Source organism: Collinsella tanakaei, assembly GCF_016902615.1.
Lineage (GTDB): Bacteria > Actinomycetota > Coriobacteriia > Coriobacteriales > Coriobacteriaceae > Collinsella > Collinsella tanakaei_A.
In genome coordinates this window covers 113,462-169,444 of record NZ_JACJMB010000001.1, presented here as the reverse complement: position 1 = coordinate 169,444, position 55,983 = coordinate 113,462, and the positions used below count along the sequence as shown (strand labels likewise).

The 55,983-nt window shown below is 64.6% G+C and carries 60 protein-coding genes and 1 pseudogene (2 of these 61 only partly in view); 51 read left to right on the top strand and 10 right to left on the bottom strand.

Annotated elements, in window-relative coordinates:
• From H6A21_RS00790 to H6A21_RS00780, 3 genes are all read right to left on the bottom strand, one after another.
• Positions 1-293 carry the 5' portion of a PTS sugar transporter subunit IIB gene (locus H6A21_RS00790; RefSeq protein ID WP_066833939.1) on the bottom strand. 7 nt of this gene lie to the left of the window's left edge, so only the first 293 of its 300 coding nucleotides appear in the window; it begins with the start codon at positions 291-293; its stop codon lies beyond the left edge, outside the window.
• 98 nt (positions 294-391) lie between these two features.
• A complete protein-coding gene (locus tag H6A21_RS00785; protein WP_066833941.1) occupies positions 392-712 on the bottom strand; it encodes a PTS lactose/cellobiose transporter subunit IIA in 321 nt (106 codons plus the stop codon).
• 83 nt (positions 713-795) lie between these two features.
• Positions 796-2,841, bottom strand: a complete 2,046-nt coding sequence (locus H6A21_RS00780) for a BglG family transcription antiterminator (protein ID WP_204559685.1) — start codon at positions 2,839-2,841, stop codon at positions 796-798.
• A gap of 278 nt (positions 2,842-3,119) precedes the next feature.
• Here H6A21_RS00780 and H6A21_RS00775 point away from each other — a divergent pair, with 278 nt between their 5' ends.
• The 10 genes from H6A21_RS00775 (at position 3,120) to H6A21_RS00730 (ending at position 11,798) form a co-directional block, all read left to right on the top strand.
• Positions 3,120-3,554, top strand: coding sequence for a transposase family protein (locus tag H6A21_RS00775; protein ID WP_204559684.1), 435 nt, complete (start codon positions 3,120-3,122; stop codon positions 3,552-3,554).
• Positions 3,555-3,824: 270 nt separating this feature from the next.
• Entirely contained in the window at positions 3,825-4,862 is a 1,038-nt protein-coding gene (locus tag H6A21_RS00770; RefSeq protein ID WP_204559683.1) for a macro domain-containing protein, read from the top strand.
• A 98-nt stretch (positions 4,863-4,960) separates the two neighbouring features.
• Positions 4,961-5,632 carry a vWA domain-containing protein gene (locus H6A21_RS00765; RefSeq protein ID WP_204559682.1) on the top strand — a complete coding sequence of 224 codons (672 nt, stop codon included), beginning with the start codon at positions 4,961-4,963 and terminating at the stop codon, positions 5,630-5,632.
• A 197-nt stretch (positions 5,633-5,829) separates the two neighbouring features.
• Complete coding sequence (locus H6A21_RS00760) at positions 5,830-6,156, top strand: hypothetical protein (protein WP_204559681.1); 327 nt, start codon at positions 5,830-5,832, stop codon at positions 6,154-6,156.
• A 907-nt stretch (positions 6,157-7,063) separates the two neighbouring features.
• A complete protein-coding gene (locus H6A21_RS00755) occupies positions 7,064-7,705 on the top strand; it encodes an SOS response-associated peptidase family protein (protein WP_342636021.1) in 642 nt (213 codons plus the stop codon).
• Positions 7,706-7,750: 45 nt separating this feature from the next.
• A complete protein-coding gene (locus H6A21_RS00750) occupies positions 7,751-8,992 on the top strand; it encodes an AAA family ATPase (protein WP_204559679.1) in 1,242 nt (413 codons plus the stop codon).
• Positions 8,993-9,545: 553 nt separating this feature from the next.
• Complete coding sequence (locus H6A21_RS00745) at positions 9,546-10,370, top strand: HAD family hydrolase (protein WP_204559678.1); 825 nt, start codon at positions 9,546-9,548, stop codon at positions 10,368-10,370.
• Positions 10,371-10,424: 54 nt separating this feature from the next.
• Positions 10,425-10,742: a hypothetical protein gene (locus H6A21_RS00740; RefSeq protein WP_204559677.1), complete on the top strand. Its 318-nt coding sequence runs from the start codon at positions 10,425-10,427 to the stop codon at positions 10,740-10,742.
• A gap of 24 nt (positions 10,743-10,766) precedes the next feature.
• Positions 10,767-11,495: a DUF6020 family protein gene (locus H6A21_RS00735; RefSeq protein WP_204559676.1), complete on the top strand. Its 729-nt coding sequence runs from the start codon at positions 10,767-10,769 to the stop codon at positions 11,493-11,495.
• Positions 11,496-11,798 carry a hypothetical protein gene (locus tag H6A21_RS00730; RefSeq protein ID WP_204559675.1) on the top strand — a complete coding sequence of 101 codons (303 nt, stop codon included), beginning with the start codon at positions 11,496-11,498 and terminating at the stop codon, positions 11,796-11,798. It abuts the gene before it with no gap.
• Between the two features lie 275 nt (positions 11,799-12,073).
• Here the strand turns inward: H6A21_RS00730 and H6A21_RS00725 are convergent, their stop codons facing one another.
• Positions 12,074-12,727 carry a helix-turn-helix transcriptional regulator gene (locus tag H6A21_RS00725; protein ID WP_204537744.1) on the bottom strand — a complete coding sequence of 218 codons (654 nt, stop codon included), beginning with the start codon at positions 12,725-12,727 and terminating at the stop codon, positions 12,074-12,076.
• A 278-nt stretch (positions 12,728-13,005) separates the two neighbouring features.
• Here H6A21_RS00725 and dpaL point away from each other — a divergent pair, with 278 nt between their 5' ends.
• The 6 genes from dpaL to hydA all read left to right on the top strand — a co-directional run bounded on the left by dpaL (position 13,006) and on the right by hydA (position 20,402).
• On the top strand, positions 13,006-14,220 hold the full coding sequence (gene dpaL / locus H6A21_RS00720; protein WP_204559674.1) for a diaminopropionate ammonia-lyase: 1,215 nt from the start codon (positions 13,006-13,008) through the stop codon (positions 14,218-14,220).
• 89 nt (positions 14,221-14,309) lie between these two features.
• On the top strand, positions 14,310-15,716 hold the full coding sequence (locus tag H6A21_RS00715) for a YgeY family selenium metabolism-linked hydrolase (RefSeq protein ID WP_204559673.1): 1,407 nt from the start codon (positions 14,310-14,312) through the stop codon (positions 15,714-15,716).
• A 188-nt stretch (positions 15,717-15,904) separates the two neighbouring features.
• Complete coding sequence (gene ygeW, locus H6A21_RS00710; protein ID WP_204559672.1) at positions 15,905-17,107, top strand: knotted carbamoyltransferase YgeW; 1,203 nt, start codon at positions 15,905-15,907, stop codon at positions 17,105-17,107.
• A 153-nt stretch (positions 17,108-17,260) separates the two neighbouring features.
• A complete protein-coding gene (gene arcC, locus H6A21_RS00705; protein ID WP_204559671.1) occupies positions 17,261-18,205 on the top strand; it encodes a carbamate kinase in 945 nt (314 codons plus the stop codon).
• A gap of 101 nt (positions 18,206-18,306) precedes the next feature.
• On the top strand, positions 18,307-18,954 hold the full coding sequence (locus H6A21_RS00700) for a nucleotidyltransferase family protein (RefSeq protein WP_204559670.1): 648 nt from the start codon (positions 18,307-18,309) through the stop codon (positions 18,952-18,954).
• An 83-nt stretch (positions 18,955-19,037) separates the two neighbouring features.
• Positions 19,038-20,402, top strand: coding sequence for a dihydropyrimidinase (gene hydA / locus H6A21_RS00695; protein WP_204559669.1), 1,365 nt, complete (start codon positions 19,038-19,040; stop codon positions 20,400-20,402).
• On the opposite strand, the gene yqeC is transcribed toward hydA, so the two are convergent.
• Positions 20,387-21,073 carry a selenium cofactor biosynthesis protein YqeC gene (gene yqeC / locus H6A21_RS00690; RefSeq protein ID WP_204559668.1) on the bottom strand — a complete coding sequence of 229 codons (687 nt, stop codon included), beginning with the start codon at positions 21,071-21,073 and terminating at the stop codon, positions 20,387-20,389. The genes hydA and yqeC overlap by 16 nt on opposite strands.
• Positions 21,074-21,197: 124 nt before the next feature.
• On the opposite strand from yqeC, the gene yqeB reads away from it, so the two are divergent.
• From yqeB to H6A21_RS00555, 28 genes and pseudogenes are all read left to right on the top strand, one after another.
• A complete protein-coding gene (yqeB, locus tag H6A21_RS00685; protein WP_204559667.1) occupies positions 21,198-21,980 on the top strand; it encodes a selenium-dependent molybdenum cofactor biosynthesis protein YqeB in 783 nt (260 codons plus the stop codon).
• A gap of 52 nt (positions 21,981-22,032) precedes the next feature.
• A complete protein-coding gene (locus H6A21_RS00680; protein WP_204559666.1) occupies positions 22,033-23,061 on the top strand; it encodes an XdhC family protein in 1,029 nt (342 codons plus the stop codon).
• 575 nt (positions 23,062-23,636) lie between these two features.
• Positions 23,637-24,791 (top strand): zinc ribbon domain-containing protein, encoded by a 1,155-nt coding sequence (locus tag H6A21_RS00675; protein ID WP_204559665.1) that lies wholly within the window; start codon positions 23,637-23,639, stop codon positions 24,789-24,791.
• Positions 24,792-24,848: 57 nt separating this feature from the next.
• Positions 24,849-24,911: pseudogene (locus H6A21_RS11265) on the top strand (zinc-ribbon domain-containing protein); the annotation flags it as partial.
• A gap of 6 nt (positions 24,912-24,917) precedes the next feature.
• The gene (locus H6A21_RS00670; RefSeq protein WP_239462531.1) at positions 24,918-25,958 is read left to right on the top strand and encodes a hypothetical protein; all 1,041 of its coding nucleotides are present in this window, start codon (positions 24,918-24,920) and stop codon (positions 25,956-25,958) included.
• Between the two features lie 257 nt (positions 25,959-26,215).
• On the top strand, positions 26,216-26,773 hold the full coding sequence (gene rplE, locus H6A21_RS00665; protein ID WP_204559663.1) for a 50S ribosomal protein L5: 558 nt from the start codon (positions 26,216-26,218) through the stop codon (positions 26,771-26,773).
• Positions 26,774-26,856: 83 nt separating this feature from the next.
• On the top strand, positions 26,857-27,042 hold the full coding sequence (locus H6A21_RS00660; protein WP_087205372.1) for a type Z 30S ribosomal protein S14: 186 nt from the start codon (positions 26,857-26,859) through the stop codon (positions 27,040-27,042).
• 120 nt (positions 27,043-27,162) lie between these two features.
• A complete protein-coding gene (rpsH, locus tag H6A21_RS00655; RefSeq protein WP_204559662.1) occupies positions 27,163-27,561 on the top strand; it encodes a 30S ribosomal protein S8 in 399 nt (132 codons plus the stop codon).
• Positions 27,562-27,594: 33 nt separating this feature from the next.
• Positions 27,595-28,131: a 50S ribosomal protein L6 gene (rplF, locus tag H6A21_RS00650; protein ID WP_204559661.1), complete on the top strand. Its 537-nt coding sequence runs from the start codon at positions 27,595-27,597 to the stop codon at positions 28,129-28,131.
• 73 nt (positions 28,132-28,204) lie between these two features.
• Positions 28,205-28,567 carry a 50S ribosomal protein L18 gene (gene rplR, locus H6A21_RS00645; RefSeq protein ID WP_204559660.1) on the top strand — a complete coding sequence of 121 codons (363 nt, stop codon included), beginning with the start codon at positions 28,205-28,207 and terminating at the stop codon, positions 28,565-28,567.
• 13 nt (positions 28,568-28,580) lie between these two features.
• A complete protein-coding gene (rpsE, locus tag H6A21_RS00640; RefSeq protein ID WP_204559659.1) occupies positions 28,581-29,105 on the top strand; it encodes a 30S ribosomal protein S5 in 525 nt (174 codons plus the stop codon).
• 2 nt (positions 29,106-29,107) lie between these two features.
• A complete protein-coding gene (gene rpmD / locus H6A21_RS00635) occupies positions 29,108-29,290 on the top strand; it encodes a 50S ribosomal protein L30 (RefSeq protein ID WP_204559658.1) in 183 nt (60 codons plus the stop codon).
• A 2-nt stretch (positions 29,291-29,292) separates the two neighbouring features.
• On the top strand, positions 29,293-29,742 hold the full coding sequence (gene rplO / locus H6A21_RS00630; RefSeq protein ID WP_204559657.1) for a 50S ribosomal protein L15: 450 nt from the start codon (positions 29,293-29,295) through the stop codon (positions 29,740-29,742).
• Entirely contained in the window at positions 29,736-31,025 is a 1,290-nt protein-coding gene (secY, locus tag H6A21_RS00625; protein WP_204559656.1) for a preprotein translocase subunit SecY, read from the top strand. Before rplO ends, secY begins: the two co-directional genes overlap by 7 nt.
• Positions 31,026-31,043: 18 nt before the next feature.
• On the top strand, positions 31,044-31,670 hold the full coding sequence (locus H6A21_RS00620) for an adenylate kinase (protein WP_204559655.1): 627 nt from the start codon (positions 31,044-31,046) through the stop codon (positions 31,668-31,670).
• Entirely contained in the window at positions 31,667-32,455 is a 789-nt protein-coding gene (gene map / locus H6A21_RS00615) for a type I methionyl aminopeptidase (RefSeq protein ID WP_204559654.1), read from the top strand. Before H6A21_RS00620 ends, map begins: the two co-directional genes overlap by 4 nt.
• Positions 32,456-32,689: 234 nt before the next feature.
• On the top strand, positions 32,690-32,908 hold the full coding sequence (infA, locus tag H6A21_RS00610; protein ID WP_009141477.1) for a translation initiation factor IF-1: 219 nt from the start codon (positions 32,690-32,692) through the stop codon (positions 32,906-32,908).
• Positions 32,909-33,065: 157 nt separating this feature from the next.
• Positions 33,066-33,179, top strand: coding sequence for a 50S ribosomal protein L36 (gene rpmJ / locus H6A21_RS00605; protein WP_006363204.1), 114 nt, complete (start codon positions 33,066-33,068; stop codon positions 33,177-33,179).
• Between the two features lie 15 nt (positions 33,180-33,194).
• Positions 33,195-33,569 (top strand): 30S ribosomal protein S13, encoded by a 375-nt coding sequence (gene rpsM / locus H6A21_RS00600; protein WP_204559653.1) that lies wholly within the window; start codon positions 33,195-33,197, stop codon positions 33,567-33,569.
• Positions 33,570-33,582: 13 nt separating this feature from the next.
• Positions 33,583-33,990, top strand: a complete 408-nt coding sequence (gene rpsK, locus H6A21_RS00595) for a 30S ribosomal protein S11 (RefSeq protein WP_204559652.1) — start codon at positions 33,583-33,585, stop codon at positions 33,988-33,990.
• Positions 33,991-34,012: 22 nt separating this feature from the next.
• Positions 34,013-34,606, top strand: coding sequence for a 30S ribosomal protein S4 (gene rpsD, locus H6A21_RS00590; protein WP_204559651.1), 594 nt, complete (start codon positions 34,013-34,015; stop codon positions 34,604-34,606).
• 32 nt (positions 34,607-34,638) lie between these two features.
• Positions 34,639-35,580: a DNA-directed RNA polymerase subunit alpha gene (locus tag H6A21_RS00585; protein WP_204559650.1), complete on the top strand. Its 942-nt coding sequence runs from the start codon at positions 34,639-34,641 to the stop codon at positions 35,578-35,580.
• A 34-nt stretch (positions 35,581-35,614) separates the two neighbouring features.
• Positions 35,615-36,109 (top strand): 50S ribosomal protein L17, encoded by a 495-nt coding sequence (gene rplQ / locus H6A21_RS00580; protein ID WP_204559649.1) that lies wholly within the window; start codon positions 35,615-35,617, stop codon positions 36,107-36,109.
• A 165-nt stretch (positions 36,110-36,274) separates the two neighbouring features.
• Positions 36,275-37,948 (top strand): ABC transporter ATP-binding protein, encoded by a 1,674-nt coding sequence (locus H6A21_RS00575; protein ID WP_204559648.1) that lies wholly within the window; start codon positions 36,275-36,277, stop codon positions 37,946-37,948.
• On the top strand, positions 37,945-38,748 hold the full coding sequence (locus H6A21_RS00570; RefSeq protein ID WP_204559647.1) for an energy-coupling factor transporter transmembrane component T family protein: 804 nt from the start codon (positions 37,945-37,947) through the stop codon (positions 38,746-38,748). The genes H6A21_RS00575 and H6A21_RS00570 overlap by 4 nt, the downstream gene beginning before the upstream one ends.
• 88 nt (positions 38,749-38,836) lie before the next feature.
• A complete protein-coding gene (gene truA, locus H6A21_RS00565; protein ID WP_204559713.1) occupies positions 38,837-39,652 on the top strand; it encodes a tRNA pseudouridine(38-40) synthase TruA in 816 nt (271 codons plus the stop codon).
• A 243-nt stretch (positions 39,653-39,895) separates the two neighbouring features.
• The gene (locus tag H6A21_RS00560; RefSeq protein ID WP_204559646.1) at positions 39,896-40,918 is read left to right on the top strand and encodes a glycosyltransferase family 2 protein; all 1,023 of its coding nucleotides are present in this window, start codon (positions 39,896-39,898) and stop codon (positions 40,916-40,918) included.
• Between the two features lie 273 nt (positions 40,919-41,191).
• Positions 41,192-41,629 (top strand): arginine repressor, encoded by a 438-nt coding sequence (locus H6A21_RS00555; protein ID WP_204559645.1) that lies wholly within the window; start codon positions 41,192-41,194, stop codon positions 41,627-41,629.
• Between the two features lie 334 nt (positions 41,630-41,963).
• On the opposite strand, the gene H6A21_RS00550 is transcribed toward H6A21_RS00555, so the two are convergent.
• The gene (locus H6A21_RS00550) at positions 41,964-44,384 is read right to left on the bottom strand and encodes a transglycosylase domain-containing protein (protein ID WP_204559644.1); all 2,421 of its coding nucleotides are present in this window, start codon (positions 44,382-44,384) and stop codon (positions 41,964-41,966) included.
• Positions 44,385-44,641: 257 nt separating this feature from the next.
• On the opposite strand from H6A21_RS00550, the gene H6A21_RS00545 reads away from it, so the two are divergent.
• The 4 genes from H6A21_RS00545 to H6A21_RS00530 all read left to right on the top strand — a co-directional run bounded on the left by H6A21_RS00545 (position 44,642) and on the right by H6A21_RS00530 (position 50,008).
• On the top strand, positions 44,642-46,783 hold the full coding sequence (locus H6A21_RS00545) for a U32 family peptidase (protein ID WP_204559643.1): 2,142 nt from the start codon (positions 44,642-44,644) through the stop codon (positions 46,781-46,783).
• Positions 46,784-47,268: 485 nt separating this feature from the next.
• Positions 47,269-48,483 carry a tyrosine--tRNA ligase gene (gene tyrS / locus H6A21_RS00540; protein WP_204559642.1) on the top strand — a complete coding sequence of 405 codons (1,215 nt, stop codon included), beginning with the start codon at positions 47,269-47,271 and terminating at the stop codon, positions 48,481-48,483.
• Between the two features lie 165 nt (positions 48,484-48,648).
• Positions 48,649-49,056: an adenine deaminase C-terminal domain-containing protein gene (locus H6A21_RS00535; RefSeq protein WP_204559712.1), complete on the top strand. Its 408-nt coding sequence runs from the start codon at positions 48,649-48,651 to the stop codon at positions 49,054-49,056.
• A gap of 157 nt (positions 49,057-49,213) precedes the next feature.
• Positions 49,214-50,008 (top strand): Cof-type HAD-IIB family hydrolase, encoded by a 795-nt coding sequence (locus H6A21_RS00530; protein WP_204559641.1) that lies wholly within the window; start codon positions 49,214-49,216, stop codon positions 50,006-50,008.
• A 19-nt stretch (positions 50,009-50,027) separates the two neighbouring features.
• On the opposite strand, the gene H6A21_RS00525 is transcribed toward H6A21_RS00530, so the two are convergent.
• The 3 genes from H6A21_RS00525 to H6A21_RS00515 all read right to left on the bottom strand — a co-directional run bounded on the left by H6A21_RS00525 (position 50,028) and on the right by H6A21_RS00515 (position 52,162).
• Complete coding sequence (locus tag H6A21_RS00525) at positions 50,028-50,891, bottom strand: HAD family hydrolase (protein WP_239462529.1); 864 nt, start codon at positions 50,889-50,891, stop codon at positions 50,028-50,030.
• A gap of 1 nt (position 50,892) precedes the next feature.
• Positions 50,893-51,765 (bottom strand): Cof-type HAD-IIB family hydrolase, encoded by an 873-nt coding sequence (locus H6A21_RS00520; protein ID WP_204559640.1) that lies wholly within the window; start codon positions 51,763-51,765, stop codon positions 50,893-50,895.
• Between the two features lie 109 nt (positions 51,766-51,874).
• On the bottom strand, positions 51,875-52,162 hold the full coding sequence (locus H6A21_RS00515; RefSeq protein ID WP_204559639.1) for an ACT domain-containing protein: 288 nt from the start codon (positions 52,160-52,162) through the stop codon (positions 51,875-51,877).
• Between the two features lie 160 nt (positions 52,163-52,322).
• Here H6A21_RS00515 and H6A21_RS00510 point away from each other — a divergent pair, with 160 nt between their 5' ends.
• Both H6A21_RS00510 and rpmE read left to right on the top strand, forming a co-directional pair.
• Entirely contained in the window at positions 52,323-52,619 is a 297-nt protein-coding gene (locus H6A21_RS00510) for a hypothetical protein (protein WP_204559638.1), read from the top strand.
• Positions 52,620-52,775: 156 nt separating this feature from the next.
• Positions 52,776-53,216 (top strand): 50S ribosomal protein L31, encoded by a 441-nt coding sequence (gene rpmE / locus H6A21_RS00505; RefSeq protein WP_204559637.1) that lies wholly within the window; start codon positions 52,776-52,778, stop codon positions 53,214-53,216.
• 80 nt (positions 53,217-53,296) lie between these two features.
• Here the strand turns inward: rpmE and H6A21_RS00500 are convergent, their stop codons facing one another.
• Entirely contained in the window at positions 53,297-53,797 is a 501-nt protein-coding gene (locus H6A21_RS00500; RefSeq protein WP_239462528.1) for a pyridoxamine 5'-phosphate oxidase family protein, read from the bottom strand.
• 789 nt (positions 53,798-54,586) lie between these two features.
• On the opposite strand from H6A21_RS00500, the gene secA reads away from it, so the two are divergent.
• Positions 54,587-55,983 carry the beginning of a preprotein translocase subunit SecA gene (secA, locus tag H6A21_RS00495; RefSeq protein WP_204559636.1) on the top strand. The gene runs 1,408 nt beyond the window's last position, so 1,397 of the gene's 2,805 nt are visible here — the first part of the coding sequence; its start codon is at positions 54,587-54,589; the stop codon falls past the right edge of the window.

Genomic DNA, 55,983 nt, shown 5'->3' with positions numbered 1-55,983 from the left:
AGGATCTTGTCGATCTGCTCGAAGATCGCCGGGCAGTTCTGGCGTCCGTAGTCCTTCATGGGGATGACGTCGACGGGCAGGCCCTGGGCCTTGGCGACGACCTTGTCCTTCTGATAGGAGATCTGCGGACCGATGAGGATGCAGTCATAGCCGTCATCGGCGGGGTTCTTGAGCTCGGAGAAGCTGCGGGCGGCGATCTCGAGGTCGATGCCGTTGTCCTTGGCGTAGGCCTCCATCTTCTTCATGAGCATGCTGGTCGACATACCGGCTGCGCAAACGAGCAGTACCTTCATGTGAGTACTCCCTTCGGTAGAGCGGGACCTTCGGGTCCCGCGACGGTCGCTCGAGGGGCCCGGGGTGCGGTCTGTTCGACCCCGGGCCCCTTTCAGGACTATTTGTCCTGCTTGAGCTCGTACAGGTTGATGATCTCCTCGGCCAGGTCCTGGCACAGCATGGCGGTCATCAGGTGGTCCTGCGAATGGACCAGCAGGATGTCCACGGGAACGTGGTCTCCGCCGGCCTCGCGGGAAAGCAGCTTGGTCTGCTCGTCATGCGCGGCGAGACCCGCGGTGCGGGACTCCTCGAGCATCTGGCGGGCCTCGTCGAACTTGCCCTCACGGGCGGCCTTGATCGACTCCATCGCGAGGCTGCGCGCCTGACCGGCTGCAGCGACGATTCCGAACGAAATCATCTCCATGCTTTCCTCTGCCATCTTCGTCACCTCCTCGTGTGCGGTCTCGTGCTCTATAGGTCCTATCTAGAAAACCGGTGCGAACCCGGTCCGTAGATATGCGTTCACGTTCCTGGCGAGCCGTCCGGCTCTCCTGAGAGGGCGCTTTCGAGTAGCGCCATGAGGGTCTCCCAGTTCTGGCGCCTCAGGAGCGTGTCGACGGCCTCCTTGTCGGCAAGGAGGCTCGCGAACGCACTCATGAACTCGTGGAGTGGCATCTCGCCGTTCCGATTCTTGTCGGAGAAGCCGAGCAGGAACACCGCTTGGACCGGCTGGTCGTCTGCATCCCATGCCACAGGGTGATCAAGCAGGCCGACGCAGATGAACGTCTCGTCGCTTGCGGTCTCGATGGGATGCGGGGTCGCGACGCGGTTGCCGAACGACGTGGGCACCAGGGCCTCGCGCTTCCAGACGAACTCGCGGAAGTCCGACGCCACCGAGCACGTCTCGCACGTCCGGTCGAGCAGGAAGTCGAGCACCTTGCGCTTGGACGTCAGGGTCATGTGCGGGAAGAACAGGGAGCGCTTGAAGTAGGGCGGGACCTTGCCCGGCTTGCTCCGCGAGTCGAGGACCAGGCGCATGTCGATGACCTCGTCTTCACCGAGGAAGTAGGAGACCTCGCGGACGGGGACCGGAAGCTTGCGGTTGATCGGCACGGTGGTGAACACGTAATCGATATGCGAGAAGTCGACGTTGTCGATACCCATGAGGTCGCAGGTGAAGATCCGGTCGACGTAGTCGGCGAACTCGCGGCGGCAGCGGTATTCGAGCAGATGGGCCGATCCCGCGCCCGACGCGCAGACCACCAGGATGTTCTTCTTGGGAATCTTGGATTTCTGCCGCTCGAGCGCGAGCGCGAACGCCAGGGCGATATAGCCGATCTCATCCTCGCTGACCTCGGCGCCGTATTTGCGCGCGAGCACGATCGAGGCGTCCATGGCCATGGAGTACGCCAGGGCATAGCGCTTCTTGATGTCGTCGATCAGCGGGTTCTTCAGGTTCATGCGGTAGCGCAGGCGTACCGCGAGCGGCACGATATGGCGCGCGAGGTTCATATGGAGTTCCAGGTCGTTGCGGAAATCGAACCGGAATGCCTTCCAGACGCACTCGATCATCTCCTCGACGACATGCCAGACGTCGTCGGTGATGATCAGGCCCTCGTCTTTGGGCGAGTCGCCGAGCATCATCCGCTTGCCCGCGAGGTGGATGGAGATGTAGGCGATCTCCTCCTCGGGCAGCAGGCTTTCCTGGCCCAGGGCCCCCTCGATCGCCGCGACGATCTTCTCGGCGACCCTGAACTCGTCGGTGCCCTTCATCTGGTCGAGCTGATCGGATGCCATCGGCACATAGCAGTGCTCTTGGATGCGGACGAGCGCTACGGCGATATGGACGATGAGGTTGCGGTAGGCGGCCGTGTTGATCTGGAAGTGCTCCTCCCGGATGATGCGGGAGACGCAGTCGGACACGATGTCGAGCGTCGGGTCGCTACCGGCGTCGGCGCCATCGCCCGCGTTCGCATCGGGATCCGGCTCCTGCCTGTCTTTGAACAGGCGGGAGAACAGCGTGTCGAGCGAGCGGTTCGTCTCGCTCTCGATGTCGCCCATGGCGTCGTTGAAGCGGTCGACGATGACGTTCGCCAGGCAGATGCGGCGCGACAGCTCCGGACCGGTGATGCGGATGCCGTAATGGGGGCGCGTCTCGATGGAGAGCCCATAGCCGTCGAGGAACTCCTGGGCGTGCTTGAGGTCATTGGAGACGGTGCCGCGCGATACGAACATGAGCCTGCTCAGGTCGTCCAGCTTGACCCAGTCGTTGCGCATGAGCAGATCGTTGAGCAGGAGCACCAGGCGCGCCTTCGGGGTCTGCACCGCCGAAGACGCCCCCACCCCCTCGCGCCAGGTGTCATAGGCGTACGGGTCCGATATCTCCATATGGTAGCCGCTCTTGCGGTTCAGCTTGATAGCCGCGAACCCGCTCATCGTCCTGTTGATCTGGTTGACGTACGTCCTGACGGTGCGTACGCTGACCCCGATGTAGTCAGCAAGGGCGTCCGGCGTTATGCCCGGATGGGTCTCGACATATGCAGCGAGCGTTTCGGCTCCGATGCGCATTGATACGTACCTCCTTACCGGTTTATGATATGTGTACGAAATGTGAAGTTCCAACGATGAAAGTTCCGGTGCAAAACGGAAAGAATTGAACAAAACGAAAACCGCTGTTTCCGCAGGTATATAACGGTCCTGTTGGTAATCTGCCATATGTTTCGGAAAGCCGCGCCGCGTTTTTCGGCTCATCGAAGCTTTTGGTGGGTAGCACGCCCCGTCCCCCGTGACCGCGGGTACCCCGAGCGGTACCATTCTGCCGACGGGTGGAGGAGAGGGGTTCCCACATGGACGCTCAGGCGGGGATGCTGGCGAGGCTCTTCGAGCACTCGATGGGGCTCGGGGAGGAATGGCGGGTCGAGGACGTCCGGTTCGAGTCGCCCGCATCGGGGGACGAGGAGCTGCACATACGCGTCGGCAGGGTCCCCGGCGCCGCCGTGGCTTGCCCGGAGTGCGGCGCGCGCTGCGGGGCCTGCGACGCCCGCGAGCGCACCTGGCGCCACCTCGACATCTGGCAGTTCCGCACCGTCGTGCACTGCCGCGTGCCCCGGGCCGACTGCCCCGAGCACGGGCCCCGGACCGTCCGCATGCCCTGGGAGGTGCGCCCGAACTCCCACTGCACCGCCCTGTTCGAGGCGCGGGTGCTCGTGATGGCGATGTCCGGCGCGACCGTGACGGGGATCGCGCGCCGGAAAGCGCGGGCATGCGGCCGCGCTTTCTGAAATAAACAGGGATTACCTGCCATTGACGGGTGCGTTTGGCAGCGCCCGCCCCGCCGCGGCCTCCTTCCTGCCAAAATGTCCCGTCTCAATGGGTTGCTTGGGGACGGGTTCGTTTCAACCCATCCGGCGGCCCCTGCGGTTCCCGCGAACCGGAACGGAAGCGTCCCGCCACAGCCCCTCCTTCCAAAACTCCTCGCTCCAAGACGCATCAGAGCGCAGGTGTGGAACAATGGGCATGGTTCCAGTCGATGCAATAGGACGGGGTGCGTCATGCCGTTTACCATCGAGCGCAACGATATCGCCAAGGTTCATGCCGACGTGCTGGTGAATGCCGCCAACGAGCAGCTGGCTCCGGGAGGCGGCGTGTGCGGCGCGCTGTTCGAGGGTGCGGGATACCAGCAGATGCTCGCGGCGTGCCGGGTTATCGGCCGCACGCCTACAGGAAGCGCTGCCGTCACACCGGGCTTCGACCTGCCGTGTCGCTGGGTCGTGCACGCAGTGGGACCGGTGTGGCGCGGTGGGGCGCACGGCGAGGAGCAGCTGCTCCGTGAAAGCTACCGTAGCACCTTCGCCGAGGTTGTGCGTTTAGGCGCCTCCTCAGTTGCGTTTCCGCTGATATCGGCGGGCATCTACGGGTATCCGATCCGCGATGCGCTGCGTATCGCGCGCGAGGAGACGGCGGCGTTTCTGGATGAGCATGATGACGTGCGGGCGACGCTCGTCGTGTTCACGCGCGACGTCATCGTGCAGGGAGGCAGGCATCTTGCGGACCTGCGCGCCTATATCGACGATACGTATGTGGAAAGCAGCCCGCACATGCGCCGCCGCATGGATGAGGTGCCGCACCTGGATGCTTCCGCCATGGTTCAGATGGATGCCATGGTTGCGCCAGGGCGGGCACCCGAGACGGTGTTCGCCGGTGCCCCTCGGGATAAAAACGAGCTGGCAGACCTGCTCGATCATCTGGACGAGTCCTTCTCTACAACGCTTCTTGCCCTGATCGACGCGCGCGGCCTGACCGACGCGCAGGTGTACAAGCGCGCGAATATCAGTCGGCAGCTCTTCGCCAAGATACGCTCCAACCCGGCGTACAAGCCGACCAAGCCGACGGCGGTGGCACTCGGTATGGCGCTCGAACTCACCTATGACGAGCTGCAGGATCTGCTTGCCCGCGCGGGACTCACGCTCTCGCGCAGCAGCAAGTTCGACGTGATCATCGAGTTCTTCGTCACGCGGGGCGACTACGACATCCTCGACGTCAACGAGGCACTGTTCGCATTCGACCAGCCGCTGCTCGGCTCAGCATAACGCGGTGTGCGAGATGTCGCCTGGCGGTTTACCTATCGTCCGAGGTTGACCGGTAGTCTTCATGGTGTCGGAAGCGAATCGATGCCAAGGAGGTAATCATGAGCAAAAAGCAGCAGGTCAAGCAGGTCAATCGTACCGAGATCGTCTTTATCTTGGACGCGAGCGGGTCGATGAGCGGGCTGGAGAGCGACACGGTCGGCGGGTTCAACGGCATGATCGAGCGCAACCGCGAGGAGCCTGGCGAGGCGGTGGTGTCGACCATCATCTTCAACGATAAGAGTTACGTGCTGCACGACCGCATCGATATTCGGGAGGTGCCGCGCCTCACGCGCAGGCAGTACCGCTGCAGTGGTTGCACGGCGCTGCTGGATGCGGTAGGCGGCGCCATCAAGCATGTCGACGTGGTGCAAGGTGTGCTGCCCGACGGCTACAAGGCGGACAAGGTACTGTTCGTCATCACGACGGACGGGATGGAGAACGCGAGCCGACGCTTCTCGTATGCGCAGATCAAGAATATGATCGAGCGGCGGCGAAAGCAGGGTTGGGAGTTCCTGTTCATCGGTGCCAACATCGATGCGGGGGCGGAGGCAGAGCAGCTGGGAATCGAGCGCGATCGCGCGGCGGACTATCTGGCCGACGAGCAGGGCACCGAGGTGCTCTATGCTGCGATGGCATCGGCTGTGGCGAGCGTGCGCAGCGCACCGGCGGGCGGGGTGCTGGGGAACACCTGGCGCGAAGGTCTCGACGAAGATATCCGCACGCGTCGCTAACGAAGAGCCCGCCACGGAGGCGGGCTCTGCCATGGGGGACGGGTACAATTGGCGGATGAGGAGGGGTCGCTATGAGTATCTGGATCTCCGGGGACATCCACGGCAGTATCGATATCAAGAAGCTGTCGTATCGCCGCTGGCCGGAGGGCCGGATGCTCACGCGCGACGACTAACTTATCATCTGTGGTGACTTCGGCATGCCGTGGAGCGGCTCCAACGAGGAGAAGTACTGGCTCGACTGGCTGGGGGATCGGCCGTGGACCACACTGTTTGTGGACGGCAACCATGAGTGCTTTCCCCATCTTGCGGAATTGCCGGTGAGTGATCGGTGGGGAGGCCGAGTGCAGGTGTACCCTGACCATCCGAGCATCATCCATCTCATGCGCGGCGAGATCTACGATATCGATGGGGCGCGCATCTTCGCGATGGGTGGGGCGGCGAGCCACGACAAGCAGTGGCGCCACGCCCGGTTGGGACTGGTTTCCCGAGGAAATGCCGCGTGTGGTGGGGCTTTGTGCGGCTGAAGAGCGGCCCGAGACGGTCGGTTGGCAGGTTGACTACGTGGTCTCGCACTGTTGCGCCACGCGTATGCTCGACGCGGCGCTTGTCGCGCACGCCGTATCCCGACGGGCGCGACAAGCCGGATGCTCTGAACGAATGGTTTGACATGCTGGAGGATCGGCTGACATATCGTCGCTGGTACTTTGGGCATTATCATACGGACGCGGAGCTGGACGAGCGGCATCGGCTGCTGTACCGGGATATCGTGGAGCTGGGGAGCTGGGGGACGCGGGGCTCTGTCGCGCTGCTCCTTTCGGGCCGTCCGCGGGAAGGGCAATGCTGGCCGCAATTATGGACGTCCCGGGCACGTGAGCTCCCGCGGTAGAGGTTCTGCATGCGTGCGGTGGGGGATCCGCGCCGCAAAACCCCAGGATAGCAGGGGTCAATAATTAATGAAAATGTATTTGGTATCAATTCTCAAGGTACTCAAGAAAACAGCCAAATCTGATAAGCCCTTTGAACTGCTGATTCTTTCATGCGCCAGCCGCCGAACGTCTCTGCGGGGCGCTCTAAATGTCTCAAAGAGGCCTTTATAACCCTATTATTGATGCCATATTCTTTCGGGTGCCCTCACATGTCTTGATAAAACCTTTTATCAAGGTGCGGTTTCTCCTACGGGCGGATACAACGGGTTTGTCGCGTGTCGTACGGTACGGGTGCTGCCTCCTGGTCGTACGTGCTATCGTCTTGGTGGACAGGCGCAGCCTGAGGTTTTGTCCTAGCGGGGTGATGTCGGCGCGACGCGAAGGGTCTTCGCGTCGGTACAGGGTTTGCCAGTGATGAGCTCGCAATGCTCGACGAGGCAGAGTTGTTCCATCGCCGCTTTCCGCGCGCTCCGCAGCGGAGCAGCAGCGCGTATCATAACCACAAATGTCGGAAACCGGAGGTTGCGCGATGTGCCAAAGAATGTGTCCGCTGAGCTTCGAGGAGGCCCAAGAGGTCCTTGCATCGCGCGAGGAAACGGGGCGCGCTCGCGTGACGGCGGACGAAACGTTCGATCCGGCGCGCGATGCGTGGCCTGGTTCGATGGTTCCCGCACTTGTTCCCAACGAGAGTGGGCAGCTTGTCGCCACGAAACTGATATGGGGTTTCGACGCTCCAAACGGGTCGCGCGCTGTGTTCAACACGCGAATAGAGACAGCGCTGGCGCAGCTGCGCGACGGACGCGGCATGTGGGCCGGGGCTATCGCGCACGGGCGCTGCTTGGTTCCGGTGCGAGCGTTCTTTGAAGGACACGCCACCGAGCGCGTAAAGAGCGAGCGTACAGGTAAGCCCGTGCGCCGACAATATCGGTTTCTCATGCCGGGCGCCAAAGCGTTTCTTCTTGCCGGCGTGTGTCAGGATGGAAAGCTTTCCATTGTGACCTGCGAGCCCAATGCTGCGGTCGCACCCGTGCACAACCGCATGCCGCTCGTGCTGGGACCCGGGGAGTCGAGCATATGGCTGGGGCCGAATTTCGAGATGCTTGCGGACCGCAGCCGCGTGCGGTTGATATCGGAGCCAGAGCGGTAGGAGCGTCGTTTCCGGCGGGGCATCAGGAGCACGAGAGGGCCCTGTGTGCCGGCGCTGATTGTTCTGAATAGAATGAATATTTCCAATAAAACAAATATTTCCACTAAAATGAGGTCAAAGGCCGAACATGGCGACGTGCACCCATTCCTGCAGAGAGGAAGCGCGATGAGACCAACCAATCCTTTTAAGCCTTCAGCTGGTGCGGAGCCGCCGATTCTGGTCGGTCGCGATGAGGTACTGTATGACTTTGAAGAGGGCCTTGCTGCAGGTTTCGGCGCTCCGGGCAGGCTCATGCGCATCACGGGGCCTCGAGGTTCCGGAAAGACGGTGCTGTTGACCGAGCTGGGCGATATCGCGCGCAGGGCGGGTTGGCGTGTGGTGGATGTGACCGCCGAGCCAGGCCTTCCCGCTATCATCTCCGAGCGACTGCAAAACCAGGGTTTCTCCGACCTCTCATTGGAAATCGACCTTGTGGTCGCCAAGGCCCAGGCGAAAAGGAGCACCCTCAAAAAACCTGTTCGTCTGCGGGATGCTCTGGACGATGCGGTGACTCGCCTGACGGAAAAGAACGTCGGACTGCTCGTCACGGTCGACGAGGTACAAGATGCCGACAGGGCAGAGATCAAGGAAATCGCCATCGCCGTGCAGCACTTGATTCGTGAAAAGAAGAACATCGCGTTCGTGTTCGCCGGAATCACCTCGGGCGTCATGAGTTTGCTTGGCGAGGACGGGCAGGCATTTCTGCGGAGGGCGCGCCCGGAGGAGCTCGATACCATCTCCGTGGCGGACGTTGCCTTGGCGCTTAGAAGCTCAATCGAGAAGAGCGGCCTGAGTATTGACGAAGAGCCTCTCGAGATGGCGGCCGCGGCAACTGCGGGATACGCCTATCTGATTCAGCTGGTCGGCTACCACATCTGGCGTGCGGCGCATTTGGCGGCGCGCCAGGACAGTCGGATCGCCATGGAAGACGTCCAGAACGGTATCGCCGCGGCAAGAAGGGAATTCGAGCGCGCGGTGCTCGAGACCGCCATTGCGGGCCTGTCCAAAACCGCCATGGAGTACCTGCTTGCAATGGCGCAGGATGCACATGCGTCATCGACGACGGAGATCGCCCGGCGCATAGGCGTACCCTCCTCATCGCTGACGGCGACGCGGAGCATGCTTATCACGCGCCAGATCATCGAGTCGACAGGCCGCGGGTACGTCGGGTTCTCCATTCCGTTCATGAGCGACTACCTGTTGTCGAATCGCAGCGCCCTGCTGTCTCGATACGGGGTTGAGGAGTAGGGGAAAGCGGAGGCGGGTATGCTCGGCGATTCCTGGTCGTCTGCACCGTTGCTGGCGGACTTGATGCTGGCCCGGATGTCTCGAGGCGACCTTTACGGGCATGCATGGGAACTTTCGTGGCGGCTTCGCGCAGGGTGCCTTGTGGTCTCGCTCGGCTTCTGCCCGAGCTGTGCACCCATGCAGCGGGCGAAGTTGCTCGCACCGCAGGCCGCCTTTGCGCATTCGGGGACAGATTCATACACGATGGATGATACGCGACGACAGGGCAGCGCTCATTGTTCCGCATACCAAGTTTCTTGCGCTATGCACCCGGGGTGTCTTCCTGGCGCACGCGCGCTCGGACGGCGTCGGCACGGGCCAGCTGCGTCCACCTCGTAGCGCAGGCGCATCGGTTCCTTCGCAAAGCCGCGGCACGCGGAGGCACTCGACCGCATCTCCCCAGGCCGTGTTTCGACTTATGTGCGCAGAAGGGGAGAGCCGTGCGCTGCCGTACAATGGCCGTGGCCATTCGTGGATGGCCACCTAAGTATTACCGGGAAGGTGCAGGTGAATCATGCAGGCCAGCGCCATCAAGCTCATTCTTTCCGATATCGACGGAACAATCATGCCTGCGGGCGCATCGACGGTGTCCCCGCGCACCGTCGCCGCGTTCCGCGCCGCGCTGGACTCCGGCATCATGGCCGGTCCTGCGAGCGGGCGCGGCCTGGTGCAGATCGCGCCGTTCTTCCGAGGGGACGCCGCGTGCTGCCAGACGGCGATCGCCACCAACGGCCTTGAGGTCTACTGCGCGGGCGAAAAGATCTGCGAGCAACGTCTGCCGATCGCCGCCCTCGAGCGCGCGCTCGACATCGTGCGCGACACGCCGGGCGCGGGCCTGCTCGCCTTTGACGGCACGACGCCGCAGCTCGTCGCCGGCGACCTCGACGTGCTCGCCCGGATCACCCCGGCGTACGCCCGCGCATGCGTGCCCGTGGGCGCGCTGCCCGCAGAGGACGTCCTCAAGGCGAATATCTTCATCGACGCCGACATGGCGGGGACCGAGGCGTTCGTCACCCGCTTGAACGACGAGGTCGATGGACTTGATTTCGATATCCCCATGGTCGGGTACGCCAACATCATGCCGAAAGGGTGGAACAAGGGCAGTGCCCTGCTCACCCTGTGTGACCATCTCGGCATTACCCCCGATCAAGTCGTGGTCTTCGGCGATGCGGGCAACGACCTGACGATGTTTTCGGTTGCCGGCCACGCGGTCGCCGTGGGCAATGCGACGCCCGAGGCGAAGGCCGCCGCTCGTTGGCACATCGGCCGTTGCGAGGACGATGCGGTGGCGGCGGCCATCGAGGCCTTGGCAGCAGGGGAGTGGCCGTTCGGCGAGTAAGACGCCCGGGCGCGTCGTCAGCGCGCGGTTCGCTACGTTCCGTGCGTGCTGCTCATGCTGGCGTTCATCGTCTTCGCGACGTTTCTTGGGGTCTATGCTTCCGCGCTTGCGTCCGACGGATGGTTTCGGGGCGATCCGCGCGAATTGGTGTTGCTTGCGACCGTGGGCATCGTGATCCCCGCGGCCATCATCGTTCCCCTGCTCGCGAAGGCTCTCAGGCGCGTCTCCCGTCCGCCCGCTCCCGCCCCACAGGCGGGCCTGCGCGCGGTCGCCTTCCGCCTCGCCGCCACCGTCGATCGCCTCGTGTTCTCCTGGTGCTTCCGCGCTGTCGTCTTCGCGGCGCTCATTCTCATGCTCTGCTGGTCGTTTTGAATCGTCGCGTTCTACCCGGGCTCGATGATCTACGACACCTACTACCAGATCACGCAGTTCTATCCGCGCGGGGACGAGGAGCGCGCCGAGCTGTGGGCGGTGCCCGGCAGGCGCGCATATGCGCAGTTCAGCGACCACCATCTCATCTTCGACACGCTGCTGCTCGTCCTCACCAAGAAGACCGGTATCTACATCGTGATCCCGACCATGGTCGTCTACGCGGTCGTGTACCGCCGCGTGTGGTGGAGAAGCCTGGTGCCCGCGGCGCTCTCCGTCGCGCTCATGTGGGGCGTTATGCCGAACGTGGTGTTCCCCGCGCTCGACGTCGTTCCCGGCGGACGTCAGGAGATGCTCGGCGCGCTGTTCCAGCAGACCGCGCGCTACGTCGCCCTGCATGGGGTGGAGATGAGCGCGAGCGAGCGTCGCGCCATCGACGACGTGCTGGTGGTGGACGCGCTGAACGAGCGCTACCAACCCGAGTGGGCGGATTCGGTGAAGTACGAGTACAACGCGAGCACCACCGACGAGCAGATCCAGGAGTACCTCAAGGTCTGGGCCGCCCAGGGCCTGCGCCATCCCGAGGTCTACGTGGAGGCGACGCTCTCGATGCTCTCGGGTTTCGCGTCTCCGTCTGAGCCCATCCAGTTGCGCATCGAGACATGGGACGAGGACCATGACGGCACGAGCCTGCTGCGCCAGCCCTGGCAGCTGGAGGGCCTGCGCGAAGCCGCTCGCGACGTCTGGGACGCCTAGGTGGACATCCCGGTCATCGGGCTGGCGATGACCTGCCCGCCGTATGTGATCTGGATTCCGCTGTTCGCCCTGTGGCTGTTCATCTGCCGCATGCGCCGCTGGCTGCCCATCATGATGCCGGTGCTGTTGAGCATGGCGAGCGTCGTGCTGTCGCCCATGTACGATGCGCGCTACGCCTGCGCGCTCATCTTCACCGCCCCGCTGCTCATCGCGGTGCTCGGCGTCGCGTTCGCCGAGCGCGAAGCGGAATCGGCAGGCAATCGGGCATCTGTTCGCGAGAACAAGAAGGTTTGGTATCAATGATCGGGCCATTCTGGGCCCCAATCGTCCGCGAGGCGGGGAGAGCGGTCCGGCGCATCTCGAGCGCATCATAAAAACCGCAGGTCAACGGCTGGTCCGTTTTGTCCAATAAGGCTGATATACGCGAACTCGATACCAAATTGATGCGCACCGGAGCCCGAACGCTCCAAGTTCGTCAACAATGCCCCAATACCATGGTATGCGTACCAAAAGCAGGCGGGGGCGGGACTCATATCGAGCCCCGCCCCCGCCTGTTGCCGCGCGTATGTGCGGTTTCGCTACTTCTGATCATCGTTTGAGGCGGCCTTGGCTTCGTCAAGGTAGCTGTAGAAGCTGTACTTGGAGATCCCGAAGAAGTCGCATGCCTTCTGGCTGGACTTGCTGATCAGGAACGCTCCGCGCTGGTCGAGGTAACCGATGGCCCGCACACGCTCCTCCTTCGTCATGAGGGCGGCAGGCTTTCCGATCATCTGCTCGCACTCGCCGAACAGGTCGTCAAGCAGGTCACCGATGTTTTTGGCGATGGGTTCCGGCTCGTTGTGATCACCGGTGCCGATGAGCGAGGCCAGCGTGCCGGAAAACGCCGTCATCAGCGTGATGTCGAAGTTGATGGCTAAGATCCCGCACGGCCAGCCGGCTTCGTTGCGGATGAAGATGGTGCTCGACTTCAGGAGCTTGCCGTCCGACGTCTTGGTGAGATACGGCGGGCGGTCCTCAAGTTTGTCGGGCGCGTCGTGGAGCGCCTCGAGGACTACATGGCTGGGGCCGTCACCCAGATGGCGCCCAGACACGTGTCCGTTCTCGATCGCCACGATGGAGTGGTCGAGATCGTCGGACTCCAAGTCATGGATGACGATCTCGCAGTTGGGGCCGAACTGAAGGGCAAGACCCTTGGCAAGACGGCGATAGAACTCAATCTGCGCTGGGGACATGTAACCTCCTTCCAAACTTTTTGTTAGGTATATCCTGACATAAATATAGTTAGAGCACAAATGTCCAAGGAATATACCGTTTACCGGCAGATTCCAACCGTTTATGAAACCAAACAATCTGTCTGGACTCAGCTATATCCCCTGTGGTAAAACTAGGTCAGCAAAACTTTTTGTTTGGTGTTCAGATAAAAGTTCAGCCCAGTCGGCCACAGCTGCCAAAAGGGCGAGCTCGTATCCCACACACCGGCAAAGTGAGCCAAAAAGGAGAGAACAACAGCATGGCCGATCAGATTAAATGGGTTGCGAACAAGATGCCTAAAAGCGATGACGCCCACCTGGGCATCATGTCGCTCGAGCACGTCAGCGCCGCCCGCTCGTTCCACCAGAGCTTCCCGCAGTACTCGGTGACCCCGCTCGCCAAGCTCGATGGCCTGGCGGCAGACCTTGGTCTTGCGAACCTTGCGGTCAAGGACGAGAGCTACCGCTTCGGTCTCAACGCCTTCAAGGTCCTGGGCGGATCGTTCGCCATGGCGAGCTACATCGCCGAGAAGACCGGCAAGCCCGTCTCTGAGATGACCTACGACTACCTCACCAGCGAGGAGCTCGCCCGCGACTTCGGCCAGGCCACCTTCTTCACCGCCACCGACGGCAACCACGGCCGCGGCGTGGCATGGGCCGCCAACAAGCTCGGCCAGAAGGCCGTCGTCCACATGCCCAAGGGTTCGGTCAAGAGCCGCTTCGACAACATCGCCGCCGAGGGCGCCCAGGTGACCATCGAGGACGTCAACTACGACGAGTGCGTCCGCATGGCCGCCGCCGAGGCCGACGCCTGCGAGAACGGCGTCATCGTCCAGGACACCGCATGGGACGGCTACGAGGAGATCCCGAGCTGGATCATGGAGGGCTACGGCACCATGGCCTCCGAGGCGGCCGAGCAGTTTGCCGCCGCGGGCGTCGAGCGTCCGACCCACGTGTTCGTCCAGGCGGGCGTCGGCTCCCTCGCCGGTGCCGTGGTGGGCTACTTCACCAACCTGTTCCCCGATAACCCGCCGACCTTCGTGGTCATGGAGGCCGACGAGGCCGCGTGCCTGTACAAGGGCGCGGTGGCCGGCGACGGCGAGCCCCGCATCGTGGACGGCGACATGCCCACGATCATGGCCGGCCTCGCCTGCGGCGAGCCCAACACGCTCGGATGGGACATCCTGCGCAACCACGTGTCCGTCTTCGTGGCGTGCCCCAACTGGGTGGCCGCCAAGGGCATGCGCGTGCTCGGCGCCCCGCTTTCCGGCGACCCCCGCGTGATCTCCGGCGAGTCCGGTGCCGTGGGAGCCGGCCTCATCACGACCCTCATGGAGTCCGATGAGTACGCCGACCTGCGCGAGGCCATCGGCCTCACCTCCGAGAGCTCCGTCCTGCTGTTCTCGACCGAGGGCGACACCGACCCGGTGAACTACCGCAAGGTCGTCTGGGACGGCGCCTATCCCGCCGAGTAGCTTCCCCCTCGGTGCGGGCGGGCGCGCCGTGCGGCCGCCCGCACCCGATCGACTACGTGTATCACTCTGATACGAGAGAGGAATTTGCAATGACCAAGGAACTCGATTTCGACGCCATCAAGCAGGCAGCCGCCGCCTACGGTCCCGACATGACCGCCTTCCTGCGCGCCATGATCTCCCATCCGTCCGAGTCCTGCGAGGAGGGCGAGGTCGTCGCCTGCATCAAGGCCGAGATGGAGAAGCTGGGCTTCGACAAGGTCGAGGTCGACGGCCTGGGCAACGTCATCGGCTGGATGGGCGAGGGCGACAAGATCATCGCCATCGACTCCCACATCGACACCGTGGGCATCGGCAACCGCGACAACTGGACCCACGACCCCTACGAGGGCTACGAGGACGACGAGGTCATCTACGGCCGCGGCGGCTCCGACCAGGAGGGCGGCATGGCTTCCGCTACCTACGCAGCCAAGATGATGAAGGACATGGGCCTCATCCCCGAGGGCTACAAGATCATGGTCGTCGGCTCCGTCCAGGAAGAGGACTGCGACGGCATGTGCTGGCAGTACATCGTCAACAAGTACTTCGACGGCCCGGAGGACGCGCGCGACAAGATCGAGTTCGTCATCTCCACCGAGCCGACCGACGGCGGCATCTACCGTGGCCATCGCGGCCGCATGGAGATCCGCGTCGACGTCCACGGCATCTCCTGCCACGGCTCCGCTCCCGACCGCGGCGACAACGCCATCTACAAGATGGCCGACATCATCTCCGATGTCCGCGCCCACAACAACAACGGCTGCGACGAGTCCACGTCCATCAAGGGTCTCGTCAAGATGCTCGACCCCAAGTACAACCCCGAGCACTACCAGGACGCCCGCTTCCTGGGCCGCGGCACCTGCACCGTCTCCCAGATCTTCTACACCTCGCCTTCCCGCTGCGCTGTGGCCGACTCCTGCGCGATCTCCATCGACCGCCGCATGACCGCCGGCGAGACCTGGGACTCCTGCCTGCAGGAGATCCGCGACCTGCCGTCCGTCAAGAAGTACGGCGAGGACGTCGAGGTCTCCATGTACATGTACGACCGTCCGAGCTGGAAGGGCACCGTCTACGAGACCGAGGCATACTTCCCGACCTGGATCAACGCCGAGAACGCCGCCCACGTCCAGGCGCTCGTCGACGCCCACCTCGCCCTGTACGGCCCCGAGCGCATCGGTGTGGCGCAGTCCATGGACAAGCGCGCCGGCCGTCCGCTCACGGACAAGTGGACCTTCTCCACGAACTGCGTCTCCATCCAGGGCCGCTACGGCATCCCCTGCGTCGGCTTCGGCCCGGGTGCCGAGAGCCAGGCGCACGCTCCCAACGAGGTCACCTACAAGCAGGATCTCGTGACCTGCGCTGCGCTCTACACCGCTGCGCTGAACCTGTACGACCCCTCCAAGAAGACCGATGACGTCACCGTGTTCCGCGCCGGTACCACGGATAACGACATCAAGTAGTCCTTCCCACCGATCATCCCGTTCCCCATCAGGCGCGTGAGGTCCGCGCGGGTTTTCTCCCATGCTTTACCGCGCGGACTTAGCGCCCGGGAACCATCCCGACGCATACATCCTCTGAGGAATGGCGCGTCATCTCATCGTCATTTGACCGTCCAGCCGGGACGGCGAGCACAAAGAGAGGAATCATCATGGCCAAGTCTTTCAATGAGCTGCTCGAGGACCTGTCCGGTCTCGACTTTGCCGGCATGTACGGCAGCGACTTCCTGCACACCTGGGACAAGACGACCGACGAGCTGAAGGCCCTCTACGCCGTGGCCGCCGCCCTGCGCGACCTGCGTGAGCGCAACATCTCGCCGCGCATCTTCGACTCCGGCCTCGCCGTCTCGCTGTTCCGCGACAACTCCACCCGCACCCGCTTCTCCTTCTCCAAGGCCACGAACCTGCTCGGCCTCGAGCTGCAGGACCTCGATGAGAAGAAGTCCCAGATCGCCCACGGCGAGACCGTGCGCGAGACCGCGACCATGATCTCCTTCATGGCCGACGTCATCGGCATCCGCGACGACATGTACATCGGCAAGGGCGACGCCTATATGGCTGAGGTCGCCGAGTCCGTCGAGGAGTCCTTCAAGGACGGCGTGCTCGACCATCGCCCGACGCTCATCTCCCTGCAGTCCGACTCCGATCACCCGACGCAGTCCTCTGCCGACATGCTCTACCTCATCGAGGAGTTCGGCGGCCTGGAGAACCTGCGCGGCAAGAAGGTCGCGGTGACCTGGGCTTACTCGCCCTCTTACGGCAAGCCGCTGTCCTGCCCGCAGTCGCTGATCACCCTGCTGCCCCGCTTCGGCGTCGACGTGACCCTCGCTCACCCCGAGGGCTACGACCTCATGCCCGACCTGGTCGAGAAGGCGAAGGGCTACGCCGCCGAGTCCGGCGCCACCTTCAAGCAGGTCGGCACCATGGCCGAGGCCTTCGAGGGCGCTGACATCGTCATCCCGAAGAGCTGGGCACCGTACGCCGCCATGGAGCGCCGCACGAACCTGTACGCCGAGGGTGACGACGCCGGCATCGCCGCGCTCGAGAAGGAGCTCCTCGCCCAGAACGCGACGCACAGGGACTGGTGCTCCACGCGCGAGCTCATGGCCAAGACCGCTCACGGCGACGACACCATCTACATGCATCCGCTGCCGGCCGACATCTCCGGCGTCTCCTGCGAGCACGGCGAGGTCATGGCCGACGTCTTCGACATGCACCGCGTGGGCATGTACAAGGAGGCCAGCTACAAGCCGTACGCCATCGCGGCCATGATCTTCCTGCAGAAGGTCAAGAATCCGGTCGAGACCCTGCGTGCCATCGAGGCCGCCGCGGCCCCGCGCTGGAACCAGGCGTAAGGCAGACCCTTGCGCGCGGCGGGGATGTCAGGCTCCCCGCCCCGGCGCACAACACGATAGTCCTCTCTTAGCAGCGGCAGCGCCCGGGACGGCGTCGGATGGCCACCGGGCGCTGCCGCATTTTCTTCGCTCATCTCAGAAAGGTGGTATTCCATGTCTCGCCGCATCGTCGTCGCCCTCGGGGGCAATGCGCTCGGCTCCAACCTGCCCGAGCAGATGGCCGCCGTGAAGATCACCGCGCGCGCCATCGTCGACCTCATCGAGGAGGGCAACGAGGTCATCATCGTGCACGGCAACGGCCCGCAGGTCGGCATGATCGCCAACGCCATGGCCGAGCTCACCCGCTCCAATCCCGAGAAGTACATTCCCTGCCCGCTGTCGGTGTGCGGCGCGATGAGCCAGGGCTACATCGGTTACGACCTGCAGAACGCCCTGCGCGAGGAGATGCTCGACCGCGGCATGGACAAGGGCGTGGCCACCGTGCTGACCCAGATCCAGGTCGACGCGGACGACCCCGCCTTCGAGAACCCCACGAAGCCCATCGGCCCGTTCATGAGCGAGCAGGAGGCCGAGCAGCTCACCCGCGACCGCGGCTACGAGTTCATGCATGACGAGAAGAAGGGCTACCGTCGCGTCGTGGCGAGCCCGAAGCCCGTGTCGATCGTCGAGCTCGACACCATCGAGTCGCTCGTCGCGGCAAACCACGTCGTCATCTGCTGCGGCGGTGGCGGCATCCCGGTCGTGAACACCGAGGGGCATCATCTCAAGGGCGCCGCGGCCGTCATCGACAAGGACTTCGCCGCCGAGAAGCTCGCCGAGCAGCTCGACGCCGATTCGCTCGTCATCCTGACGGCGGTCGAGAAGGTTGCCATCGGGTTCGGCACCGACCACGAGGAGTGGCTGGACACCCTGACGCCCGCGCGCGCGAACGAGCTGGGTCGTGCCGGCGAGTTCGGCAGCGGCTCCATGTTGCCGAAGGTCCAGGCCGCCACGGCGTTCGTCGAGAGCAAGGAGGGGCGCACCGCGCTCATCACCCTGCTCGAGAAGGCGGCAGACGGCCTTGCCGGCAAGACCGGTACCCGCATCGAGCGCGCGTAACATCCATAGCTCTCCTTCCAGTGGGATGCCCCGTGCGCGCGGGGCATCCCCTTTGCTATGGTGAGGGGAGTGCCGACCGACGGTGTTGCGAGGAGGACGTCATGAAGCTCGGGTGCGTGATCATGGCCTGCGGGCAGGGTACGCGCTTCGCCGCCGCAGGCGGGGCGGGTGACAAGCTGCTCGCCGACGTGGCGGGGTTGCCGCTCATCGTGCGCACGGTGGCGTCGGTGCCCGCCGATGCGTTCGAGCGCGTGCTGTGCGTGCGCGACGCGCATGTTGCGCGCGCGGTGGAGGCCGCGGGCTTTGCCGTCAAGACCGTCGACGTCGCGCAGGGTGCCCCGCTTCGCAGCGAGGTCGTGCGATGCGGGCTCGCCGCGGGGCGCGACCGGTGGGAGGGCTGCCTGTTTTTGCCGGGCGACCAGCCCCTGGTGAGCACGGCGAGCTTTCGCCGTCTGGCGGAGGCGTTCCGAAAGGACCCGACGCGCGCTTACCGCCTCTCGTGGGAGGGGGCCGCCGGCAGTCCCGTGCTCTTTCCGCGCGCATGTTTCGATGGGCTCATGGCGCTTTCCGGCGCGCAGGGCGGCGGCGCGCTGCTGCGCCGCGGGGAGGTCACCATCTCGCTTGTTCCGGCGCACGGGGGCTGTGAGCTGCTCGATGTCGACACGCCGGCCGATCTCGAGCGGGCGGTGCGCTGCGTGCGCGAGCACGCGGGGCGCAACGTGGGCGCCCCATCGCGCGATACCAGGTGAGACGGTCGATGCCGGCGCTCTGCTGCGGTGCGGCAAGAGCTTCGGCATCGAGTGTCTCGCACGAGGCGAAAAGGAGGATGCGTATGATCATCATCAAAGGCGGCGCGCTCGTCACACCCGAGGGGCTGCGCTGCGGTGACATCGCGCTGGACGGCGGCACGATCGCGAAGGTGGCGGCATCGATAGAGGCCGCGCCGGGCGATACGGTGGAGGACGCGACGGGTTGCTGGGTGTTTCCCGGCTTCATTGACGCGCACACCCATCTGCAGTGCTGGACGGGCATGGACTGGACGGCCGACAGCTTCGAGACCGGCACGCGTGCGGCAGCCTGCGGCGGCACGACGACCATCGTGGACTACGCGACGGCCGATCGCGGCGTGACGATGGACGAGGCGCTGGCGGAGTGGCACCGCCGCGCCGACGGCACCTGCACGGCCAACTACGGCTTCCACATGGCGATCGCCGAGTGGGGACCCGACAGCCCCGCCCAGATGCGCCGCATGCGCGAGGCGGGCGTGAGCTCGTTCAAGACCTATCTGGCCTATGACCATCTGAAGCTGACCGATGCCGAGACGCTGCAGTGCCTGCGCGTGGTGCGCGACCTCGACGCGGTGCTCTGCGTGCACTGCGAGAACGGTGACGTGGTGAACGAGCTGCAGCGCGAAGTGCTCGCCGCCGGCATCACGGGGCCCGAGGGCCATCCGCTGTCGCGTCCTGCCGAGGCCGAGGCTGACGCCGTCTCGCGCCTGCTCTACCTGGCGCGGATCGCGGGCGCCAAGGTGAACGTCGTGCACCTCTCGACCGCCCTCGGCCTTGACGCTGTCCGCGCGGCGCGGGCGCATGGGCAGCAGGGCATCTTCGTGGAGACCTGCCCGCAGTACCTCACGCTCGACGATACGCGCTATCTGGAGGAGGGAGACGACGGCTTCGCCGGCGCGAAGTACGTGATGAGCCCGCCTCTGCGCAAACCGGCGGACATCCGCGCGCTGCGGGAGGCCGTGTGCGCGGGCGAGGTCGATTCCATCGCCACCGATCACTGCTCGTTCAACCTGCATGGCCAGAAGGACCGCGGACGGGGTGACTTCACGAAGATTCCGAACGGAGGCCCGGGTATCGAGCACCGTCCCGCCGTGATCGCCACGACGTTCGCAGGCCAGCTCGGTCCCATCGAGCTCATGCATCTCATGAGCGAGGGGCCGGCGCGCGTGTTCGGCATGTGGCCGAGAAAGGGCCGTCTTGCCGAGGGCGCCGATGCCGATGTGTGCGTGTGGGATCCGCGGGCCCGCTGGACGATTTCCGCCGCCACGCAGCAGCAGGCCGTCGACTACACGCCCTACGAGGGCTTCGAGGCGCACGGCCGCGCCCACCTCGTCTACGTGGGCGGCGTGCTCGCCGCGCGCGACGGGGCTCCCACCGGCGAGCGCCCCGGTGTCTATGTGAGCCGATAGAGGTCGAGCTCGCGCAGGCTTCCGGCGAGAATCGGACAAGCCATGGAGCCGGTGAGCGCGCGGGCGAAGGCGGCCGCCTGCTCGCGCGCTTCATCGGTTTCGGTTTGGTTGACGATCACGATGTCGTCGGAAAGCCCGACGAGGCCCTCGGCGGCGATGCCGGCGGCGATGAGCTCGGGCGTGGCGATGTCGGCCTGTGCGGCACCGGTGAGCTGACAGAACAGCTGCGGGCGGTGCACGACGTCGTAGATGGGCAGGCCGAACCCCTGTGCGCCGACGATGTAGACGACGCGCGCGCAGAGCGCGGGGATGACCGGCTCGCGGTCGCTGTGCGCCTTGAAGGGCAGACCGCGCGAGCCGTCAGCCTCCACGAGGACGTGGTCCGCGCGGCCGGCGAGCGCCTCCCACGGCTCCGCCGGCGCGGTGAGCTTGCCGGTCGCCTGCTCGATGACGCCCGTCTGGGTGAGCGGCGCGCCGGTGTCCTCGTCCTCGAGCGCGACGCCCGCCGCGGGGAACATGTGCGTCGAGGTCGCGAGTATGCAGCGCGTGCCGCGCTCTGACAGACCCGCGCCCACCCGTGTAAGAAACGTTGACTTGCCGCCGCCGCCGATGACGGCGGTGACGCCGCGCAGCCGGCGGACGATATCGATGAGGTCGACAGGGTCGTACATGGGGTTCCTCTCTCGCGTGCCGCTTGCGCCCGACGCTGCGCGCATGGGTGCGAAGCCGCTTGGGGACAAGGTACCATGACGGGATGCGCACGGGCGCGCGTCCCGATGAAAGGATGAGATTGACATGCTGGTGTATATGCGCGGCGCGGGTGACCTGGCGAGCGGCATCGCCCTCAGGCTGCACCGAGCCGGTATGGATGTGGTGATGGCCGATATCGCCGAGCCGACGTGCATCAGGCGCACGGTCGCGTTCTCCGAGGCGATCCGCTGCGGCGAGGCGCGTGTCGAGGATGCGTGCGCGCGTCTCGCTGCCACGCCCGACGAGGCGCGCTCCATCATGACACCAGGGGATATCGCCGTGATGGTCGATCCCGCAGCGGAGCGGGTGGCCGAGCTCGCGCCCGACGCGGTGGTCGATGCGATTCTCGCCAAGCGCAACCTCGGGACGACGATGGACATGGCGCCTGTCGTGATCGGCGTCGGCCCGGGGTTCACGGCGGGCGTCGACTGCCATGCGGCCGTCGAGACGAAGCGCGGGCATTACCTCGGGCGCGCCCTGTACGAGGGCTCGCCGATCCCCAACACGGGCATTCCGGGCATCATCGCCGGCGTGGGAGCCGACCGCGTGCTGCGCGCTCCGGCGGACGGCCCGTTCGAGTGCGTGCGCGCCATCGGGGACACCGTGTGCGCCGGCGAGGTCGTGGGACGCGTCGCAGGCGAACCCATGCGCGCCACGATCGACGGCGTGTTGCGCGGTCTGCTCGCCCCCGGGGTCTTCGCGACCCGCGGCATGAAGGCGGGAGATATCGACCCGCGCGGCGACGCGTCGTTTTGCACGACGGTTTCGGACAAGGCGAGCGCCGTGGCCGGCGGCGTGCTCGAGGCCCTGCTCCATTTCTCACGCTAACGGGCACGTGGGCTGAGGTCCCTTGGGCGAACACCTATGAAGGATGACATGCATGAATAAGATCGAGATTGTTGACCGCCTGCTGGAAACCATCGACGCAGGTTCGTGCGCCGAGCTGACCGTCGTCGCGCAGACGCACGGCTCGGCCCCGCGCTCGGCGGGAGCTTGGATGGCCCTGTTCGAGGGCGGGGAGCTGCTCGGCACCGTGGGCGGGGGCAGCATGGAGGCTATCGCGCAAAAGGATGCACAGGAGCTCCTCGAGGCGCGCCGAAGCTGCCTTGTGCGCTACACGATCGGCGGGAAGAAGAGTGACACCGGCATGATTTGCGGCGGGGCGGTCACGCTCTGCCATGTGCTCGTGGACGCAACGCTGCGCGACGTTCTGTCCCGTGAGCGTCAGGTGCTCGCCGATCGCGGCGAGGGCGTTCTCGTGTTCGATCTGTCGGGGTTCAGGGCGGATGTTGCGGACACGACGGAGCACGGTGAAGCGTCGCGCCGCACAGTTGCGGGCTCGGTGCCGTGGGCGATCGAGCATCTGTCTGACCAGGCGTCGATTCGAGCGGGGATCGCGGGCAATCGCTACCTCGAACCCATCTGTCCGGAGGGCTACACCTATATCTTCGGTTGCGGGCATGTGGGCCGAGCGCTCGCGTCGACGCTGGCGGCGACGGGATTCGCCGTCGTTGCCTGCGACGACAGGCCCGAGATGCTCGAGCGCGGTCTCATGTCGGATGCCGTCGAGTGCCGGCTGGTTGACTACGATCGCATCGCCGACACCTGCACCATCGGAAGCCGCGACTTCGTAGTTTGCGCCACCTCCGGTCACAAGAGCGACCGCGCCGTCGTGATTCAGGCCCTTGCCTGCCATCCGACCTACCTGGGCTGCTTAGGCAGCAAGAAGAAGACGGCGTTCGTGCACGCGCAGCTCGCCGAGGCGGGGTTCTCCGAAGACGAGATCGCACAGGTGCACATGCCCGTCGGCGTTCCCATCCAGGCGGAGACGCCCGAGGAGATCGCCATCAGCATCGCCGCCGAGATGATCGAGCATCGCCGCACGCGCCTGCTGCCCCGCATTCACTGATGCCCGGGCCGCGTTCGTGCATCTTATATGGATGCCGCAGGCGTTGGGGGAGCGCAGCGTGTGAACCGCGCTGACGCGTACCACCGGCGCAGAACCGAAGTTGAGCGCAAGCGTCCCCGTTTGCTGACAAACGGGGACGCTTTTTCCGTGCGCGGGGACCGTGCGGACGCGATTGTTGGCCTCGAGAGGTGCCGCCCGCATGCGAGCGGAGGCGCCAGGTACTCCTCTGGACAAAAACGCGCTGAGTGGGACGTATACAGCGTGACACAGGATGTACGGCTTGTGGACGATGAATAGTTATTGCAAGGTATCTGGTGTATTGATAAGAACGATGAGAAATTATCGCTCAATTGACAGTTATAGAAACCTATAAGGTCAATGAGGAGTCCCACTCAAGCCGTTTTTGTCCAGCGGCGCGCGTCCGGATTGAAAAGGTGTCTGTGCCCCGGTATAAAACGGCGTCAAATGCCGTAGGGTCGGTATATGGCGTTTCCAATGTGTACGCGTGCCACCGTGCGGACGGGGTCGCGTACAATGTGGGCATATGTGACACGAGGTCGAAGATGGGGGTTGTCATGTTTTGCACTGAGTGCGGGGCCCAGATGCCCGAGGGGGCGCGCTTTTGCACAGTGTGCGGCGCGAAGATGGTTGAAGAGGACGATATAGCGGGAACGCCTGTCCCGGTCACGCCAGCCGACGCTGCCGCGGGCGCCACGCCGACGCCGTCGGCGGCAGCCCCCGATCCCCAGGCTGCAGGCGTGCCGGAGCAGCCGCAGAAGCGCTCGAGAGCACCTCTCATCGCGGCTGTGGTGGCGGGCGTCGCTGTGCTTGGCGTCGGTATCGCTGCCATCGCGACATCGGGATTCGGCCTGCTTGGATTCGGTGGGCAGCAAGCAGGGCAGACATCGGTGCGCGCTGTCGACCGAACGGCTACAAGCGGGGATGCCGCATTGAACACGACGGTGACGCCTGCCGATACTGGACAGGATACCGATGCAGCGGGCGAAGGGATGACGGGTGCTGACGCGGCAACCTCGGGCGCGGCGTCGAGTAGCCCTGAGCCCCGACGCGCCCCGAGCACGATCTCGCCCGATCTCTCCTCCCAAAGCGACCGCGAGGTCATCAACACCTTTGTGACGAACTTCTCCGAGGTAAACGAGGGACTGTCCGCCCGGAGTCATTTCACACGTGAAGACGCTTCCGACCCCGCGACCCTTGCCGAGATGATCGTGTTTCTCGAGCGCCACATGAGCGGCAACCAGAACGCGCACATCGAGACCGTCGGTGCTGACGATCCGTTTGCAGCCGAGGGGTACCAGTTCCGCTGTGACGCGGACTATTTCTGCGGGCTTGTCTACAAGTACTTCGGCGTGAACGTCACACCGGACCAGCTGGGTTATGAGCACAGCTCGGGCGGACGCGGAACGGTGTCGGACGGGTGGTTCTACTACGGCTTCGGGTCCGATGCGTGGTTTGCCAGCCAGGGGGTGGCCAATGTGACGTCGCTTGTCGATACGGGCGGCAACCTGTTCGACGTGACCTTTGATGTCTATCGGCCCTCCGGCAACGTGGCACCGGCGGAGATTAAGTTGCGCGTGTACGGCTGGCCGCTTGCGGATATGCTCGATGCCGTGGGGGCTTCAGACACTCCCATCTACAGCGGCACGGCGACGCTCGAGGCCTATTACGATGAGGGCGAGCTGGCGTTTCACCTGTATCGGATGAATTGATGGTCCACTGCGGCGCGCTTCGGGCCAAACTGCTTGATGAGATGACGGGGGCACATCGTGTATTGCGTGAAATGCGGGGCGAAGATGCCTGAGGGCACCCGGTTCTGTACGGCGTGCGGTGCGAGGATGACGGGGGATTCGTCAGGGGCTTCGTCGGGAGCGCCCGCCGTCTCGCCTGATGGGGTTACCTCCGTCGCGCCGCCATCCGAGGCGCCGACGCGCGTCATCGAGGCGCTGCACCCCGTAGCTCAGCGGCCGGAGGACACCTGCCCCCAACCGGTTGCGGGCAGGTCCTCCTCGGTGCCCCGTCGCGGCAGGGGAGCGGCCGTCGCGCTTGCCGTCGGGGTGGGTGCGCTTGCCGGCGTCGGTATCGCTGCGGCGCTGACGTCGGGGTTCGGTCTGCTCAAGGCCGGTGGCGATGGCCAGGTGTCCGCAACGACGGTCGCGCAAAGGGCGGAGGCCGAACAGGCACCTTCCGAGGTGGACGTGGACGCTGAGCAGGAGCCCGCGCCGAGCACCATCGAGTTGTCGCTCGAAAATGCTGCCGACCGCGAGGCGATCGGAACGTTTGTCAGTAATTTCACCGAGGTGGGGCAGGGCATTACCGCGCAAAGCCACTATGAGCGAACGGATTCCCCCGATCAGCAGACCGTCACGGACATGGTGCTCTACCTGGAGTACCACATGATGGGCAACGCCAACGACCATGTCAGCGCTGTGGATGCCGACGACCCGCTCGCCGCCGAGGGCTATGCGTACCGGGTGGACGCGACCTATCTGATCGACCGCATCGCGCGTCAGTTTGACGTCACGGTTTCCGCCGACCAGCTGCCCTACACTATCTCCGACGGCAACAAGGGAGCCGTGGAGGGAAACTGGTTCTACTTCGCGACCTCGGTGGAGGGGTGGCAGAGCATGGGCGTGCCCTATACGACGTCGCTGACTGATATCGGGGATAACCGTTACGAGGTGGCGTTCGATGTTTACCGCCCTGCTGACGGCGTGAAGCCGGTGGACGTGCTGCTGCGTGTCTACGGCTGGCCGCTTGCGGACATGCTCGACGCGGTGGGCGCCTCCGATACGCCCATCTACAGCGCGACGGCCACGATCGAGGCCTACCTCAATGACGACGGCGACGTCACGTTCCACCTGCTGCGCATGAACTGAGGGGGTGCGACCTCAGCATCGTGCCGGCGAAATGTGGATTTCCGCAGCGGACGAGGTTTTTATGGCATTTGAGGCCCGGTGCGCGTATCATACCGACTCGTATTGCCCGGCTCCTGTCGGAATATCGTCATGCCGCTACGCCATAGGCGGCCTGAGCGCGACAGGAGGCACGAGGACAGCAAAGCGCCAGGCCGCGCATACCGGCCGCACCAGCGCAGCGCCACATGCCCCGTGCTTAAAACCCCTAAGGAGTTGACATGGCAGAGGAGAAGTACGTCCCGCGTCTGAAGGCCAAGTACAACAACGAGGTCAAGCAGCTCATGCAGGACAAATTCCAGTACAAGAACGTCATGATGATCCCGAAGTTCGAGAAGATCGTCGTGAACATGGGCGTCGGCGAGGCCGCGACCGATTCCAAGGCTATCGAGGGCGCCGTGCGCGACCTGCGCACCATCACCGGCCAGCAGCCGATGGTCACCCGCGCTCGCAAGTCCATCGCTTCGTTCCACCTGCGCGCCGGCATGCCGATCGGTGCCAAGGTCACCCTGCGCGGCGATCGCATGTGGGAGTTCTTCGATCGTCTGACCTCCATCGCCATCCCCCGTATCCGCGACTTCCGCGGCATCTCCCCCAAGAGCTTCGACGGCCGTGGTAACTTCTCCATGGGCGTGACCGAGCAGCTCATCTTCCCCGAGGTCGAGTTCGACTCCGTCGACCGCACCCGCGGTATGGACATCACCATCGTGACGACCGCGAAGACCGATGAAGAGGCCAAGGCCCTTCTCGACGCCTTCGGGTTCCCGTTCAAGAAATAGGTTCATCTGCTCCGGCTCCGGGCGGCGCGAACGTACGCGTCGCCCGTCCGGCGCTTTGATACATATATGTGAGGAGGAAATAAGTGGCTAAGACATCGATGATCGTCAAGCAGCAGCGCAAGCAGAAGTTCTCGACGCGTGAGTACACGCGTTGCCAGCGTTGCGGCCGTCCGCACTCTGTGTACCGCAAGTTCGGCCTGTGCCGTGTCTGCTTCCGCGAGCTCGCGCTCAAGGGCGAACTTCCCGGCATCAAGAAGGCCAGCTGGTAAGTCACTGCCAGCGCACGTGGATCTATCCGCGTTGCACGGAAGATCGTGTCAGCCGGCTTGTCCGCTATGGGTGGGCGAGAACCGCTGGCACAGGTTCATCAAGAACGAAGGAGAATCTGCATGAACGTCACTGACCCGATCGCAGATATGCTTACGCGCATTCGTAACGCGAATTCTGCGAACAAGGCCGAGGTCTCCATGCCGAGCAGCAAGAAGCTCGTGGAGATCGCGCGCGTCATCTACGAGGAGGGCTACATCGCCGGTTACGCCGTCGAGGACACCGAGCCCCAGAAGACCCTCCACATCACCCTCAAGTACGGTCCCAAGAAGGCCAAGGTCATCAACGGCATCAAGCGCATCTCCAAGCCCGGTCTGCGCAAGTACGCCGGTGTGGCTGACCTGCCGCGCGTCCGCGGCGGTCTCGGTACTGCGATCATTTCTACCAGCCGCGGTGTTATGGCCGACCGCGACGCCCGCGCCACGGGTGTCGGCGGCGAGGTCATCGCGTTCGTTTGGTAACGGTTTCGGCGAGTAGAAGGAAAGGATACACCCGTGTCTCGTATCGGTAATAAGCCTGTCCAGATTCCCGCCGGAGTCGAAGTGGCAGTCAACGGCACGCATGTCGCCGTCAAGGGCCCCAAGGGCACCATTGAGAAGGATTTCTACAACAAGCTGACCATCAGCGTCGAGGACAACGTGCTGACCGTCTCCCGTCCGGATGACGAGCGCGAGACCCGCGCTATGCACGGCCTCACCCGCGCCCTCATCCACAACATGGTCGTGGGCGTCTCCGAGGGCTTCACCAAGTCCCTCGAGCTCGCGGGCGTCGGCTACCGTGTCGCCCTCAAGGGCAACACCCTGGACCTCTCGCTCGGCTATTCGCACCCGGTGACCTATGAGGCCCCCGAGGGCATCACCTTCGAGGTGCCCGACAACACGCACATCAACGTGAAGGGCATCAGCAAGCAGCAGGTCGGCCAGGTTGCCGCCGAGATCCGCTCCAAGCGTCCGCCTGAGCCCTACAAGGGCAAGGGCATCCACTACGTGGGCGAGCACATCCGCCGCAAGCTCGGTAAGGCCGCCAAGTAGTAGGCGCTCGTAGCGCTTCGTCCAAGACCAGTACCCCGTCAGGTGCTGGCACATGACTTCGAAGGAGTTTTCCATGGATAAGCATAAGGCGAAGCTGGCTGGCCTCAAGCGCCGTCAGCGTCGCGTCCGCGGCAAGATCTTCGGCACGCCCGAGCGTCCGCGTCTCCGCGTCACCCGCACCAACGCCAACATCTACGCCCAGATCGTCGACGACACCAAGGGTCACACCCTGGTCTCCGCCTCGACGCTCGAGAAGGAGTTCGAGGGCATGACCACCTCGAACAAGGAGGCTGCCGAGAAGGTCGGTAAGCTCGTGGGCGAGCGCGCCCTCGCTGCCGGCATCACGGCGGTCACCTTCGACCGTGGCGGCCGCATCTACCACGGCCGTGTTAAGGCCCTCGCCGATGGCGCCCGCGCCGCCGGCCTGCAGTTCTAGGAGGTATGTAGCTATGGCTCGTAATCAAAAGCAGCAGCGCGAGGCCTCCGAGTTCGAGGAGCGCGTCGTCTTCATCAACCGTGTGTCCAAGACCGTCAAGGGCGGTCGCCGCATGTCGCTCGTGGCCCTCGTGGTCGTCGGCGACGGCAAGGGCAACGTCGGTCTCGGCATGGGCAAGTCCGCTGAGGTGCCCCTGGCCATCTCCAAGGCTTCGCTCGACGCCAAGAAGAACATGTTCCATGTTCCGGTGACCGACGAGGGTACCATCCCGCATGAGGTCATCGGTCACTTCGGTGCCGGTCGCATCATCATCAAGCCCGCTGTCGAGGGTACCGGCGTTATCGCCGGTGGCGCTGTGCGTCCCCTCTTCGAGCTCGCCGGCATCAAGAACGTCCTGTCCAAGTCCCTGGGTACCGACAACGGCCTGAACATCATCAAGGCTGCTGCCGAGGGCCTCAAGGAGCTCTCCAGCCCCGAGGATGTCGCTTCCCGTCGCGGCCTCACCGTTTCCCAGCTGTTTGTCGGGAAGGAGAAGTAGGCATGGCTAAGACCATCAAGATTAAGCAGATCCGCAGCATCAACGGCTGCAAGGAGGATCAGAAGAGGACTGTCCGCGCCCTCGGTCTGCATCGCATCCGTGAGGTTCGCGAGATTACCGACAACGAGAGCGTTCGCGGCATGATCTTCAAGGTCAAGCACCTTGTCGAGATTGTAGAGGAGTAGCAATGCAGCTTCATGATCTTACGCCCAACGCGGGCTCGACGCATAAGCGCAAGCGCGTCGGCCGCGGTAACTCTTCTGGTACCGGCACCTATTCGGGCCGCGGCCAGAACGGCCAGGGCTCCCGCTCTGGCGGCACCAAGGGTGCCGGCTTCGAGGGTGGCCAGACCCCGCTCGCGATGCGCCTTCCGAAGCTCCCTGGCTTCAAGAACCCCCGCCGTGTCGAGTACAAGGCGGTGAACCTCTCCCGTCTCGAGGAGAAGTTCGACAACGATGCCGTCATCGATGGCGCTGCCCTCAAGGCCGCCGGCATCATCAAGAAGGAGTTCGAGCCCGTCAAGGTGCTCGGCGATGGCGATCTGACGAAGAAGTTCACGGTCAAGGTCGATAAGGTCTCGGCGACTGCCAAGGCCAAGATCGAGGCCGCGGGCGGAAAGGTCGAGCTCCCGTGCTAACTGGTCTTAAAAACGCATTCCGAATCAAGGAGCTGCGCGGCAAGATCTGTTTCACTATCGCCATGCTCGTGCTGTACCGTATCGGTGCGCACGTTCCCGTGCCCGGCATTCCCTTCCAGGGGATGCTGGGCCTTTTCCAGTCGGCCACAGACTCGGTCGCTGGTGGCGCCATGGCGCTTCTGAACCTGTTCTCGGGCGGCGCTCTGTCCTACGTTTCGGTGTTCTCGCTGGGCATCATGCCCTACATCACGAGCTCCATCATCCTGCAGATGCTGCAGGCCGTGGTGCCTTCCCTGCACGAGCTTGCGCGCGAGGGTGAGGTCGGTCAGACCAAGATCACCCAGTACACGCGCTATCTCACGCTCGCGCTCGCTATCCTGAACGCAATCGGCTATCTGTTCCTGTTCAAGAGCTTCGGCATTTCGTTCGTCGGCGCCGACGCCCCTGAGGCCATCTTTGACATCATGGTCGTGGGCACGCTCGTCGCGGGCGCCATGCTCATCATGTGGATCGGCGAGCTCATCACCCAGCGCGGTATCGGCAACGGCATGAGCCTGATCATCTTCGCCAACATCATGGCGGGTCTTCCTCAGGCCATCTTCGCCTCCGTCTCCGACGGTGGCACCGCCGGCATCATTCTCACGATCGTGATCGCCGTCGTCATCGTCGCCGTCATCCCGCTGATCGTGTTCGTCGAGCGCGGCCAGCGCCGCATCCCCGTGCAGTACGCCAAGCGCGTCGTGGGTCGTCGCATCATGGGCGGTCAGGCTACCTACCTGCCCATCAAGGTGAATACCGCCGGCGTCATCCCCATCATCTTCGCGTCTGCCCTGCTGTACTTCCCGGCGCAGATCGCCGTGTTCTTCCCCGGCATCGACTGGATCCAGGCTGTCGCGGGCGCGCTTTCGAGCGGGTGGCTCAACTGGGTTCTCAACGTGGTCCTCATCGTGTTCTTCGCGTACTTCTACACCTCCATGGTCTTTAACCCCGACGACACGGCCGAGAATCTCAAGCGCCAGGGCGGCTTCATCCCCGGTGTTCGTCCGGGTCGCGCCACCGCGAACTACATCAAGAACGCGCTGAACAAGATCACGCTTCCCTCCGCCATCTTCCTGGCCATCATCGCCATCGTCCCGTCGATCGTGTTCTCGTTCACGGGCAACCAGCTCATCCAGGCCTTCGGCGGCACGTCCATCCTCATCATGGTCGGCGTTGTGCTGGATACCATCTCCAAGGTGGAGAGCCAGCTCAAGATGTACGACTACGACGGTTTCTTCAAGTAAGGGACAAGGAGGCAACCTATGAAAATCGTGCTTTTGGGAGCTCCCGGTGCCGGCAAGGGCACCCTCGCCCAGCAGCTCGTCGCCGAGTACGGCGTCGCCCACATTTCCACGGGCGATCTTCTGCGCGCTGCGGTGAAGGGCGGCACGCAGCTCGGCATTCAGGCCAAGAAGTACATGGATGCCGGCGAGCTCGTTCCCGATCAGCTCGTGATCGACCTCGTGAAGGAGCGCCTTGCTGCCGATGATGCCCAGAAGGGCTTCATCCTCGACGGCTTCCCGCGCAACACCCTTCAGGCCGTGACGCTCGACTCCGAGCTCTCGCAGCTCGGCCAGCCGCTTGAGTGTGCGCTGCTCGTCGACGTTGCTGCGGACGTCATCATTGACCGTCTGTCCTCTCGTCGCGCCTGCCGCGAGTGCGGCTACACCGGCACCGCTGCCGATGCGGTGTGCCCGAAGTGCGGCGGCGAGATGTACCAACGCGATGACGACAAGCCCGAGACGATCGCGAACCGTCTCGACGTCTACGAGAAGAACACCGCCCCGCTCGTGGAGTACTACCGCGGCCAGGGCAAGCTCAAGATCGTCGACGGCACCGGTGCGATCGAGGACGTCTACGCCCGTGCGAAGGAAGTCCTCGCCCTATGATCAAAATCAAGTCTGCAGAAGAAATCGAGCAGATGAAGAAGGCTGGAGCGCTGTCTAAGATGGCGCTCCGCCGCGTTGGCGCCATGGTGCGCCCCGGCGTCTCTACCTTCGAGCTCGACCAGCTCGCCGAGCAGATCATCCGCATGCATGGCGGCATCCCCGCGTTCAAGGGATACGCCGGCTTCCCCGGCACGATCTGCGCGAGCGTAAACGATCAGGTCGTCCACGGCATTCCGAATCCCGACGTCATCCTACGCGATGGCGACATCGTGTCCATCGACACGGGTGCCATCGTCGACGGCTGGGTGGGGGATAACGCCTGGACCTTCTATTGCGGCACCCCGTCTGCCGACGTGCAGGCGCTCTGCGAGGTCACCCGCGACTGCCTCAAGGCCGGCATCGAGCAGGCCGTGCCCGGCAACCATCTGGGTGACATCGGCCATGCGATCCAGTCGCTTGCCGAGTCCCACGGCTACGGCGTGCTGCGCGATTACGTCGGTCACGGTGTCGGCCGCGTGATGCACGAGGATCCGAACGTGCCGAACTACGGCAAGAAGGGTCGCGGCGTGCGCCTGCAGGCCGGCATGGTCATCGCGATCGAGCCGATGATCACTCTCGGCACGAACCATGTGACCACCGGCGCTGACGGCTGGGTCGTCACGACGAACGACCATCTGGCGGCTGCCCACTACGAGAACACCATCGCCATCACCGATGACGGTCCGGTCATCCTGACCGTCGACGAGATGGGTCCCTGGTGCTCCATGCAGGGCGGCGCGCTGTAAGCTGATCCGTATCGGCGACACTGCCCCCGGCACCTCGATAATCCCGAGCCCATGCGTAGCCTTGCTGACGGCTCGGTAGGGGATGGTGCTGGGGGTTTGCCTTTTCATGTGGTCAGGTGATTCGACAGGTCGCACGCGTATTTCAAATGTGGAGCGATTACGAAATTGACCACCCCTGTAAGGTTTTTGTTATCATTCTCAGTTGCTGTCGTTTTCTAGAGAAAGATGATTGCTTTGAAGAAGGAAGATGCTATCGAACTCGAGGGCACGGTAACCGAGCCCCTGCCCAACGCGATGTTTCGTGTTGAGCTCGAGAACGGCCATTCGGTTCTCTGCTCCATCTCGGGCAAGATCCGCATGAACTACATCCGTATTCTCCCCGGCGACAAGGTCGTGGTGGAGCTTTCCCCCTATGACCTGACCCGTGGGCGCATCACCTATCGCTACAAATAGCGACAGATTCGCATAGTGCAGATTTGCGATCGCAAGGTCCGCTCAGCCTTACGGTCGCGTTTGCATGACGCGAGACCAGCCATCAGTTATTCACGCCTGCGGCTGGGCGAGTAGATACATTCCATTTGTAGTTTGAGCACTACCGAAAGGAAGAACGATGAAGGTACGTCCTTCGGTCAAGAAGATGTGCGATAAGTGCAAGATCATCCGGCGTCACGGCAAGGTCCTCGTCATCTGCGAGAACCCCCGTCACAAGCAGCGCCAGGGCTAAGAGAGGAGACCAACGTTGGCCCGTATTAATGGTGTCGACCTTCCGCGCGAGAAGCGCGTCGAGATCGGTCTGACCTACATCTACGGCATCGGCCGCACTACCGCCACCAAGATCTGCAATGACTGTGGCATCAATGTCGATACCCGCGTCCGTGACCTCACGGACGAGGAGGTCGACAAGATCCGTAAGTACATCGACCAGAACCACATCATGGTTGAGGGTGACCTCCGCCGTGAGCGCAACCAGAACGTCAAGCGCCTGATGGACATCGGCTGCAACCGCGGCCTCCGTCACCGCAAGGGCCTCCCTGTCCGTGGTCAGCGCACCCACACCAACGCTCGCACCCGTAAGGGTCCGAAGCGTCAGATCGGTGCCAAGAAGAAGAAATAAGGGAGACTGACTAATGGCTACTGCTAAGAACAAGCGCGGTCAGGCTGGTCGTATCAAGCGCTCCGACCGCAAGAACATCACCGTGGGCCAGGCTCACATCCGTTCCACGTTCAACAACACCATCGTGTCCATCACCGACGGCCAGGGCAACGTCATCGCTTGGAAGTCCGCTGGCACGGTCGGTTTCAAGGGTTCCCGTAAGTCCACGCCGTTTGCCGCTCAGATGGCTGCCGAGGCTTGCGCCAAGATCGCCATGGAGCACGGCATGCATAAGGTTGCCGTCTTCGTGAAGGGCCCCGGCTCCGGTCGCGAGACCGCCATCCGCTCCCTCCAGGCTGCCGGCCTCGAGGTCTCGAGCATCCAGGACAAGACCCCCATTCCGCACAACGGCTGCCGCCCCAAGAAGCGTCGCCGCGTGTAACTCCTGAAAGGATCGATAAACTATGGCAATCGATAGGACTCCGGTTCTCAAGCGCTGCCGTCAGCTCGGGATCGATCCCGCTGAGCTGGGCTATAGCGGCAAGGAATCCAAGCGTCAGCCCAAGCGTCGTCGCAAGGAATCCGAGTACGGCATTCAGCTTCGTGAGAAGCAGAAGGTTAAGTTCATCTACGGCGTTCTGGAGAAGCAGTTCCACAGCTACTTCGTCCGCGCCCGTAAGATGCCCGGCATCACCGGCGAGAACCTGATGAAGATTCTCGAGACCCGTCTCGACAACGTGGTCTTCCGTCTGGGCTTCGCGCGTACGCGCAAGGAGGCTCGCCAGTCCGTCCGTCACGGTCACTTCACCGTGAACGGCCGTCGTGTCGACATCCCCTCCTACCTCGTCAAGCCCGGCGACGTCGTCGCTGTTGGCGAGAAGTACCGTGACCTCCTTCCCATCAAGGAGGCCCTCATCTCCTCCGAGCGTTTCGAGGTCCCCGGCTGGCTCGAGGTTGATATCGAGAAGCTGTCCGGCAACGTGCTCGCCATCCCGAGCCGTGAGCAGATCAGCGGCGACATCAACGAGCAGCTCATCGTCGAGCTCTACTCTAAGTAGTCCATTTGGGCTGCTGAGGCTGGAGGTAATACATGTCAGAATTCATTAGGCCTCAGGTTCAGGTCGAGGAGATCAACGAGACGTCCGCTCGCGTTTCCGTCGAGCCGCTCGAGCGCGGCTACGGCGATACGCTGGGCAACTCGCTGCGTCGCGTGCTGCTCTCGTCGCTCGAGGGCGCCGCGGTCGAGGCGATCCAGATCGATGGCGCGCAGCACGAGTTCATGACCATCCCCAATATGGTTGAGGATGTCACGGACATCGTCCTGAATGTCAAGGGCCTGGTGTTCCGTTCGCTCGGTACCACCGACGAGGGCACCGCGACCATCTCGGTCGACGGTCCCTGCGAGGTGACCGGCGCGGACTTCTTCATCCCTTCGGAGTTCGAGCTCGTCAATCCCGATAAGCACATCGCCACACTCAACGAGGGCGGTCACCTGACCATGAGCATGCGCATCGGCTATGGCCGCGGCTACGTTTCCTACGAGGGGAACAAGCGCGATAACGATCCGATCGGCGTCATCCACGTCGACTCGCTCTATTCGCCGGTCCGTCGCTGCGCCAAGCTCGTCGAGGCGTGCCGTGTCGGTCAGCACACCGACTACGACCGTCTCGTTCTTGAGATCGAGACGAACGGCGCGCTCAGCCCGCGTGAGGCGGTCGTCCAGGCTGCCAACATCATCAACCAGCACATGGCTGCCTTCATGAACCTCGCTGAGACGCCCGAGGCGGAGGAAGAGGTCTCCATCTTTGCCCCCGAGACCACCAGCGACAACGCTGAGCTCGATAAGCAGATCGAGGACCTCGACCTCTCGGTGCGCTCTTACAACTGCCTGAAGCGCGCGAGCATCCACTCCGTGCGTCAGCTTGTCGAGTTCTCCGAGAACGACCTGCTCAACATCCGCAACTTCGGCGTGAAGTCCATCGAGGAAGTCAAGGATAAGCTTGAGTCCATGGGCCTGAGCCTGAAGGCTTAATCGCGCTACTCGTGTAACCAAGGAGACCATAGCTATGCGTCACAATCGAAAGAAGGGCCTGAAGCTCGGCACCGACGCGAGCCACACCAAGGCCATGAAGAAGAGCCTCGCCAAGGCGCTCTTCACCAACGATCGCATCAAGACCACCATCACCCGCGCCAAGGCGCTGCGTTCCTACGCTGAGCCGATCATCACGTGGGCCAAGAAGGGCGATCTGCATTCCCGCCGTCTGGCCATCGCCAAGCTCGGCGACAAGGATCTCGTGAAGGAGATCTTTGACAAGGCTGCTCAGGGTATGTGGGCCGACCGCAACGGTGGTTACACCCGCATCATGAAGCTCGGCACCCGTAAGGGCGACAACGCCGAGATGGTCATCATCGAGCTCGTCACCGAGCCGGTGGTGAAGAAGGCCCCGAAGAAGGCCACCACCCCGAAGAAGGCTCCGAAGAAGGTTGAGGAGACCACCGAGGCCGTCGAGGCTGAGGCCACCGAGACCGCCGAGGCTGCTTCTGAGGAGGCTGCCGAGTAGCTGCAGGTGCGGCAACCGGCATATGTTGTATGAGAAAGGGGCGCGCCGTACGGTGTGCCCCTTTTGCGTTGTCGAGCAGTCGCGAGGGACATGCGGATATGGTGGATGCGATTCTTGTCGTATCCGTCTCTCCCTATCGACTGCCTTATGGTGAGGGGGTCTTGCGTGATCGAGGTCACAGATGCCGTCGTGCGCTTCGGTGCCGGCGACGATGAGGTCGCGGCACTCGATGGGGCCTCGGTTTCGCTTGTTCCCGGAGAAGTCGTGGCACTCGTCGGTGCCAACGGCTCGGGCAAGTCGACGCTCGCGCGGCTCCTCTGCGCGATGACGCTTGCCGACGAGGGTTCCGTTGCCGTGGACGGTATCGATCCCGCTACGGGGGACCGTGAGCGTCGAGAGGTCAGGCGTCGTGTCGGCTTTGTGCAGCAGCACCCCTCAGACCAGCTCGTGTCGACCTTGGTTGCCGACGAGGTGGCGTTCGGCCCGAGAAACCTCGGGCTCGCCCCCGATGAGGTCAGCCGTCGCGTCGCACGCGCTCTGGATGTCGTCGGCCTTTCGCACACTGGCGCGCATGATACGCAGGCGCTTTCGGGAGGCCAGCAGCAGCTGCTCGCGATTGCGGGCATTCTCGCCATGGAGCCGGCGTATATCGTGCTCGATGAGGCCACCTCCATGCTTGATTCGTGCGCCCGCCCCGGCATGCGTGCGCTTGTGGATCATCTTGCGCACGATGAGGGGCTCGGCGTCATCCAGGTGACGCATGACCCGCTTGAAATACTCGTCTCCGATCGCGTCATCGTGCTCGATGCCGGCCGTGTTGTGTTTTCCGGGTCGCCCGCATCGTTTATCGGTGGACATGGTGCCCTGTGGGATGCCACGGTGGTCGAGGATCCATGTGCACGCGCGGTGCGCGCGTGCATCGCGGCGGGCTTGCCGGAAGATGTCGGCGTCGCGCCCTCAGATGCCGTATCGTGGCTTCTTGCGGCCATTGGGCAGGCTCGGGTACCGACTGCGTCTCTAGAGAGCGTTTTGCGGGCTCTCATGCCCCGAGGATGGGGACAGGGGGAGCGTCTTGAGCGTGCAGACGAACGTCTGGTTCTGTCGCGGATCGATTTCGCGTACGATCGCGATGCCTGTGTGCTCCGTGACGTCTCGCTCGGGGTGCGCGGCGGTGAGGTCGTGCTGCTTGCCGGTCGCTCGGGTTCAGGGAAATCGACGCTCGCCTGCGTCGCCGCGGGTCTCTATGAGGCGCGGTCCGGGACGGTGACGCTCGATGGCGCGCCGCTTCGACCGGGAGCGGTGGGTATCGCCTTCCAGCGCCCTGAGGACCAGCTGTTCTGCGAGAGCGTTCGCGACGAGATCGCGTTCGCCCCGCGGAATCTCGGGGCGTCGGAGACGCAGGTTTCCGCATCCGTTCGCATGGCTGCAGAGCTCGTGGGACTCGAAGACGACCTGCTCGATCGGTATCCCTTCGACCTGTCCGGCGGCCAGGCGCGCCGCGTGGCCATCGCGTCGGTCCTGTCGCTCGCGTCGGGCGCCTACCTGTTCGATGAGCCGACGGCCGGCCTCGATGCGGACGGTAGGCGGTCGCTGCACCGCGTGGTCCGCGCGTGCGCCGAGCGCGGATGCGCGGTGGTCGTCATCAGCCATGATCTTGAGGAGTGGGCGGCGGAGGTCGATCGGGTCGTCCTCATGGCCGCCGGTGCTGTCGTGTGGGAGGGGACACCTGCTGACCTTAGCGCCGATGCGGACGCGTTCGCATCGGCCGGCATGCGACCCCCGCTGTCATTCGAGCTCGCCCATCGCATCCGGGCGGCGCTGGGGGAGGTGCGCGCATGACGTCGTTTACGCCGTTGGGCTCGTTCGTGTCAGCCGACACGCCCGCTGCCCGCATCGATGCGCGCGTGAAGCTCGCGCTGCTGCTCGCCGCCACCGTATCGCTGTTCTTGTCGCAGGCGGCGTGGACCCTTGCCGCATGGGCGGCGGTGCTCGTCGGTGTCGTGTGGGCAAGCGGGATGAAGGTGCGCGATCACCTGCGCGCGCTCGTGCCGGTTGTGTTCATTCTCGCATTCACCTTGATCGCCAACGCGCTGGCGCTCGACGGTCACGGCTCGATTCCGATCGCGGGGCCGGTCGGCCTCGATCCGGCGGGCGCGCAGCGCGGCTTTACGGCCGTCGCGCGCATCGTCATTTTGCTCGGCCTCGCGCTCGCCGTGTCGTCATCCACCACGCCTCCGCAGCTCGCCGACGGCTGCGTGCGCCTTATGCGCCCGCTCGCGCGCCTGGGTGTCCCCGTGGCCGATATCGGCCTGATGCTCTCGCTCGCCCTGCGGTTCATCCCGATCGTCTCGGAGGAGTTCTTCCGCATCAAGCTCGCCCAGCGCGCCCGCGGTGTCGACTTCGACGACGGCGGGCTTATCGCGCGCATTCGCTCGTGGGCATCGGTGCTGACGCCTCTGGTGGTCCGGCTGTTTCGCCGGGCCGATCGGCTCGGTGAGTCCATGGCGGCGCGATGCTATGCTGAGAGCGCGGACGCTATGGGCCCGCGCGTCCCGCTGGCCGCGCGCGACCGCTGGGTGCTGGCGGCTGGCCTTGCGCTGTGCTGCGCCCTGCCGGTCCTGGCGCGCCTGTTGCACTGATCGCCCGCGCGGCTTAAAGACCCGCGCGCAGAGATACGGAGTCATGATGGAAGAGCAGATGGATGCCGAACAGACCTCCTCGCGTGGGATGCATCGGGAGGAGGACGCCTCGTCGCTCGACGGCACGCTCGTGCTGCGTCTCGGCTACGACGGGAGCGCCTATGCGGGCTTCGCCGAGCAACCGACGGAGACCACGGTCGCCGGTGAGGTCCGCCGTGCGCTCGAGGTGTTCTTGCGGCGCCCCATCGAGCTCACCTGCGCGGGCCGCACCGATGCCGGCGTGCATGCGGTCGGGCAGTACGTGAGTATCCCGGTGACCGCAGATGAGCTCGCCGTGCCGCGCTCGCGCTGGATGCGCGCGTTTCCCGCGCTGCTGCCGCACGATATCGCCGTGTCAGAGGTCTTCCATGCCGCCCCGGGGTTCTCGGCGCGCTTCGACGCCCGCTCGCGCACCTATACGTATCGCATCGCGACAGGCGACGCGCCGCCTCTGCTGACGCGCTCCGTCACGTGGTGGCACCGTTGGCCGCTCGACGTCGCGGCGATGGATGACGCCGCCCAGCGCCTCGTGGGCGAGCGCGATTTCAAGAGCTTCTGCAAGACCTCGTCGGCTATCGGACGACCGACGCACCGCTGCGTCCAGGCGGTCTCCTTTGCGCGCGAATGCAGCCTGGGGGAGGAATGCCTGGCGTTCACCATCCGCGGCAACGCCTTCCTGCACTCCATGGTGCGCACCATCGTGGGCACGCTCGTGGAGGTGGGGTGCCATCGGCGCGAGCCGGCATGGATCGATGAGGTGCTGGCGGCCTGCGACCGCGCGGCGGCCGGTCCCACGGCTCCGGCATGCGGCCTGTGCTTCATGGACGTCGCTTACGACGAGGGGGCGCTGGTGCGCTGCCCGTAGGACGGCTCCAATTGGCCGCCGACCGCCAACGTCCCGGCGCACGCGGCACCGATGCTGCCGCACGGGCGCGAGAAGATGGCAAAGCTGTGGTGGGCGAGTGTGCAACATCTGTGCTTGCCGTGAGCGGGCGCGGGGCGAATCGTTGCGTCACCTGCGCGATGCTACCATTGTCAGCAATGGCAGTATCATCGGGAGGCAGACGTGGCCCATCGCGTTCCAAGATGTCCGGGTATATCCGTTGTCATGGCAGTGCATGACGGCGCGGGGCATTTTGCGCGCTCGGTGGAAAGCGTTCTCAACCAGTCGTATGCCGACCTCGAGCTCATGCTCGTCGACTGCGCGTCGACGGACCGCACGCCCGCGCTCATGCAGAGCTTCCACGACCGCGACATCCGGGTGGAGCTGATCGAGCGCGACGATGACGATATCGCTGCCGGACTCGTGAGCGCGATCGAGCGGGCACGCAGCCCGCGCGTGCTCATGCTGCGCCAGGAGGGCTGGCTTGCCCCCGGTGCCCTTGAGACCGTGCACGCCCTGGTGGATGGCGACGCGCCCGATATCGTCTTTTTGAGCCGCTCGGACGATTCATATGATGGCAAGGGTCATCTCGCGTCGACGCGCAAGCGTCGTGTGGCGCAGCGCACGTGGGGTGCCGATGACGACCTGGCCGGGGTGGCTGCGCTCCTGTATGAAGAGGGGTTACTAAGCGATGCGTACGGCACGGTGCTCATGCGCGAGAGCGCGCGCGAGCACGGCGGCCTGTTGACGTCCGAGCGCGATGGCGGGTTCGCCTTCGTCCTCGCGTGCTTCGCCGACGCGCACCGTGTCGGCGTCGTCGACGGTCCGCTCTATCACGATGCGGCGTACGCGAGTGGCGCTGCCGCCCCGTTCGACCCCGCGTTCGCGAGGCAATGCGCCCATGAGCATCGGCTCATGATGGACCTGCTGCGCTCCCGCGGCGCCGATGGCGACCCCGCCATCGTGGCGCCCGTGCACCGCAAGCATGTGCGCGACCTGATCGCCTGTATCGACAACGCGAGCATCGGAAGCTCGGCCATTTCCGCATCCGAGCGGCTCGATCGCGTGCAGACCATGATCGACGACGCCGACGTGCGCGATTCTCTGGCCGCCGTGGAGGACGCATCGTCCGAGTTTGGCATCATGTACCGTCCCATGTCGCGCCGCAATGCCGCGGGGTGCTGCATGGGTGCTCGTCTGCGCGAGCTTGTGCGTATCTCCCATCTGCCGCTCGGCTTCATACTCTGATCTCAAGAACCGATAGTCCCTGCTTAGAGGGTGCTGTAGGGCTGCGACCGCACACTGTGCGTCGGGCGTGTCGGGTGCTTCGTGTTAGTATGCAGAAGCTATCCCGCTTTGGGCTGAACTATGCATCTGCATTTGATAAACTACGCAAAAAATCGTTGATATGAGTCATAACTGTTAAATCATCCATCGGTTATCGACCGAAAAGTCGCCATGCGAGTACAGTTTGATATCGACGTGTTTAGCGCAGTGGATTACGAGGGAGGGACAGGTCCCATGGCTAAAAAGCGCAACGGTCGCCAGGATGCGATTCGTGAAATCGTCCGCGAGAAGGACGTGCGGACCCAGCGCATGCTTGTAGACGAGCTCAAGGCAAGCGGGTTCGACTGTACACAGGCGACAGTTTCCCGTGATATTGCAGACATGGGGCTTCGCAAACTCCCCGAGGGCGTGTATGTGCTCGCAGAGGATCTCCACCTGCAGCGTATGGTGTCCGAGCTCGTGGTTGAGGTCGCACGTGCCGACAACCTCGTGTTGGTGAAGGCCCAGCCGGGCACCGCGTCGGGTATCGCCGCCGCTATCGACGCCGCCGAGCTGCCCGATGTGCTCGGGTCGCTGGCGGGAAACGACACGATTCTCGTGATCGCGCGTACCGCTGAAGACGGAGAGCGCTTGGAGAACATGATTGGCAAGCTGAGGAGCGTGCGCAAGTAGATGATTGCAGCCATCCATATCCTCGTTCTCTCGCTGGTCATTTTGTTACCGATTGCCCTGGTCGCCCTCCTTGTGTGGTATTTCATCCGCTGGCGCGCTTCGCGCTGAGCGCGCAGACGATATACGTCGGGCTGAATAGGTACGCGGCGCCCCGGTGTATGCGGGGCGCCGCGTTTTTCTATCGCGCATGTACGGCGACGCGCTCTCCATGGGGGAAGGGCCCCTGCGCGCTCATCTTCCAACGTCGGACTTCCGGAGAGGGAGGGGTACTTTCATGAAGAAAGCGCCCCGAGACTCTCGGGGCGCTTTTCAGATTGCTTAGGCGCTGCGATCGCTATGAAGCCGCAGGCGTGGTGGGATCAGGTGTCGGGGTAGGTTCCGGTGTCGGCGTGGGGTCCGGCGTGGGTGTGGGCTCGGTCCCACCGCCGGTGCTGCCGTCATCCGATCCGCCGCCGGTGCCTTCTCCGGTGCCGCTATTGCCGCCAGAGTTGTCGCCCGTGCCGCCGCCGGTGTTGCCGCCGGTGTTGCCGCCGGTGTTGCCGCCGGTGTTGCCGCCGGTGTTGCCGCCGGTGTTGCCGCCGGTGCCGCCACCCGTGTTTCCTCCGTTGCCGCCGCTGTTGCCACCGGTGGTGCCGTTGTTACCGCCACCGGCATTCGGGTCCGTCGGCGTCGTCGGGTTCTGGGTCTCAGGGGTCTGTTGCGTATCGGAGGGAGTGGTATGTGCCGTGCCCTCTTCAGCGGGCTCCTCCGTCTCTTCGCCCTCGTCGTTGCTCCAGCGGCTACCGCTGCCGTAGTTGCCGCCCTCGAAGTCCCACTCGTCGGCGTTCTTGTAATCGGGATCGTCGCCCTCGGGGAACTCCTCGCGCTCGGCATCTGCCAGCGTCGAGTTCATAAAGTTCTCGAAGATCGGCAGGACGGTGTCGGCCGTGCCAAGGCCGGAGATGGGCGCGTTGCTGTTGGAGTGGCCGACCCAGATGGCGCAGGCGAGCTGAGGGGTATAGCCCACGAACCACAGGTCGGTCGTGTCGCTCGCCGTACCGGCCGTGCCGGTCTTGCCTGCGACGGGCTGGTCGATCTCGTAGGGATAGCCGTAGATGCCCGTTCCGGAGCCGGTCATGACGCCCTCGAGGACCTCGTTGATGGCCTCGGCCTCGCCGGTGGTCATGACGCGCTCGGGTGAGTCGGCGTGCTGGTAGAGGACGTCGCCGTCGCGGTTCGTGATCTCGGTGATGGCGACCGTGCCGCGATGCTCTCCGCCCGCGGCGAACGTGGAGAACGCCTCGGCCATCTCGGCGGTGGAGCAGCCGTACGAGCCGCCGGTCAGGGTGAGGGAAGCCGCGGTGGGATCCATGCCGGCAGCGTCGGTGTCGATGCCGAGCTTGTCGGCCATATCGATGATTTTGTTGTTTCCGATAGCGAGAGCGACCTGCACGAAGCCCGTGTTGGAGGACAGGGCGGTCGCGCGCGCTAAGGTGCACACGCCGTAGTCGTGGTTGCCGTAGTTCTGCAGCGGGCCGTCAGCGGTGTAGTAGGGCTCGATGACCATGGGGGAGGAGCAGTCGATGCGCGTGTTGGGGTCCATACCGTCGGTGATGGCGGCGGCAAGCGTGATCGCCTTGAACGCCGAACCGGTCGAGCGGCGGCTCGTCGCATGGTTGATGTGCTTGTCGTCCTTGTAGTAGTCGCGACCGCCCACCATGGCCAGGATGTAGCCGGTGTCGGGGTCGAGCACCGTCATGCCGACCTCGAGATCGTCGGCGTCGAGATAGTCCATTCGCTCGTAGGCAGCCTGTTCTGCCGCGGCCTGGATGGTCGGGTCGATGGTCGTCTTGATGGTAAGGCCGCCGGCGAACAGCACGTCGGTGGAGAACTCCTCGGACAGCAGGCTCTTCACGTAGTCGACGAAGTAAGGATAGGCGAGCGTGCCGTTGACGGGCTGCTCGCTGACGTTGAGCGTGATGGGCTCGTTTACGGTCGCGTCGTACTCTTCCTGGTTGATGTGGCCCAGGCGCAGCATCGCGGACAGGACGACGGCACGGCGCTCCATGGCACCCTCGGGGTTCTTGGTGGGGTCGAGGTAGTCCGGGGCGTTGGGCAGGCCGACAAGCAGCGTCGCCTCGCCGAGGGTGAGGTCAATGGCGTTCTTGGAGAAATAGGTCTTGGCCGCAGCCTGGATGCCGTAAGCGCCGTGCCCGTAGTACACGGTGTTGAGATACATGGTGAGGATCTCTTCCTTGGAGAAGATCTTCTCCATCTGCAGGGCGATCCACGCCTCGCGCACCTTGCGCTCGATGGTGTCGTCGAACTGCTCCTCGGACAGGATCGTGTTGCGCACGAGCTGCTGCGTGATGGTGGAGGCGCCCTGTGAGCCGCCGGTGAGCTGGCTCACCACGGCGCGCATGATGCCGATGAGGTCGACGCCGGGGTGCTCGTAGAAGCGCTCGTCCTCAACGTCGACGATGGCGGTGAGGGCATAGGGCGAGATCTGGTCGAAATCCACGACATCGCGGTTCTGGATGTAGAGGCTCGCGATCTCGTTGCCGTAGGCATCCTGGATGCTCGTGGGCTCAGATGCCAGGTAATTGTCGGCGTTGGTGTAATCGGGCAGGTCGCTCAGCCACTGCGTGACGTTGCCGACCATGCCGATGCCGAAGGCAACGCACAGGATCAGGAAGAACCCGAAAAACGAACCGATGATGACGGGAAGGGTATGCGTTTTGGAGCGACGGCGTGTCGAGCGCTCGCGTGGACCCATACTGCATCTCCAATCGTTGGACGGATGGCGGTGCGGCGGCACCGCTTCGTGAACGCACGTCGATTGTGTGCGCATAAGTAAGAACACATTACCGTATGGGGGGCGCGTAGGGCTCGTGTATGCTGGGAGTGAACCAAATTTCAGACCGACTGCATATGGTGGGCGCGGCGCATACCGCCTGAAGAAGGGATAGTTGAGGCGCAAGGAGGCGCCGCATTCGCAGGGTTGCGCCGCGCTGCCGATCATGGGAGGACAGCATGCACGAGAATCGCGGGCGCCCGGTGCGCTTGCCCGAGCTCTTGGCGCCGGCGGGTTCTGTCGACGCGCTGCTCGCCGCGGTGGCGGCGGGTGCCGATGCCGTCTATATCGGACTCGGCGCGCTCAACGCCCGCGCCGCCGCCCGCCCGGTTGCGCTCGACGACTTCGCGCGCGCCTGCTCGTGCGCTCACGCCCACGGCGTGCGCGTCTATGTGACGGAGAACGTGTATATGCGCGAAAGCGAGCTCGAGGACGCGTGCGCGCTCGCGCAACGCGCGATGGCCGCTGGGGCGGACGCGCTGATTGTCGCCGACGCCGGCTTCGCGCGCCTCGTGCGCTGCCGCCTGCCCGAGGTGGAGCTTCATCTGTCGACCCAGGCGGGCGTCGTGTCGGCGGCGGGCGCGCGTCTGGCGGCCCGCGAGTTCGGCGTGGAGCGCGTGACGTGCGCTCGTGAGCTTTCGGTCGACGAGATTGCGGCGCTGTGCGCGACGGGCGTGGACATCGAGGTGTTCTGCCACGGGGCGATCTGCATCTGCTATTCGGGCGCGTGCACGTTCTCGGCGTTGCGCCGGGGCCGTTCGGCGAATCGGGGCGACTGCACGCAGCCCTGCCGCCTGTCCTATGACCTGGTGGATGCGCAAGGGGGCTCGCGCGTCCAGGTGACGGGCGATCGGCTGCTCTGCCCACGCGATTACGTCTCCGTCGCCCATCTTGCCGAGCTCGTGCGCGCAGGCGTTGCCGCCCTCAAGATCGAGGGGCGCATGAAGAATCCCGACTACGTGTACAACGTCGTGAGAACCTACCGCGCTGCGCTCGATGCCCTGGCGGCAGGCGCACCCATGGAAGGCGAGGCGGCGACCGCGCTTCTCGAGCAGCTCGGCCGCTCGTTCAACCGCGGCTTTACCGACGCCTACCTGCAGGGCGCGTCCGGTGCCGAGCTCATGAGCTTCGAGCGCGCGATCAACCAGGGGGTGCGCGTGGGCACGGTGGTCGAGCGCGGGCATCACGAGGTCGTGATCGAGCTCGAGGGAGCCGTGGGCGCGGGTGACACGCTCGAGATCAGGACCATCCTGCCCGCCGACGCCGCCGCGGACGTCCCCGCGCGCTGGCCGCTTGTGCCCTGCGAGGTCGACGCAGCTGCCGGCGAGCGCATCCGCGTGCGATGCAAGCGCCGCGTGGCGCCGGGCAGCCCGGTGTATCTCACGGCAAGCGCGCGCGTGCGTGCGGACGCCAATGGCGCGGTGGCAGCGATGCGCGCTGAGCTGGAGGCGGACCCATCTGTTTGCGACAGGTCGGTTCCTGGGGCGATGCGCACCACGGGGGAGGCCCCGGCGCATGTGTCGGCGGCGGCGAAGCCCGGCCCCGGGCTGCGCGACTGTCCACCAGCGGTATCCGTGATCGTGTGCACCCCGGCAGAGGCGCGGGCCTATCGGGATGACCCCCGTGTCCACCGGGTGTACGTTCGCGCGTCGACCCTTGTCGAGCTGCCGGATGTCTCTTGGCCGCTTTCGGGTATGACGGTGATTCTGGATGAGGTCTGCCGCGCGTGCGACGAGGCACGCGTGCGCGCCTGGTGCCGAGCCGCGTCGGCGGTGGTGTGCCGCAACCTCGGTGCGCTCCAGATCGCGCTCGAGGAGGGCGCGACCTTCGAGGTCGCAGCCCCCGTGTCCGCTACGAACAGTGAGACGGTGCGCTGGCTGCGCGACCTCGGCGCCCGTCGCGTCTGGTTGCCCGACGAGCTCTCTTGTGACGAGCTGCGAGCGGTCATCGAGGCCGCTCCCACGCGCAGTTGCGGCGCGCTCGCTTACGGGGCGGCGCAGCTCATGGTCTGCGAGCACTGCCTGCTCACGGCAGAGGGGGCCTGCGATGGCGACCATGCCGCATGCGCGCGCCGGCGCGCACAGCGCTTCCTCGTGGAGGCCGATGGCACGCGCCTGCCGGTACGGGTGGATGCGCATGGGCGGACGCGCATCTTTAACGCGTCTCCACTCGACCGCCGGGACATGCTGGGGGCCCTCGTGGGGACGGGCATCGGGAGCTTGCTGGTCGACGGCGAGCTGCTCGATGAGGATGAGCTTGCGTGCGTGCTGGACGAGCTGTCGTGCGAGCGCGACCGCATCTGGCGCGCCTGTCGCGCATAGGCGGGGTCCGCATTGTCTGCGTTGCACGGGGCGTCATGCCTGCCAGCACCGATGCGGCCGCGATAACCGCGCCGATCGGGCCCTTCCGAGTGGCAGTCTTGTCGCCCGATGGACAAAAACGCGTTGAGTGGGACGTATGCAGCGCGGCACTGCGTACGTCCTCATTGAGCGATGAATAGTTATCACTTATTATCAGCTCTATTATTTCAGATTGATGAGTAATTATCGCAACTTCGTGGGCAATAGAAACCCATCGCAGCGGTGTGAAGTCCCACTCAGACCGTTTTTGTCCAGTGGACACCAGGGCGGGGGGAGGGCCACCTTTTCGCCCTGAATAAAACCGCGTGAAACGGCGGGTTTGCGTGCACCTCGCGATTTTGGGGCTCCCGCCCGGTAACTCGGCTACACTAATACGGTTATGTGCTACCAAGCACCGCCCCCCTTCTGCGGGCGAGGGTGCTAACGATGTCAAGGAGGATGCAGCCATGCTTCCAGTCGATGAGCAGATGCGCATCATCACGTCCGGTGCGGCGCAGATCGTGCCCGAGGCGGACCTGAGGAAGAAGCTCGAGCGCGGCGTGCCGCTCAACATCAAGCTGGGCGTCGACCCCACGAGCCCCGACCTGCACCTGGGCCATGCGGTGCCCCTGCGCAAGATGCGCCAGTTCCAAGACCTGGGCCACAAGGTCACCCTCATCATCGGCAACGGCACCGCGATGATCGGCGATCCGTCCGGCAAGAACACCACGCGCCCGCAGCTCACGCAGGATCAGGTCGAGGCCAACGCCGCGACCTACGTCTCTCAGGCCATGAAGATCCTCGACCCAGAGAAGACGACCATCGTCCACAACGGCGACTGGATCTTGTCGCTTGACCTTAAGGGCATGCTCGAGCTGTGCTCCAAGTTCACCGTGGCGCGCATCCTTGAGCGCGACGACTTCACGAAGCGCTACCAGTCCCAGACTCCGATCGCGCTGCACGAGTTCCTCTACCCCGTGATGCAGGCCTTCGACTCCGTGAAGATCGAGGCCGACGTCGAGATGGGCGGCACCGATCAGCTCTTCAACCTGCTCGCCGGCCGCGAGCTCATGGAGAAGATGGGCATGGAGCCGCAGGTCGCGCTCACCATGCCGCTGCTCGAGGGCACCGACGGCGTGCGCAAGATGTCCAAGTCCTACGGCAACTACATCGGCTTGACCGACGAGCCGGCGGACATGTTCGGCAAGACCATGTCCATCCCCGACGAGATGATCGGCAAGTACTACCGCCTCGCCTCGACCCTTTCCGTTGACGAGGTCGACGAGATCGACCGCGCGCTCGCCGACGGCACCGCCGACCCCTATGCGCTCAAGCGCGCCCTGGCTCGCAACATCATCACCGCCTACCACAGCGCCGAGGATGCAGTTGCCGCCGAGGAGGCGTTCGATCGCGTGTTCAAGGAGTCGCAGCTGCCCGAGGATATCGCTGAGGTGCACGTCGACCTCACGCCGAACGACGAGGGCAAGATCTACCTCGCGGCGGTCCTCAAGGATGCGGGCCTCGCGCCCTCCACGGGCGAGGCGCGTCGCCTCATCGACGGCGGCGGCGTGAAGATCGACCAGAAGCCGGTCGAGCCGAAGAGCTACAACATCGACCCGTCGATGCTGCCGGCGGGCTGTGTTCTGCAGGTGGGCAAGCGCAAGTACGCGCGCCTCGTGTAGCGAAGCGAAAAGAGAGCCAAGCATTGCGACCGGGCCCCGCTGCGTGCGGGGCCCGATGCGTTTGGGGACGGGTCCTTCCCGTAGCCGGCGGGCCGGTTTGCCGATGCGGATGCGTGCGGTGCCGGGGCGGCGGGTGCGGACGGAGACGGCCCGGCGGGCCTCGGCCTGGTCGGCCACCACATCGGGCGCGGATGGGTGCGCGGCTACCCGATTGCCGGCGGGGCGATCGCCTCGACGATCGGTCATGACTCGCACAACGTCTGCGTGGTGGGCGATAACCCCGATGACATGCTCGCCGCGGTGCGGGCTCTCGGTCAGGGTGGGCATGTGCTTGTGCGCGCGGGGCGCGTGGTCGCCCGCATCGACCTGCCGCTCGGCGGCCTTATGAGCGACAAGCGCGCCGAGGAGGTGGCGGCGGAGCATGCCGCCTTCGAGAGGGCGGCGCGCGAGATGGGCGTGCTGCCGCCGCTCGATCCGATCATGGGCGTGATATTCCTGCCGCTGCTGGTTATCCCCGTGCTGCGCATCCGGCCCGAGGGCATGTTCAACGTCTCGACGTTCTCCTACATGTAGGACGCCTGCGCGCCCGGCGGCATCGCCGCCTCTCGTCCCGCCGGGCGCGCTATTGTCATAGTTCGGTCAGGAAGCGTCCGTCTCGGTGTCCGCCGGCGCCGGCGCGGGTACATCCATCAGAAGGTTTGCGTGAACGATGGATAAGGAGCTTCACCCTATGATCAAACTGATCGCTTCCGATATGGACGGCACCCTGCTCGACGAGTGCGGCGAGGTGCCACCCGAGACCTACGAGCTCATCCGCGCGCTGCGCGAGCACGGCGTGCGCTTCGCCGCGTCGTCCGGCAGGCGCTATGACCGGCTGTGCGAGTTCTTCGAGCCGGTGCGCGACGAGATGGATTTCGTGGCGTCGAACGGCGCGCAGGTGTATGCCGGGGGGCGTATGGTCGACCGCGAGGTCTACTCCCATCTGGGTATCGTGCGGCTCGCTCGGACCGTGGCGATGTTTCCCTGCCTGCATCTGGCGCTGTTCGACCGGGCGAAGTCCTTCCTGCTCGACGACGAGGATAAATTCGTCCGCGAGGTGGACAAGGATCTGCCGAACGTCGAGCGCATCGTCGAGCTGCCGGCGGCCGACGCGAGCATCATCAAGGCGAGTATCTTCTGCGATGACGGGGCGGTGATGGACTACGCCTACGTGCTCGAGCGCGAACTCGGCGACGAGTTCGTCTTCGCACCCTCGGGTAACGCCTGGATCGACGCGATGCAGCGCGGGGTGTCGAAGGCGACGGGCATCCAGCAGATCATGGACCACTACGGCATCGCGCCCGATGAGGTCATGGCCTTCGGCGACTCCATGAACGACTACGAGATCATCCGCCTGGTCGGGTGCGGCTGCGCCATGGAAAACGGGCGTGCCGCCCTGCGTGCCGTCGCCGATCGCGTCGTGGGGCGCAACCGCGACCATGCGGTGCAAGCCGAGATGCGCCGCGTTCTGGAGAGCCTGAAGTAGGGCGCGGTGCAGACGGGCGCTACGCTGTCGTGTCGCCCGAGAGGCGCGCGATGATCTCGCGTGCGGCGCCGTCCTCGTCATTCGCCGCCACGACGAGGTCCGCCGCCGCGCGCACCTCGGGCTCCGCGTTACCGACCGCGACGCCCGCACCGGCTGCCTCGAGCATGGGGATGTCGTTCAAGCTGTCGCCGAACGCGAGGGCGCCGCGCGCGTCGATGCCGAGGTGGTTGCAAAGCCAGGCGAGCGCGGTTCCCTTGGTGGCGCCTTCCGCCATGATCTCGATGTTGGTCGGATGGGAACGGGTGACGACGATGCCCGGGACCGTGCGCAGCCCCTCCGCGATCTCGTCGCGGTCGCGCTCGCGGTGCCAGTAGATGCCCACCCGCTCGATCTCGCCGACGCGCGCGATGGTCTGCTCGGGCGATTCGTCGACCGGTGTGCGGACCTGCTGGATGAGCTTTAGGGTCGCCTTGTCGGGAATGATGTCCGGCAGGCGGTCGAACAGCGCGCGTGCAAGATAGGTGCGTCCGCCGGCGAAGATGTCGAACGTGGCGTCGCGCCCGCGCACGATGTCCCACACGGCGAGGGCGCGTTCGGCCCCGAGCGGCACGGAGTGGATGAGATGGGCGTCGTCGATATCGCCGCCCGAACCGTCGAGCTCGAAGACGGATGCCCCGTTTGCGCTGATGGCATGGTGCACGGCGGGATGCGCCAGCAGCTCGGCCGGCAGGCCGCTCATCGGCCGGCCCGTGCAGGGCACGAAGGGGATGCCCCGTTGCGCGAGCGCATCGAGCGCGCGCCAGGCGATGTCGCTTATACGTTTGTCCGTGGTGAGAAACGTCCCATCCATGTCGGAGAAGACGATTGTCGGCATGCGGTCCATCTCAGTTCTCCTCGGTTGCCTCCTCGGTTGCGCTTGCGCTGCGCGCAAGCAGGTCCATGATCGTGCGCGCCACGCCATCCCCATCGTTCGTCGCGCACACGAGATCCGCCGCGGCGCGCACCTCGGCCTCGGCGTTCGCGACCGCCACACCGGTGCCTGCGCAGCGGATCATCTCGATATCGTTCATGTTGTCGCCGAATGCGACGGCCTCGCGCGTGTCGAGGTCGAGATGCGCGCAGAGCCAGGCGAGTGCCGAACCCTTGGACGCGCCCTTCGCCATGACCTCGATATTCGTGGGGTAGGAGCGCGTGATGTCGACGCCGGGAAGCGTCGCGAGCCTCGACAGGATCGCATCGCGGTCCGCCGGGTCCTTCCAATACATGGAGACGCGCTCGAGGTCGCGAACGCGGCGGATGGTCACCCCCGCATCCTCGTCGACGGGGATGCGCGTATCGATCATCGACTTCAGGATATCCGGTTCGCTCATGAACTCGTCCAGGCGCTCGTACAGGTCGCGGCGCAGGTAGTTGCAGCCGTCGGCGAACACATCGAACGTCACGTCGTAGTCGCGGGCGATATCGAGCACCGCGAGGGCGCGTGCGCGGTCGAGCAGGGCGCTGTGGATCGTGTGCGCACTGGCCGCCGTGGGGTCGTCTTCGGCGAGTTCGGACACGGTCGCGCCGTTGGCACTCACGACGTAGCGGACCGCCGGGTGCGCAAGCAGCTCGGCGGCGACGCCCGCGAGCGGCCTGCCGGTGCAGGGGACGAAATCGAAGCCGCGCCCCGCGAGCGCGTCGAGGGCGCGCCAGGTGGCCGCGGACACCGTTTTGGCCGTGGTGAGCAGCGTTCCGTCAAGATCTGAGAAGACGATCACAGGCGCATGGTCCTTTCTGTTCGTCGGCTCATGCAGGCGACGCGGCGCTCGGCGCATCTTGCCGGGCGCCGCGTCGGGTGACGACTCAATTGCTGCAGCGGCGTATACGCTACAGACGATACATGAAGTTGAAGACGTCCTCGCGCTGAACGCTCACGGTGACGCCGGAGAGCTCGCCGGCCTGGGCGAGCGCCTCCTGCAGCGCATGGAAATCGAGCGTGGAGGCGGAGATATCGGCGAGCATGGTCATGGTGAAGATGTCGTCCAGGATGGACTGCGTGATGTCGCGGATGTCGACGTTGGCCTCGCCGAGCACGCGGGTGACGCCGGCGACGATGCCGGGGCGGTTCTTGCCCAGCACGGTGATGACGATGCGGTTGGATGCGGTCTCGGCCATGGGTGACCCTTCTCTTCTGCGGTGTACAGGCGACCCCATTGTACCGATTGGCGGCGGCGCGTGCGTGCCGGGGCAGGCATTGTGTACAAGACGTAGCGGTCGGGGTGAATAGGGGGGATCGCGGGTAGGATGGGGGTAGGTGCCGATTGGGGAGGGAGCCATGGAGACCATCACGCTGACGTCGCTTCAGATCGGCTTGGGCACGATCGCGGTGGTCGTGGCGATCGCGGGCGTCATGTGGCCCCGCGCCGCACTCGTCCTCGTGCCCGCGAGCTTCGCTGTGGCACTCGCGCCGATCATCATCACGATCGAGCTGTTCCGGCAGGTCGCCGAGGTCGGCGATACGTCGACCATCCTCGATACGGCCGGAGCGTACGTGATCTGCTCGGTTGCGCTCGGCGTCGTCGTCATCGGGCTCGGTATCGCGGCGATCGCGCGTGCGCTCAGGCGCGGCTGAGCGCACGCGCCGCCGTGCCGCGGCCGTTCGCGTGGACCTTTTGTGGCCGGCGCGCCGCTGTGCTATTCTAGGCAGGCTGTTTTGTCTTGGTCGGAAACCAAGACACCCCTTATGTCCTGATTGGTAACCAGGACAACGAAGAAGAGGAGCCCTGCCATGAAGTCTGGTATCCATCCCGAGTACGTCGAGTGCACGGTGCGCTGCAGCTGCGGCAACACCTTCAAGACCCGCTCGACCAAGTCCGAGATCCAGGTCGAGCTGTGCAACGAGTGCCACCCGTTCTACACCGGCCAGCAGAAGTTCGTCGACACCGGCGGACGCGTCCAGCGCTTCGCCGACAAGTTCGGCGGTGCCGCCCAGGCCGCTCTCGAGCGCGAGGCCGCCAAGAAGGCCGAGCGCGCCAAGAAGGCCGAGGAGGAGGCCGCCAAGCGTGCCGCCGAGCGTGAGGCCAAGGCTGCCGCTAAGGCCAAGCGTGCCGCTGAGTACGAGAAGAAGGCCGCTGCCGAGGCTGCCAAGAAGGCCGCCGACAAGCCCGCTGACGAGGCCACCGAGGCCCCCGCTGCTGAGGCCGAGGCTACCGAGGCTGCTGCCGAGTAGCGTCTGCTCGCACCGATTCGTATCGGCACAAAAGCCGGTTCCGCATCATGCGGAACCGGCTTTTTTCATCCTTAGGTGACTCAGCGATCCTTGGGAGCGCGCTCCTTTGCGCTCAGATGGTCGACGTCGATGCGAAAGATGGCGACGCGGGCCATGCCGTCGGGCGTGAACGTGGCCTCGGCGCCGGGGGCGGCGCGCGCCATGAGGAGCGTGAGGGCGCGGTCGCGCTGCCTCTCGTCGGTCACCTCGCGGATGGCGCCCGACGCCATGATGCTCGCGTAGCTACGCGACCAGGCGCACGAGTACGTCCCGGTGATGTTGCCCCGGTCGATATCAAGCTCGAGGGCGACTGGTGCCCCGTCGTCGCCTCCGGCGCGAAACGCCTCAGCCTTGCGTCCCTCGCGCGCCGAATGGATGAAGAAGCGGGGGAGCGCCTCGCCTTCCGGCCATTCGTACCCGAAGTTCACGGGCACGATGAACATCCCCTCGGCATCGGCGGCCCCGATCCTCAGCACATGGCACTTCTCGATGATCTCGCGGACCCGTGCGGTATCGCGCACCTCGCGCTTGCTCAATCTCATCGGACGCATACATCCTCCCGCCTGTCAGGTTTCGCTTCCCAGTTTAGTCCCATCAGCGCGGACAGGTTCCGCTTGCTTGCTGAGGGTCAGCGTGCGCGCCGACGTGACTGGCGAGCGGTCTTGTGATGGGCGGGGACGCACCCTGCGCGCCATGTGGCATTACGTGGCCACCGGCGCTACCGTTTGCCGCTTGCGTACGAGCGCCGGCTGTGGACAAAAACGCTTTGAGTGGGACCTATACAGGAGGGTGTTGGCGCTGAGCAACAATTGATACGGATAAAACAACATATAAATCCTGCGCAAACGCCGGCTAGCATGCATGAAAAGTGCCCCCCTCGCCTTAAAAACAAACCTACCGATGCGATGTGGAGTCCCATTCAACGCGTTTTTGTCCCTGGCACCCAGACGCGCTCCCTTCGTTCGATTATCGAACGCATAAAAACGCCCCCAACCCCATCCCACAACGTATGGTGCCATACGGCTTACGGTCCGAATCAACTTTCGACCCCAAACCCCGCCGAAACCCATGCCGGTAGGCACCCCGCAAGCCCTCGTGCCGCCGGGCCCCGGGCAGGGACCTTGCCTGCCAGGTCGTTTGAGCGCAAAGCGCGATGGACCTGGCAGGCAAGGTCCCTGCCCGGGGCCCGGCGGGAGGGCGGTTCGGCGGGGTGTCTACCGTGGTTTCCCTGTGACTGCAAGCAACTTCCGCATTCCGCGTACCGCAAATGGTTAAAGTGGTCTCCGATTGTGCATGCGCATGACGCGCAAGGGATACGAGAAGGAAACCATATGGGATTCGTTTCTAAACTGCTCTCCTTCGGAGCGGACAAGGACCTCAAGCGCTACGAGAAGATGGTCACCAAGATCAACGAGCTCGAGCCCACCTACGAGAAGATGAGCGACGAGGAGCTCGCCCACCAGACGGTTCTGTTCCGCGAGCGCTATGCGAACGGGGAAAGTCTCGACTCCATGCTGAACGAGGCGTTCGCCGTCGTCCGCGAGGCATCCAAGCGCACGCTCGGCTTGCGTCACTTCGACGTCCAGCTCATTGGCGGTATGGCACTGCATGAGGGGCAGATCGCCGAGATGAAGACGGGCGAGGGCAAGACGCTCGTCTCCACGCTCGCCGGTTACCTGAACGCCATCCCCGGTCGCGGTGTGCACATCGTCACCGTGAACGACTACCTGGCCAAGCGCGACTCCGAGCAGATGGGCCGCATCTACCACTTCCTCGGCATGACCGTGGGCCTGCTGCAAAACGGCATGCCGCTCGATCAGAAGCGCCCGGCCTACGCCGCTGACATCACCTACGGCACGAACTCCGAGTTCGGCTTCGACTACCTGCGCGACAACATGGTCGTCCGCCCGACGCAGCGCGTCCAGCGCGGCCATGTGTACGCCATCGTCGACGAGGTCGACTCCATCCTGATCGATGAGGCGAGGACCCCGCTTATCATCTCCGGTCAGGGCACGAAGTCGGCGAGCATCTACAAGAACTTCGCGCGCGCCGTCCGCGGCCTCACCCGCGGCGAGGAGCCCGAGTTCGACATCATGGCCGGCGGCGAGCGCCCCGAGCCCACCGGCGACTTCGTGATGGACGAGGCCAAGCACACCATCGCCGCCACCGAGCAGGGCCTGAAGAAGATCGAGCAGCGCCTGGGCATCGACGACATCTACGCCGACCTGTCCGGCCAACTCGTGAATCACCTGCAGCAGGCATTGAAGGCCCAGTACATGTTCCATCGCGACAAGCAGTACGTCGTGACGAACGGCGAGGTCAAGATCGTCGACGAGTTCACCGGCCGCATCATGGAGGGCCGTCGCTACTCCGAGGGCCTGCACCAGGCCATCGAGGCCAAAGAGGGCGTGCTCGTGCGCGAGGAGAACCAGACGCTCGCGACCATCACCCTGCAGAACTACTTCCGTCTCTACGAGAAGCTCTCCGGCATGACCGGTACCGCCCTCACCGAGGACGCGGAGTTCCGTGAGATCTACGACCTGGCCGTCCAGGTCATTCCGCCCAACAAGCCCGTCATCCGCAAGGACAACGACGACCTCGTCTACCGCACCATCGACGCCAAGTTCAACGCGGTCGCCGACGACGTGGCCGAGCGCCACGCGAACGGCCAGCCCGTGCTCGTGGGCACCGTGTCCATCGAGAGCTCCGAGCGCCTGTCGCGCCTGCT

Bases quoted from the DNA above. Each gene is read 5' to 3' on its own strand.
- H6A21_RS00755 (WP_342636021.1), top strand. From the start codon at position 7,064: ATGTCGGAAACCGGAGGTTGCGCGATGTGCCAAAGAATGTGTCCGCTG.
- H6A21_RS00500 (WP_239462528.1), bottom strand. From the start codon at position 53,797: ATGAGATTGAGCAAGCGCGAGGTGCGCGATACCGCACGGGTCCGCGAG.
- dpaL (WP_204559674.1), top strand. From the start codon at position 13,006: ATGGCCGATCAGATTAAATGGGTTGCGAACAAGATGCCTAAAAGCGAT.
- rplR (WP_204559660.1), top strand. From the start codon at position 28,205: ATGGATAAGCATAAGGCGAAGCTGGCTGGCCTCAAGCGCCGTCAGCGT.
- H6A21_RS00680 (WP_204559666.1), top strand. From the start codon at position 22,033: ATGAATAAGATCGAGATTGTTGACCGCCTGCTGGAAACCATCGACGCA.
- rplO (WP_204559657.1), top strand. From the start codon at position 29,293: ATGCAGCTTCATGATCTTACGCCCAACGCGGGCTCGACGCATAAGCGC.
- rpmJ (WP_006363204.1), top strand. From the start codon at position 33,066: ATGAAGGTACGTCCTTCGGTCAAGAAGATGTGCGATAAGTGCAAGATC.
- rpsD (WP_204559651.1), top strand. From the start codon at position 34,013: ATGGCAATCGATAGGACTCCGGTTCTCAAGCGCTGCCGTCAGCTCGGG.
- H6A21_RS00775 (WP_204559684.1), top strand. From the start codon at position 3,120: ATGGACGCTCAGGCGGGGATGCTGGCGAGGCTCTTCGAGCACTCGATG.
- rpsK (WP_204559652.1), top strand. From the start codon at position 33,583: ATGGCTACTGCTAAGAACAAGCGCGGTCAGGCTGGTCGTATCAAGCGC.
- rpmD (WP_204559658.1), top strand. From the start codon at position 29,108: ATGGCTAAGACCATCAAGATTAAGCAGATCCGCAGCATCAACGGCTGC.
- truA (WP_204559713.1), top strand. From the start codon at position 38,837: ATGCATCGGGAGGAGGACGCCTCGTCGCTCGACGGCACGCTCGTGCTG.
- yqeB (WP_204559667.1), top strand. From the start codon at position 21,198: ATGCTGGTGTATATGCGCGGCGCGGGTGACCTGGCGAGCGGCATCGCC.
- H6A21_RS00570 (WP_204559647.1), top strand. From the start codon at position 37,945: ATGACGTCGTTTACGCCGTTGGGCTCGTTCGTGTCAGCCGACACGCCC.
- hydA (WP_204559669.1), top strand. From the start codon at position 19,038: ATGATCATCATCAAAGGCGGCGCGCTCGTCACACCCGAGGGGCTGCGC.
- H6A21_RS00770 (WP_204559683.1), top strand. From the start codon at position 3,825: ATGCCGTTTACCATCGAGCGCAACGATATCGCCAAGGTTCATGCCGAC.
- H6A21_RS00525 (WP_239462529.1), bottom strand. From the start codon at position 50,891: ATGGACCGCATGCCGACAATCGTCTTCTCCGACATGGATGGGACGTTT.
- H6A21_RS00700 (WP_204559670.1), top strand. From the start codon at position 18,307: ATGAAGCTCGGGTGCGTGATCATGGCCTGCGGGCAGGGTACGCGCTTC.
- H6A21_RS00745 (WP_204559678.1), top strand. From the start codon at position 9,546: ATGCAGGCCAGCGCCATCAAGCTCATTCTTTCCGATATCGACGGAACA.
- H6A21_RS00585 (WP_204559650.1), top strand. From the start codon at position 34,639: ATGTCAGAATTCATTAGGCCTCAGGTTCAGGTCGAGGAGATCAACGAG.
- H6A21_RS00765 (WP_204559682.1), top strand. From the start codon at position 4,961: ATGAGCAAAAAGCAGCAGGTCAAGCAGGTCAATCGTACCGAGATCGTC.
- arcC (WP_204559671.1), top strand. From the start codon at position 17,261: ATGTCTCGCCGCATCGTCGTCGCCCTCGGGGGCAATGCGCTCGGCTCC.
- H6A21_RS00760 (WP_204559681.1), top strand. From the start codon at position 5,830: ATGCCGTGGAGCGGCTCCAACGAGGAGAAGTACTGGCTCGACTGGCTG.
- H6A21_RS00670 (WP_239462531.1), top strand. From the start codon at position 24,918: ATGACGGGGGATTCGTCAGGGGCTTCGTCGGGAGCGCCCGCCGTCTCG.
- map (WP_204559654.1), top strand. From the start codon at position 31,667: ATGATCAAAATCAAGTCTGCAGAAGAAATCGAGCAGATGAAGAAGGCT.
- H6A21_RS00620 (WP_204559655.1), top strand. From the start codon at position 31,044: ATGAAAATCGTGCTTTTGGGAGCTCCCGGTGCCGGCAAGGGCACCCTC.
- H6A21_RS00735 (WP_204559676.1), top strand. From the start codon at position 10,767: ATGATCTACGACACCTACTACCAGATCACGCAGTTCTATCCGCGCGGG.
- ygeW (WP_204559672.1), top strand. From the start codon at position 15,905: ATGGCCAAGTCTTTCAATGAGCTGCTCGAGGACCTGTCCGGTCTCGAC.
- H6A21_RS00530 (WP_204559641.1), top strand. From the start codon at position 49,214: ATGATCAAACTGATCGCTTCCGATATGGACGGCACCCTGCTCGACGAG.
- H6A21_RS00780 (WP_204559685.1), bottom strand. From the start codon at position 2,841: ATGCGCATCGGAGCCGAAACGCTCGCTGCATATGTCGAGACCCATCCG.
- H6A21_RS00675 (WP_204559665.1), top strand. From the start codon at position 23,637: ATGTTTTGCACTGAGTGCGGGGCCCAGATGCCCGAGGGGGCGCGCTTT.
- H6A21_RS00785 (WP_066833941.1), bottom strand. From the start codon at position 712: ATGGCAGAGGAAAGCATGGAGATGATTTCGTTCGGAATCGTCGCTGCA.
- H6A21_RS00560 (WP_204559646.1), top strand. From the start codon at position 39,896: ATGGCAGTGCATGACGGCGCGGGGCATTTTGCGCGCTCGGTGGAAAGC.
- rplQ (WP_204559649.1), top strand. From the start codon at position 35,615: ATGCGTCACAATCGAAAGAAGGGCCTGAAGCTCGGCACCGACGCGAGC.
- H6A21_RS00515 (WP_204559639.1), bottom strand. From the start codon at position 52,162: ATGGCCGAGACCGCATCCAACCGCATCGTCATCACCGTGCTGGGCAAG.
- yqeC (WP_204559668.1), bottom strand. From the start codon at position 21,073: ATGTACGACCCTGTCGACCTCATCGATATCGTCCGCCGGCTGCGCGGC.
- rpsH (WP_204559662.1), top strand. From the start codon at position 27,163: ATGAACGTCACTGACCCGATCGCAGATATGCTTACGCGCATTCGTAAC.
- H6A21_RS00740 (WP_204559677.1), top strand. From the start codon at position 10,425: ATGCTGGCGTTCATCGTCTTCGCGACGTTTCTTGGGGTCTATGCTTCC.
- rpsE (WP_204559659.1), top strand. From the start codon at position 28,581: ATGGCTCGTAATCAAAAGCAGCAGCGCGAGGCCTCCGAGTTCGAGGAG.
- H6A21_RS00550 (WP_204559644.1), bottom strand. From the start codon at position 44,384: ATGGGTCCACGCGAGCGCTCGACACGCCGTCGCTCCAAAACGCATACC.
- H6A21_RS00510 (WP_204559638.1), top strand. From the start codon at position 52,323: ATGGAGACCATCACGCTGACGTCGCTTCAGATCGGCTTGGGCACGATC.
- H6A21_RS00725 (WP_204537744.1), bottom strand. From the start codon at position 12,727: ATGTCCCCAGCGCAGATTGAGTTCTATCGCCGTCTTGCCAAGGGTCTT.
- rplE (WP_204559663.1), top strand. From the start codon at position 26,216: ATGGCAGAGGAGAAGTACGTCCCGCGTCTGAAGGCCAAGTACAACAAC.
- H6A21_RS00555 (WP_204559645.1), top strand. From the start codon at position 41,192: ATGGCTAAAAAGCGCAACGGTCGCCAGGATGCGATTCGTGAAATCGTC.
- H6A21_RS00715 (WP_204559673.1), top strand. From the start codon at position 14,310: ATGACCAAGGAACTCGATTTCGACGCCATCAAGCAGGCAGCCGCCGCC.
- rpmE (WP_204559637.1), top strand. From the start codon at position 52,776: ATGAAGTCTGGTATCCATCCCGAGTACGTCGAGTGCACGGTGCGCTGC.
- H6A21_RS00545 (WP_204559643.1), top strand. From the start codon at position 44,642: ATGCACGAGAATCGCGGGCGCCCGGTGCGCTTGCCCGAGCTCTTGGCG.
- tyrS (WP_204559642.1), top strand. From the start codon at position 47,269: ATGCTTCCAGTCGATGAGCAGATGCGCATCATCACGTCCGGTGCGGCG.